Raw genomic sequence first — 57,671 nt, 5'->3', positions numbered from 1 at the left:
AACTGACCGACCAGATTTTGGTTGAAAAGGTACAAAAAGGCGATCAACAAGCTTTCAACTTATTGGTGATAAAATATCAGCATAAAGTCGCAAGCTTAGTATCCCGCTATGTACCGCAAGCAGATGTGCCTGACGTTGCGCAGGAGTCATTTATAAAAGCTTATCGCGCCATTGGTTCGTTTCGTGGTGACAGCGCATTTTATACTTGGCTTTATCGGATTGCGGTAAATACAGCTAAAAATTATTTAGTTGCCCAAGATAGACGCCCACCTGCGTCGGACTTGGAAGCGAGTGATGCAGAAAACTTTGAAACCGCTGGTGCCTTAAAAGAAATTTCGAACCCAGAGAACTTAATGTTGTCTGATGAATTAAAGAAAGTTGTTTTCCGGACCATCGAATCGCTGCCAGAAGATCTTAGAATGGCAATTACTCTCCGCGAGTTAGATGGTTTGAGCTATGAAGAAATCGCAGAAATAATGGATTGCCCTGTTGGCACCGTACGTTCTCGTATTTTTAGGGCAAGGGAAGCGATTGATAATAAAGTTCAGCCTCTGATTCAACAGTATTAGTCTGTTAAATCAGTCAATTAAATATAATTGTGATGCAATTAACTGAAGGTAATTGGGCATGCAAAGAGAGAAACTTTCCGCAATGATGGATGGCGAAGTACTAGACTTAGAACTGGTCAACGCTATTTCACGTGATTCAACGTTAAAACAACGTTGGGAGAGCTATCATCTTATTCGTGATACTCTGCGTAACGATACTAATGAAGTCATGCACTTCGATATTGCAAGTAAAGTTGCGGCAGCATTGGAGAATGAAGCTGTGCGTATTAATCCTCAGGTAGTTGTCGAATCGCAGCCAGAGCCTGCGACTTGGGGGGCTTTCCCATTCTGGGGCAAAATTCGTCCTTGGGCGAGCCAGTTGACTCAAATTGGTGTTGCAGCTTGTGTGTCTTTGGCGGTTATTGTTGGGGTTCAGCAATACAACCAAAGTAATGTCGTTGACTCACCGGTTGATGAGCCAATGTTTAATACTATTCCTGTTGGCAGCGGGGCGCCAGTTAGCTTAAATATCTCAGATAACCAATTATTTGGTAATGAGCAGCAAATTCAACAAGTTGAACAACAAAATCAACGTATTAATGCGATGCTGCAACAGTATGAAATTGAAAGACGCTCGATGCTTAACCAGCAATATCAAGAGTCTGTAAAACCTGCGTCTTCAGCAGGAGTTAAATTGCAATAATGAATAAATGGTTATCCGTCATCTGCCTGACGGGCAGCCTGATTATTTCTAATCAAGCTTCGGCATCTGAACTAGATGCCGATGTTCTTTTTAAAGAAATGGGAAATGCTGCCCAGAACCTCTCTTACGAAATGTCTTATATGACATTCAGTCCGCAATCAATAACACCTGTACGTTACCGCCATGCCATCATTAATGGTGAACCTGTTTCACAAATGATCCAAATGGATTCATCGCGTCGTGAAATTGTTCAAAAAGGCAATAGCATCAGTTACTTTGAACCTGGTTTTGATGCATTCAGCTTAAATGGTAAATATATAGTCGATAATTTACCATCAGTAGTTTTTGCCAATTATCAACAGATTAAACCTTATTATAATTTTATTGATGCAGGGCGGACCCACATCGGCGATAGACCAGCATTAGTAATTCGCATAATATCGAAAGACAATTCTCGGTTTAACTATGTAGTATTGATCGATGAAGAAACGAAATTGCCATTACGTATCGACCTTCTCGATAATAATAGCCAAACATTAGAACAATTTCGTGTGATCTCGACGGTGCTAGATAGCCAAACAGTTAAGGATTCATTACTTGCGTTAAGTAAGGTGAATATGCCGCCATTATTGATTTCCCCTAAAAATGGAAATCCTTCCTTTAAGTGGCAAGTTGGCATGTTACCACCTGGTTTTGAAGAAATATCCCGTTCTTCGCGAAAATTAGCTGAAGATGACGTGGTAGAAACCGCAATGTTTAGTGATGGTTTATTTACCTTTTCTGTAAATGTGACAAAATCGACTAAAGGCCCGTTACTCGATCAACCGCTTCAAAATGGGCGTCGAACTATTTACACAATGACGCAAAAGCAAAATGTCATCACTATCATTGGTGAATTACCATTAGCAACAGCACAAGTGGTAGCAGGTAGTATTCAGTTTCGGGAGTAAATTATGGTAAAAGAGTGGGCAACAGTAGTCCGTTGGCAAAACGGTAGGGCTTTATTGCGCTATGGTTCTTCATCCGGCTGTGGTAGTTGTGGTGCTCGTAAAACCTGTGGTTCTTATGCTTTAAGCAAAATTGGGCCAAATACGGAACATGAATTAGAAATCGCAATTGAACAACCACTAGTTGAAGGGCAGAAAATTGAAGTGGGCATCCCTGAGGGGAGTTTAATTCGCTCAGCGCTGTTAGTTTACTTAACACCCATTTTGGGGTTGTTTATTTTTGCAGGCTTAGCGCAGGCGTTTGATTTTGAGCAGTTCTGGATAGCGATTTCAGGTGTAATTGGTGGTATTATTGGTTTTTATGTCGCGCGTAGGCTAGCGTCAAATTTGCGCGATGATGAAGCTTTTCAACCTGTTGTTTTACAAATAGGGTTGCCTCCGAGCGAGCTTTCAGTACAAATTAATTGCTAAGTTTCAATATGTTGAGTTAGAAGGTTAATTTGATATTATCAATAGAAAGGGGAACATATGTTTCCCTTTTTTGTGGATTAGAATTAATTAACATACAAATAGTATTATGGCTAATAAAGTCATTAACATATTTTGTCTGTTTTGAGTTAGAAATTACAATAGATTGATTATGGCTATAAGCGTGGTTGATGTGGTTTGTATTAATGATGAATTATGACGACTAACCTATTAACCTGATGCAGGTTTACAGTTGTTTTACATTGAATCTTTGTGTTAGCGGGTTCTTATATGTAAAATGCTGCTAATTAACAATCTTGTGATAATCATAGCATTTTAGTTTTGTCGCGATACTTGCACAAAGCTGATTTTGTAAGGCAATTTAAAAGAAGATATTACCTTGAAAATCAATAATATAAGAAATTTTTCCATCATTGCTCATATCGACCATGGTAAGTCGACCTTGTCAGATCGCATTATTCAAATTTGTGGTGGCTTAACCGACCGCGAAATGGCGGCACAAGTTTTAGACTCGATGGACTTAGAGCGTGAGCGTGGGATCACTATTAAAGCACAGAGCGTGACGCTTGATTATAAAGCGTCAGATGGTGAAACTTACCAATTAAACTTCATTGACACCCCGGGTCACGTAGACTTCTCTTATGAAGTATCTCGTTCATTGGCAGCCTGTGAAGGTGCTTTGCTGGTGGTTGATGCAGGGCAAGGCGTTGAAGCTCAAACCTTGGCAAACTGTTATACCGCTATCGAAATGGATTTAGAAGTGGTTCCGGTTTTAAATAAAATTGATTTACCCGCTGCAGATCCTGAGCGTGTTGCTGATGAAATAGAAGATATTGTTGGCCTTGACGCGCATGATGCAGTTCGCTGCTCTGCAAAAACAGGTATTGGTGTTCAAGATGTGATTGAACGCCTTGTTAAAGAGATCCCACCTCCGATTGGGGATGCGGATGCGCCTTTGCAAGCACTTATTATTGACTCGTGGTTTGATAACTACTTAGGCGTTGTTTCATTGATCCGTATTAAAAACGGAACATTGAGAAAAGGCGATAAAATTAAAGTGATGAGCACCGGGCAAGTATATAATGCAGATCGCCTCGGTATTTTCACACCTAAGCAAATCGACCGTGATGTTTTGAGTTGCGGTGAAGTGGGCTGGTTAGTTTGTGCGATTAAAGACATCACTGGTGCCCCAGTTGGGGATACGTTAACTGGTGCTCGTAATCCAGCAGATAAAGCATTACCTGGTTTTAAAAAGGTTAAACCACAGGTTTACGCTGGTTTATTCCCAGTCAGTTCTGATGACTATGAATCATTCCGTGATGCGTTAGGTAAATTAAGTCTAAATGACGCGTCTTTATTTTATGAGCCAGAAACTTCTACTGCGCTAGGTTTCGGTTTCCGTTGTGGTTTCCTTGGCTTACTGCACATGGAAATCATTCAAGAACGTTTAGAACGTGAATATGACCTTGATTTGATTACCACTGCGCCAACTGTAGTGTATGAAGTGCAGCAGACCAATGGTGATATCGTGTATGTCGATAGCCCATCTAAGCTACCGGCATTGAACAATATTGAAGAATTACGCGAACCAATCGCAGAGTGTCATATGCTGATGCCTAAAGAATATTTAGGTAACGTTATTACACTTTGTATTGAGAAACGTGGCGTTCAGACCAATATGGTCTATCATGGTAATCAAGTATCGTTGACTTATGAAATCCCAATGGCAGAAGTGGTATTGGATTTCTTCGACCGCTTAAAATCAACGTCTCGTGGGTATGCATCTTTAGATTATGCATTTAAACGTTTCCAAGCATCAGACATGGTGCGTGTTGATGTTCTTATCAACAATGAGCGTGTAGATGCTTTGGCCTTGATCACTCACCGTGCGAATTCTCAATATCGCGGCCGTGAACTGGTTGAAAAAATGAAAGAGTTGATCCCGCGTCAGCAGTTCGATATTGCGATTCAAGCTGCGATCGGTAACCACATTATTGCTCGTTCTACAGTTAAACAACTGCGTAAAAACGTACTTGCCAAGTGTTATGGCGGTGACGTTAGCCGTAAGAAAAAACTGTTACAGAAGCAAAAGGATGGTAAGAAACGCATGAAGCAAGTTGGTAACGTTGAGCTACCACAAGAAGCGTTCCTTGCTATATTGCATGTTGGTAAAGACTAAGTTTACAAGGAGTCTCAATGGCTAACACCTTTGCCTTGATCCTAACACTGGCAACATTAATCACTGGGATTATATGGTGTTTAGACAAGTTTAAATTTGCACCTGCGCGTAAAGCAAAACTTAAGCAGTTACAGGATGCAACAAATGGCGCAGTGAGTGAGGCGGATGTGGCAAATGCTGTCCGCCGTCCATCATGGCTTGAAACAGGGTCATCTATTTTCCCTGTGTTAGCGATTGTACTGATTGTGCGTTCATTTATTTATGAGCCATTTCAAATACCTTCAGGGTCAATGATGCCAACATTGTTAGTTGGCGATTTTATGTTGGTTGAGAAATTTGCTTATGGTTTGAAAGATCCAATCACACAAACGACATTAATCGAAACTGGTAAACCGAAACGTGGTGATATCGCAGTTTTTAAATACCCAAAAGATCCTAATGTTGATTTTGTAAAACGAGTTATTGGAATGCCGGGTGATAAAATTATTTATAACCCAGATGCAAAGGAACTCACAATTTACCCTAATTGTGCAGATAACAAATGTACAGAGACCTTACCTATTGTTTATGGTCCTCTGGCGCCGAGTGAATGGACAATGTTCCTTGATATCGGTTCTGTTGTTGATAACCAAAAGGGCAATTATGAAATTCCATTAGACCAACCTCTACCAAGAAATGCATTGCGTCAATACGAACGTAGTGAAAAATTGGATACGGTTGAGCATCAAATTTTGATTATTCGTCAAGCAATTACCGAAGCAAAATATTTGCAACCAGGTATGCCGAAGAATGAATGGATTGTTCCTGAAAAGCACTACTTTATGATGGGTGACAACAGGGATAATAGCTCTGACAGCCGTATGTGGGGCTTTGTGCCGGAAGAAAATTTAGTTGGTCGCGCGGTATTTATTTGGTTAAGTCTTGATAAGCAAGAAAATGAATGGCCGACAGGTATTCGCTTTAGTCGAATTGGTCCACTATAATTTGGTTAGTGGGTCGAACCAAATGTTACAAATACGGGTTTTCGTTTGAAAACCCGTATTATCCGAAGCATTATTGTTTTACCCAGTGTACAATATAGATTAATTAATATTATTGGCTCCCCAATTATTAACTCTCCCATTTTAACTTATTGTAACTAATGGATTTTTATAATTAGTTCCACTGAGCTGCAAAAAATGCGAGAGGATTCGGAGTCAGTGCAAACGCAACAGTTTTGTAAAATGGTGCATTTTACAGGTCTGTTGCGTGTGCTTTTTTATCAAATAAAAATGGTTGGGCGCACATGAACCCCTCTTTAATAGAAAGATTACAACGTAAGCTTGGTTATCAATTCAAACAGAACGAGTTATTAATCCAAGCATTGACACATAGAAGTGCAAGCAGCAAACATAATGAGCGCTTAGAATTTTTAGGTGACTCGATTTTGAGTTTTGTGATTGCAAATGACTTATACCACCGTTTTCCAAAGGTAGACGAGGGGGATATGAGTCGTATGCGGGCAACGCTTGTACGCGGAAATACATTAGCAGAAATCGCACGCGAATTTGAACTCGGTGAATGTTTACGTTTAGGGCCGGGGGAATTAAAAAGCGGTGGTTTTCGTCGCGAATCTATCCTTGCTGATACTGTTGAAGCACTGATCGGTGGTATTTTTTTAGATAGTGATATCCAAACGATCGAAAGAATTATTTTAGATTGGTATCAAAGTAGACTGGTTGAGATCAGTCCGGGTGATAAGCAAAAAGACCCGAAAACAAGGTTACAAGAATATCTGCAAGGGCGCCATTTACCACTACCTAATTATTTGGTTGTTCAGGTCAAAGGTGAAGCTCATGATCAAGAATTTACGATCCACTGCCAAGTCAGTGGTATTGACCAACCGATTAATGGCGTTGGCTCAAGCCGTCGTAAAGCGGAGCAAGCAGCAGCAGAGCAAGCATTGAAAATTTTGGAGCTTGAATGAGTGAATTACAATCCCACTGTGGTTTTGTTGCCATAGTTGGACGGCCAAATGTCGGTAAATCGACATTATTGAATCAATTACTGGGGCAAAAAGTTTCGATTACTTCGAGAAAGCCACAGACGACTCGCCATCGTATTATGGGGATCCACACAGAAGATAATTACCAAATTATTTATGTTGATACCCCAGGACTTCATATTGAAGAAAAACGTGCAATTAACCGTTTAATGAACCGCGCTGCATCCAGTTCAATTGGTGATGTTGAATTAGTTATTTTTGTTGTTGAAGGAACTAATTGGACCGCTGATGATGAAATGGTACTGACTAAGTTATCTAGCTTACGTTGCCCTGTTATATTGGCAATTAATAAAATTGATAATGTGACTGATAAAACGATACTGTTGCCACATATCAGTATGATCAGTCAGAAAATGAATTTTTTAGATGTTGTTCCTATCAGTGCAGAAAAAGGTACTGGTGTGGATACAATTGCTAAAATTGTTAAACAACATATACCTGAAGCTATTCATCATTTTCCTGAAGACTATATTACTGACCGTTCTCAGCGTTTTATGGCATCTGAGATTATCCGTGAAAAGCTCATGCGTTTCTTGGGTGATGAACTGCCATATTCGGTAACCGTCGAAATTGAACAATTTAAGGTAACAGAAGCGGGTATTTACCATATCAATGGCTTAATTCTTGTTGAGCGTGAAGGCCAAAAGAAAATGGTTATTGGTAACAAAGGGAGCAAACTGAAAACCATTGGTACCGAAGCGCGTATCGATATGGAAAGAATGTTTGATAACAAGGTACACCTTGAGCTTTGGGTTAAGGTTAAATCTGGCTGGGCTGATGACGAAAGAGCATTACGTAGCCTGGGTTATGTTGACGACCTAAAATAGTAGGTGGCAAAGTGAGTGGTTGGCAGCGTGCGTTTGTACTCCATTCAAGGCCTTACAGTGAAACGAGTTTATTGCTCGATTTTTTTACTGAAGGCGAAGGAAAAATACGCTTACTTGCAAAAGGCGCTCGCCGTAATCGTTCACCATTAAGGGGCTGTTTACAGCCCTTCACACCTTTGTTAATCCGTTGGGGGGGCAAAGGTGAAATCAAAACCTTAATCAATGCCGACCCTGTGTCTTTGGCCCTCCCTTTAACGGGAACCGTTCTATATAGTGGTTTATACCTTAATGAATTAACCGCACGTGTATTAGAATTTGGTACACCATATTCCTCACTATTTTTTGATTACCTCTCATGCTTACAGATCCTTGCCGCAAGTGAACACACCCCTGAATTTGCATTGCGTCGGTTTGAATTGGCTCTGCTTTCTTACCTTGGTTATGGTGTTGATTTTTTACATTGTGCTGGCAGCGGAGAGCCCGTTTCTGACACAATGACTTATAGGTATAGAGAAGAAAAAGGGTTTATTGGTAGCTTGGTTGTTGACCAGCTTAGTTTTACGGGTAAACAACTTAAGGCATTGGCGAGTCGAGAATTTCCTGACGCAGATACGCTCAAAGCAGCAAAACGTTTTACCCGACTTGCTTTAAAACCATATTTAGGCGGTAAACCTTTAAAAAGCAGAGAATTATTTCGACAGTTTACTTACTCGCCAGTTACACATAACAAACAGAGCTAAAATTGTTTTTCATTTTATTTTTTATCTAGTTTGTTACACCTCGATTACTACAATATATCCTTTTCTCATGTGTCTTTTTAGCGGAACTGGCTCTTTCAGACAATACATTTATTTCACTGGTACAAAATCTTACGAAGCGCTTCGCAAAAATAAAATACAAATACTGAAACAGGATATACAGATTGGAATTTGCTTCGAATGGTGAGAGATTTATTCCCTCAAAGGAGAAAATTACAGTAGGATAGTAGGTAGATGAGTTTGTTAGTGTTTATTAATGGGGAATAAAAAATGGCAGAGCTTTTGTTAGGCGTAAATATCGACCATATTGCAACGGTTAGAAATGCAAGAGGAACTCAATATCCAGACCCTGTACAAGCTGCATTTGTTGCGGAGCAAGCAGGCGCTGATGGCATTACAGTGCATTTACGCGAAGATCGACGCCATATTACAGATAGAGATATCACTCTGTTGAATGAAACTATTCAAACACGTATGAATCTTGAAATGGCGATAACTGATGAAATGGTTGAAATTGCGTGCCGCATCAAACCTACTTTTTGCTGTTTAGTGCCAGAAAAGCGTGAAGAGGTAACCACTGAAGGTGGTTTAGATGTTGCGGGCCAAAAACAGAAAGTGGCTGATGCTGTAAAACGTCTGACTGACGCGGGCATTCTCGTTTCATTATTTATTGATGCGGATCATCAGCAAATTGATGCAGCACAAGAGTGTGGTGCACCATTTATTGAAATTCATACTGGGGCTTATGCTGATGCTAAATCAGAACAAGAGCAAGAGTTAGAATTTCGCCGTATTCGTGATGGTGCCGTATATGCGGCGAGTAAAGGCATTAAAGTTAATGCGGGTCATGGTTTAACATACCATAACGTTCAACGTATTGCACAGTTACCTGAAATTTATGAGCTTAATATTGGCCATGCAATTATTGGCCGTGCTTTGTTTAGTGGGTTAGCTCAAGCGGTTACTGACATGAAAAAAGTCTTATTAGAAGCACGTAAATAATGGCCATTGTTGGATTAGGAACGGATATTGTTGAGATTGCTCGAATTGAGTCGGTGCTTGAACGAACCGGTGATAGTCTGGCGAAAAGAATTCTAACTGAGAATGAATTAGTTCAATATCAACAGCAATCAAAGCCAGCTCGTTTTTTAGCAAAACGCTTTGCAGTTAAAGAAGCGGCAGCAAAAGCATTAGGAACAGGGATCCGTAATGGTTTAGCCTTTAACCAATTCGAAGTAACCAATGACAAATTGGGGAAACCATTATTAAGTTTAACTGGGGAGGCATTAGAGCTAGCGAATCGGTTAAAAGTTACGCATTACCATGTTTCTATTACCGATGAACGTCACTATGCATCTGCTACAGTTATCATAGAAAGTATTTCTTGAATCAATGTAATACCGAGCTGCCAGTAAAAATCACTGGCAGCATTTAAGGATAACTAGATGAATAATTGGATATAAGTGAAGTTAAACCTAAATTTTATCGGCGTGATGAATTGCAACAAACTTATCCCAAAGCTGTTCTTCAGTTTCGATATGTTGAGGATCAGTGATGATTGTATTAGTAATTGGGCAAACGGACTGGCAAGTAGGTTTGTCGTAATGGCCTACACATTCAGTACATAGTGTTGAGTCAATTTCGTAAATTTCGTCACCCATAAATATTGCATCATTTGGGCATTCGGGTTCACACATATCGCAATTGATACAGCGTTTTGTAATTAATAAAGACATATCAGTGATTTACATTGTATTAAGTTAAAAACTAGTAACTTATACCTTGCACCTATTCGTTACTTTCGTTTGGTTCTTATATTTTTATGCCATGTATTTTACCTGCAAAGCCTGAAAAAAGTAACAACAAATCATAGTGTAGATGTTTTACATCATTTAAATGATAAATTTGTGTTTTTAGCGTTCAATTTTTTGCTATACCAGAATATTGGTATCCTTTTCTGTTATTGTATTCACATCTGGATCGTTATTCTCTATTTTTAAATAATCAGTAAACTAGAATGTAATAATAAAGTGAATTAAGATAAGAATGTAAATATACCTATGCTAAATAATCGAAACTAGGGTGAAAGATAAGATTATTTATTTAAATAGACCTAATGTTAATAGTGTGGTGAAGTTTTAATGTTGATGATCTTATACCGCTTTTCTTTCTTTATTAAAATATGATTTTAAATTTGATTATTTAAATAAGGGGTAATTAATACCCCTTGTGACTAATTTAAGGTGTCATAAAATATACGTAATATAAGGAAGGTATTATATGATGCTATAGCTATGGGTTTTCCAGCTTTTATCTTTTTCAGCTTGACTGAATATATGGATAAGGCCATTGGCGATAAATAGAGTTGCCGATTGAATTGTACTTCCAACAGTAAATTCATCAACATAGAGTAGTTTTATGCCAGCTTTATCGTCAATTTCATATAATTCGACGATTTTCTCGCTTAAATTATATCCATATAAGTATTGTTTATTATCTACTGTATCATAAAATGCTTGAATATTACCAAGGTAGGATCTTAATTTGCCTTTTTGCGCAGGAGCATTTGGTTCAATTTTACCATTATCAGCCATAGCATAGACAACGTAAGTTTTATCTTTTGAGTGGCCTAAAAAATAATTACGTTTTGCGGCATTGAATGTCATTGTTGTTGGATAAAACTCTTCAAATGAACCGTCTTGTACCAATCTTCTAATGATAGCCATATATTTATTCCTTTTACTATTAATAATGAATAATAATTTGATTGCCTAGTTATCATAAATAAATAAGTTAGATTTAAAATAACCTTTATTATTAGTTCATTTCATATATCTAATAAATAGAATAAATATTCACAAAGATTGAAAGTTGTGATAAAAATAATAAAAAAGATAAAGGGTTGAAAATATGTTCGAAAATCTTGGTGTTCTTAACTTTTGGACTTACTTAGCTGGGCTTGTTTTAATCATTATCGTACCAGGGCCTAACTCATTATATGTATTAAAAACAAGTACTTCGAGTGGGACTCGGTTTGGTTATCGTGCTGCTCTAGGGGTATTTACTGGGGATGGGATATTAATTTTCCTGTCATTTATTGGTGTAGCTTCGGTAATCAAAGCTTCTCCAACATTATTTATGATAGTGCGTTACTTAGGGGCTGCTTATTTACTATATTTAGGTTGTAAGATTTTATATAGCACATTTATGCATAAGAAGTCGAATCAAGACGGCACTGACACTATTTCAATTAAAACAGAAAACCATTTTACTCGAGCCTTAGTGCTGAGCTTAACAAACCCGAAAGCAATTCTATTTTATATTTCTTTCTTTATACAATTTGTTGATTTTAATTACTCTCATGCATGGGTGCCTTATCTTGTACTCGCGACGATCTTAGAATTAGTCAGTTTTTTATACTTAAGCTTATTGATTTTTAGTGGTTACTTGATAGCTCGTTTTTTACGTGAAAAGCAGCTCCTTGCAAAACTTGGAAATTGTACGGTAGGCGCTTTCTTTATGGGTTTTGCAGCTAAATTAGCGATTTTTAGCAATTAAAATTAGGTTGTTATTATAAAGGCAAAAGCATTTTAATTGCGGTCATTCTAACATTTAAGGATAATCACGTATAAACGCATTGGTTAGAGGTAAGAGTGACACAAATAGAAATTGATGAGTATTGGATGCAACAAGCCATTGAACTTGCGCTAAAAGCACAAGATCTTGGCGAAATTCCTGTCGGTGCGGTCTTAGTGAAAGATAACCATTTGGTTGCCTCGGGGTGGAATCGTTCTATTATTGACCACAATCCGACTGCACATGCTGAGATTATGGCTTTGCAACAAGCAGGGCAAGAGCTATCAAATTATCGGTTATTAGATACCACCTTATATGTCACGTTAGAGCCTTGTATTATGTGTGCAGGTGCAATGATCCACAGCCGTATTAGCCGTGTAGTTTATGGTGCTAAGGACTTTAAAACTGGAGCTTGTGGTTCTTACCTAGATATCATGGGGCAAGCAGGGTTAAATCATTATGTGGATGTTACTGGTGGTGTTCTAGAACAGCAATGTTCTTCAATGCTGAGTGCTTTTTTTAAGCTGCGTAGAGCCCAAAAAAAAGAACAAAAGCGCTAATATGGTAAATTTTAGCGCTCCCATTTTATTTCAGCATGATTTATAACGGTTTCTCAGGTGCTTTTAGTGGTGTGATGGGCGTTTTATCATCGGTTTCATCGGTATTTTGCGATGGATGTAGTGAAAGCAAATACTTTCCTAATGGTAGTCTTTTTTCTTCAAGTGTTTTAGGTGGTTGCGTTGCAGAACTCATTTTCCCTAAATGCGTAGTACTCACTTTTTCAGGAATAGGGGACTGATTTTGAATCGTTTTAGACTCAGCTGCTGTCAGGTTTTCTGGTGAAATTAAATAAATAAGTGATTTTTGTGCAATATCAAGTGCATGCTGTTTTCTTTCTTGGCTTTGTAAGTAACCAACTAAACTTTGATGATAACGACGAATATTCTCAACGTAACGATAAGCTTCGTGACCACGAGCATAACCATAAGTGAGCTGTGAGTAATATTTTTTCTGTGTCAATAAAGGTAAGCGAGCTTTCACATCTAACCACCGGTTAGGGTCTCCGCCTAACATTTCAGTTAATTTACGTACATCCTGCATATGCCCATATCCCATATTATAGGCAGAAAGGGCGAACCAGATGCGGTCATCTTCTTCGATGGTTTCAGGTAAACGTTCCATAATATAAGCAAGATAAGCGGCACCACCCTTAATACTTTCTTCCGGGTCTAACCTGTCAGCAATACCCATTGTTGTTGCCGTTGGCTTGGTTAACATCATTAGCCCACGTACACCTGTAGGCGAAGTTGCTAAAGGGTCCCAATGGGACTCTTGCCATGCGATAGCTGCTAATAATTTCCAGTCAATCACCTGAGCATATTTTTCAAACAGCGGTTGATACTCGGGAAGTTTATTATCAATTGCCTTTATAAATGCCATTGTGTCGAAATAATCGAAGGATTCTACATGGCTAAAATATTTTTCATTAAGGCGTGCGAGTAATTCGGTTTCATGACTGAGATTGAAGAAGTCAAGTAACGCAGCGTCTAAACTGTTTTCTTTGCTACGACGCATATACCAAGTGATAGCATGTTCATCCAATAAATCAAAAGCTACGGCAATTTGGGGGTGAATACGTTGCTGTAGTGCAACCGCAATAGAGTCTTCTAACGTGTAGTCAACCTCGCCATCAGCAACCATTTCAAGGATTTGACTGGTATTGTATTTTGAAGTTTCTTCCCACTTTAGGTCTGGGTATTCTTTGGACAATTCTTTAAGTGTACTTGCATGAGCTGTGCCAGCGGTAACTAATAATTTACCATTAATTTCATTGAAATTTTTGGGACGGTTTGTTCCTTTACGATATACAAGTTGTTGAGTAACATTAAGATAGCTTGGACCGGTTTTCGTTTTGGCTAAACGGTCTTTGTTATACAGCAGGCCCGCTACCGCGATATCAGCATCACCATTTTCAAGGTCATCAAATATTTGCTCGAATGTTGGGCGGATGGTTATTTTGAGTTTAACTCCTAGGTATGAGGCAAAGCCTTGAGCCAGCTCGTAGTCAAACCCGCGCAGCTGTTTTTGCTCATCAATATAGATTAGTGGCGAGCTAACGGCACTAATACGTAATTCACCTTGAGAAATAATTTTATTAATTTGTGAATTCTGCGTATTGGGCCAACGGACGTTAAAACCGATGACCATAGTAGCCAGTAGCGCGATGACCACGACAATTAAATAGTTAACTTTTAAGTTATTCAAATAATAGTTTCTCGTGCATTGACTGGTGCTGTATGTCCATAAAAGAGTATGGCTAAGTAATGGTTATAATTCCAGTAGTCGGCTATTTTGCTCAACATTTAGGAAGGGTGCAACCTATATTATCGTATTTAGCACAGAATAATATTTAACTAATCGCTTTATTTTTAATCACGCAAACGGTTTCGTATTGATGAACATTGCTCTATAATGTGTTCCGGTTTCCCTGCTTTCATGTTCAGGGCTGGCGTTTAAAAGAGAGAAATTAAGACGATGGAAATTTTGCGTGGTTCACCTGCTCTATCAGCATTTCGTATTACCCGCCTTTTGGCACTGTTTGTAGAAAAACAGCTTCCTGTCACGGATATCTATGCTGAGTATATGCACTTTGCTGAAGTTTCGGCGCCGTTGAGTGATGGTGAGCAAGGCAAACTGAGCAGTTTGTTAAAGTACGGCCCTTCTCTGGCAGAGCACGACCCATTCGGTAAGCTTATTTTAGTGACTCCTCGTCCGGGAACTATTTCTCCATGGTCTTCAAAAGCAACAGATATTGCACACAACTGTGGTCTTAATCAAGTCAAGCGTATTGAACGCGGAGTTGCTTATTATGTCCAAGGTGATGCACTGACCCAAGAGCAGTGGCATGAAGTGATCGCTATTTTGCACGATCGCATGATGGAAAGCATTTTCTCTTCTTTTGAACAAGCGAGCGCATTATTTGTGCAGCACCAGCCAGCACCAATGAAATCCATTGATGTGATTGCGGGTGGTCGTATTGCATTGGAAACAGCAAACAGGGAAATGGGACTGGCATTAGCTGATGACGAAATTGATTACCTGTTAGAGGCCTTTGTCGGGTTAAAACGTAATCCAACGGATGTTGAGCTCTACATGTTTGCTCAAGCAAACTCAGAACACTGTCGCCACAAAATCTTTAATGCAGATTGGGTGATTGATGGCGAAGAGCAGCCTAAATCGCTGTTTAAAATGATTAAAAATACGTTTGAAAAAACACCTGACCACGTTTTATCGGCATATAAAGATAACGCAGCCGTGATGGAAGGTTCGCCTGTTGGTCGTTTCTTCCCTGAGCCTGAAGGGCGCACTTACCGCTATCACCAAGAAGATGCTCATATCTTAATGAAAGTGGAAACCCATAACCACCCAACAGCGATTTCGCCTTGGCCAGGCGCAGCAACAGGCTCTGGTGGTGAAATTCGTGATGAAGGCGCAACAGGTCGCGGCGCGAAGCCAAAAGCAGGTTTAGTCGGTTTTTCGGTTTCTAACCTACGTATTCCTGGTTTTGAACAGCCTTGGGAAGAAGATTTCGGTAAACCAGAGCGCATTGTGACCGCTTTGGATATTATGATGGAAGGGCCATTAGGCGGTGCGGCATTTAATAATGAATTTGGTCGCCCTGCGTTATTAGGCTATTTCCGTACTTATGAAGAAAAAGTCAATAGCCACAATGGAGAAGAGTTACGTGGTTATCATAAGCCGATTATGTTAGCGGGGGGCATAGGAAATATCCGTGCAGATCACGTACAGAAAGGCGAAATTACGGTCGGTGCAAAACTCATTGTACTCGGTGGCCCTTCAATGAATATCGGGTTAGGTGGTGGAGCTGCATCATCAATGGCATCGGGCCAATCAGATGCAGACCTAGATTTTGCTTCGGTACAGCGCGATAACGCAGAGATGGAACGCCGTTGCCAAGAAGTCATCGATAGCTGCTGGCAACTTGGTGATGATAACCCAATTTTATTTATCCATGACGTAGGCGCAGGCGGTTTGTCGAACGCAATGCCAGAATTGGTCAGTGATGGTGGCCGTGGTGGGCGCTTTGAGTTACGTAAGATTCTCAATGATGAGCCAGGAATGAGCCCATTGGAGGTCTGGTGTAACGAATCTCAAGAACGTTATGTAATGGCCGTTTCACCAGAGCAGCTTCCTGTGTTCACCGCAATTTGTGAGCGTGAACGTGCGCCGTTTGCAGTGATTGGGGAAGCCACTGAAGAACGTCATTTGACATTAAATGATGAACATTTTGCTAACCAACCGATTGATATGCCACTGGATGTTTTATTAGGCAAAACGCCAAAAATGTTGCGTGATGTAATAACATTAAAGGCGGAACCGGATTCATTAGACAGAACAGCGATTAATTTAAATGAAGCGGTGAAACGTGTCCTGCATTTACCAGCCGTAGCTGAAAAAACATTCTTAATTACCATTGGCGACCGAACCGTTACAGGCATGGTTGCTCGTGATCAGATGGTTGGCCCATGGCAAATTCCTGTCGCTGACTGTGCAGTAACGACTGCAAGTTTAGATAGCTACTATGGGGAATCCATGTCTATTGGTGAAAGAACGCCAGTAGCATTGGTGGATTTTGCTGCATCAGCACGCATGGCCGTGGGTGAAGCATTAACCAATATTGCATGTTCATATGTGCAAGATTTAAAACGCGTTAAATTGTCTGCAAACTGGATGGCAGCGGCAGGGCATCCGGGGGAAGACGCAGGTTTATATGAAGCGGTTAAAGCGGTAGGGGAAGAGCTTTGTCCTGCGCTAGGCCTAACCATCCCTGTTGGTAAAGATTCCATGTCAATGAAAACCCGTTGGCAGCAGGATGGTGAAGAGCGTGAAATGACGTCGCCACTTTCCTTGGTGATTAGTGCATTTGGCCGTGTTGAAGATGTCCGCTTAACAGTGACACCTGAGTTAAAAACAGGTCATGATAATGCCTTGTTATTAATTGACCTCGGGCAAGGCCATAACGCGCTGGGCGGTTCTGCACTCGCACAGGTATATCGTCAGTTAGGCAATAAAGCCCCTGATGTACGTAGCCCTGAAGTATTGCTTGGCTTCTTTAATACCATTCAGAAGTTATTATCCGAGCAAAAATTATTAGCCTATCATGACCGCTCAGATGGCGGCTTATTCGTCACTTTAGTGGAAATGGCTTTTGCAGGTCATTGCGGTATTAATGTTGATATTAGCTCTTTTGATGAAGACACGCTCGCAGCATTATTCAACGAAGAGTTAGGCGCTGTCATTCAAATTAATGAAGCCGATAGAGAGTATGTGGCAGAATGTTTTGCACAAGCAGGGCTTGCAGGCTGTGTTCATTATTTAGGTTCTGCAATACAAGATGATGCCGTGATCATCAATAGCCGAGATACGGTTGTTTACCGCGAATCTCGCAGTTTATTGCGCCAATGGTGGGCTGAAACGACTTGGCAAATGCAGCGCTTGCGTGATAACGAAGTGTGTGCCGACGAAGAACATACAATGAAACAGGATAACCAAGACCCAGGTTTGAATGTGAAATTGACTTATGACATTGAAGAAGACATTGCTGCGCCATTTATTTTGTCAGGTGTACGTCCTAAAGTAGCTGTTTTACGTGAACAAGGTGTGAACTCACATGTGGAAATGGCGGCAGCCTTTGACCGTGCTGGTTTCGATGCAATTGATGTGCATATGAGTGATTTACTCGCAGGTAACTTGTCTTTGGAACAATTCCAAGCATTAGTGGCTTGTGGCGGTTTCTCTTATGGTGACGTATTAGGTGCGGGTGAAGGTTGGGCAAAATCTATTTTATTCAACAATAAAGTCCGTGATGAATTTGAGACATTCTTTAACCGTGCTGATACTTTATCTCTGGGGGTATGTAATGGTTGCCAGATGATGTCGAACTTACATACGCTTATCCCGGGTGCTGAATTCTGGCCTCGTTTTGTACGTAACCGTTCTGAACGTTTTGAAGCACGCTTTAGCTTAGTTGAAATAGCAAAAAGCCCATCACTGTTACTGCAAGATATGACAGGTTCTCGTATGCCGATAGCGGTTTCTCATGGGGAAGGGCAAGTGGAAACCCGTGCAGCCGCACATTTACAGCAATTAGAAGATAATGGGCTGGTGGCAATGCGCTTCGTGAATAACTACGGTCAGGTAACCGAGCAATATCCAGCTAACCCGAATGGGTCAGTTAATGGTATTACGTCGGTGACCTCGACAGATGGCCGAGCAACGATCATGATGCCGCACCCTGAGCGTGTTTTCCGTACGGTGAGCAATTCATGGCACCCTGAAAATTGGGGAGAAGATAGCCCGTGGATGCGCATTTTCCGTAACGCACGTAAGCAATTAGGTTAATAAATCACAAGTTTGATAGATTGTTGAAAAGGCCAGCTATTTTGCTGGCCTGAATTTTAATCGAGTGAGTTTTAAACGGAAAGGTCGGTTTTTGAGTCAGAATTATTCCTAATTACTATTTCCAAAAACGGTCAATTTGTTCCCTTAGTGCTTCCGCCGTTTTTTGGCCTTTTTCACCCACTAACGCACGGCCAGCAATAAAGGCTTTTGCATTGATACCATTAAATAAATGCAGGTCTTCTGGAATTATCCCGCCTGTAATTGAGAGTTCTAGTCCTAAATCAGACAGTTTGCGCATTTTTTCGATATCTTCATTGCTCCAGCCAATACCAGCGAGTTCTGCATCACGGGAACGATGGTAAATAGCTTGCGAAATGCCAAGTTCAACCCAATTTTTAGCATCGTCAAAAGTCCAATTACCATAGATTTCAATTTGGATTTCACGATTAAACTCATCGGCAACTTTTTTACAGGCAGCAATAGTGGCAATATGTGCCGCCGCTGATACTGTGATCCAATCTGCTCCCGCTTCAAATGCCATTTTCGATAAAATGGCTCCACCATCCGTGGTTTTCATATCGCAAACTAGAATGTGGTTGGGATATTTTTGACGTAAAGTCGCGACCGCATTCATACCTTCTGCAAAAGCTAAGATTGTGCCCACTTCAATAATATCAACGAAAGTGTGTACATTTTCAGCCACTTCGAGTGCAGCCGGTAAGTTGGTTTGGTCTAGAGCTATTTGGATCAAAGGCTTTGTCATTGTGATTGTCCTAAAATATTTTCATGTATGAGACGCGCAAGGCCATCACCATTGTTATCGGTAGCACAAACGAAATCCGCATGGGACTTCACGGTGTCATCAGCATTTTTCATTGCAACTCCTAAGCCTGCTAGCTTAATCATGGAGATATCGTTGTGATTATCACCAACAGCAATAACTTGCTTCGAGTCATAACCCAGAGAATGAAGATACTCAGCTAAACGCGTGCCTTTGTTATTGCCTTTCGCAGCAAAATCGAAACGGTTTGACCATGATTTTTCTGCATTAAAAGTTTGTTTTATCCAAGGTGAGTTTAAGAAGCGCTCTAACGTAGCCGGTTCACCTTCGACGACAAATTTCCAAATATAGTCAGCGTGCTGGACTTGTTCTTCAAATGAATCAATGCGATAAATTTTTGGCGGATGGGCCATGGTTGGGTTGTTAGCCCATTGCTCCATCGCGCTCATGTAATCGATGGGATCGATTTTTGAATACACCATGGCATCGGTGATATACATCACCATTTTCAGTTTGTCCTGTTGCGCCAGTTCAATAAAAGTGAGCGCGTTCTCTTTGGTGAGAGCATTGTGTGTGAGAACTTTTTCATTTTGGTAATCATAAATATAAGTACCATTGCAACAAATAATTGGCGTGGTTAAACCAAGCTCATCATAATAGGGGCGAGCTGCGGTATGATGGCGACCCGTGACTATCATGACATGGCATTGTTTTGCTGCTTTGTGAATGGCTTGTTTGACGGCTGGGTGGATAGTGTGTTCTTGAGTTAAAACTGTGCCATCTAAATCAAGCGCTAATACGTTATACATAGTTGATTACCTCTATTGCTAATTAATGATTCTTTTTTATTATCATTAAATTAGCATAATGCTTGGTCAATAACCTGATAAACATCATCAATGGTGCGGCAGCGACGTAATTTATCAAGATCGACACCGGTTTCACTGTTTTCATCATCGAGAACGCGAGTCACTTCCATCAAGCCTTCCATATGTTCATCTGATGAGCTACCCGCTAAGGTGATCAGCACATCAACGGGTTCATCCTCGCCATCAAAAATAATGGGTTTGTCTAGAGTGACTAAAGCAAAGGCTGTTTTTAGTACACCATCTTCAGGTCTTGCATGGGGAAGGGCCAAATTAGGCGCGATACAAATATAAGGCCCAAGTTTTTCGACGCTGCTGATGATTGCCTCATGATAACTGGGTTTTATCGCCCCCGAAGCGATGAGCAGGTCTGTACCTATCTTAATAGCATCACGCCAGTTATCAGCGGATGCTTTTAGCTGTATCGAATTATTGTCGATTAGTGATTGTTTAAATCCCATCATTGCCTTCCTATTTTTCAACGTTAAGGGAGTAGATACCGTTATGAGCGATATCTATTCCTATGACTTAGGCTATTTATTTCCGATAAAATTAGTATGTATGATATCGAGTAGTTCATCACCAAATGAGTTAGGGTTGAGCATATTTTGTACGCCAAGCACAAATTTCCCATCACCGGGGTCCATTTCTGAGCTTAAATGCTTAGAGGAAACGATAATATCAGTGGCTGTTAATTTTGATTTATAGTCAGATACGGCGCAGGAGTCCATGATGTGTGGGATCCCTTTTTTCTCAAGATACTGGCCAATTTTCATTTTCATCATCATTGACGAGCCTTGTCCATTACCGCAAACTGCTAAGATACGTACAGGTTTAGCGCCGCTATTTTCAAGTGGGGCTGCTTCAGCTTTCTCATTGATCTGAATTTCAGTTTTGGTTGGACTTTGTGCGTCTTCTTCAGCGCGTAATTTTTTTGCGGCAAAGTACATATAGACAAAGGAGAGGGCGACAACCACAAAGAAGAACATTTTAGAGAAAGACAAACCTTGCATAATGACAGGGAAAGCTAATGCCCAGTCGGCCATTCCCATCCAACCGCTAAATTCAGTACCTTGTCGATTGATAAGATCAATGGCCCAAGCGGAACCTAATATCTCGATAACGCCCATGACAAAACAGACTTTCATAACCGCTTTCCAGCCGCCAAAATGGTTTGCAAAGATACCAATAGTGGCGTTGGAGAAAAACATTGGGATAAAACCAGGAATAATCATAATTGGCGAGTTAAATGCCAACATACCCAGAACGGCAACAAATTGCCCAATTGCCCCCCACATAAAGCCAAACACCATCGCATTAGGTGAGAAAGCGTAGATTGCCGCACAATCGATAGCGAGCACAGCGTTGGGAATGACACGTTCGGAGATCCCTTTAAAGGCCTCAGAAAGCTCAGCAACAAACATTCGCACACCCGTAACAATGATTTGGATAGCAACGGCAAATTTTAAACCTGTTTCAATAATATAAATGGTCCAGTGGGTGGTCCCTGCCATGGTTTGCAGATTAGGTATACCAAAGGAAATTAAGATCACACCAAAGAATAAGGTCATCACAATGGCAGTAGCGGAAATACTGTCATGGAAGATATGCAGCCATTTGGGCAGTTTTAAATTATCAACACTGTCTTTTCTATCCCCCAATTTCGGGGAAACTTTGGTTGCTATCCATGAGGCAAACTGCTGCTGGTGGCCGATAGAAAAACCGGCACCGCCAGTGACTTCTTGCGTTGGCTTAAACATAATATTGGAAGAAATTCCCCAATACAGCGCCATTAATACCGCAGAATACAAAATGGTTTCCCACATGCTTGAGCCGAGCACAAAATAGAAAACAGCGATTAGGCCTGCTTGTTGAAACATAATATGCCCTGTCAACATAATGGTACGAATACCCGTGACGCGGCGAAAAAGGACTAAAACAATATTAATTGCGAGAGCTAATAAAACGGTATAGCCCACCCAAGAATAGTTATCACCCATGGCTTCCATTGTCGCCATCATTGACGTATATGGATCAATAACTGAGCCCGTAAGTCCATGGTATTCAGACATTTTTTCTATTACGGGTTTAAAACTGGAAACTAAAGTACTGGCTCCAACGCCAACTAGCATAAAACCAACAATCGTTTTGATTGTCCCTTTGAGGATTGTCGTGCCATCGCGCTTTAATAGCCAATAACCAATAAATGTGACTAAGCCTAATAATAGAGGCGCTTTTGTCATTACTTGGCTGTAAAAAATATAGAAAGCGTCGTATAAAAAATCCATATTTTTACCTCTAATCAAATTGTATTTGTAATTTATCTGGGTCAGAGATGATTCATATTGATCGTATCTGGTGTTATTGCGATATAATCATTTAAAGGGGTTAAACAATCCCGCAAAAATCAAATGTGATCATATGTAATCACGAATTGCTCTTTTATGATTGTTTGCATTTGTCTGTTTTTTTACCAGTAAAAAAATAAATAAATGGCGACTTGATCACGTAATATTTAAAATATCCATATGTATCAATGTGATATTTTTACTTGAATCAAATATTGTTTTTTTGCATAAGCAAAGGTTGACAATATTAGATGAGATAAATAGAATCAAAACTAATCACTAGTAATCATTTTGAGTCATATGTCATCATGGTCGTGATTATTAACTAATAAGGCGATGATTATGAATGAAGTGCAAAGACACAATGAAATATTGTCGTTATTGGAAACGCATCGAGTGATCAATGTTTCTCATATAACCGAACAATTTAGTGTGTCTCCTGCAACTGCTCGTCGTGATATTTCAAAGTTAGATGGGCAAGGTAAATTGCGAAAAGTCCGTAATGGTGCAGAACGTATTGAAAATAAAAAGCGTAAGTGGACACCGTTAAACATCAATAGTACTGAGCACTATGAAGAAAAGTCTGAAATCGCAATTAAAGCGGCAGAACTTTGTCTTCCGGGAGAAAGCGCTGTAATTAACTGTGGTTCAACCGCGTTTATGTTAGGGCAGCAGTTGTGCGGTAAAAACGTGCAAATTGTGACGAATTATTTTCCATTAGCGAGTTATTTGATTGACCAAGACCATGATGACGTCATTTTAATCGGTGGGCAGTATAACAAAGCACAAAACATTTTTTTGAATCCTGCTTTGAACACGTTAATGGGCTATGCCGGTAACTGGATGTTTACTTCAGGTAAAGGATTAACGGAAGCTGGCTTATACAAAGCGGATATGTTAACTGCGGTAGCAGAGCAGCAAATGCTTGACCAAATTGATAAATTAGTCGTTGTTGTAGACAGTTCCAAAGTGGGTCATCGAACGGGAATGTTATTTTGCCCAGCTAATAAGATAGATGTTCTTATCACTGGAAGAAATGCCAATGCTGAGGTTATCAAAGCGATTGCCGAGCAGGGCACGCGAGTGATACTGGTTTAATTCCGTCGAATACCTGATTTTTTAATATAGACAAATTCAGCTGCCATGCCTTAATTTCTCGATTAAGGCATCAGGCTCCCTACATCTAAAATTCTAGAAAAGGTATTGTTACTATGAGCAAAGTAAATGAAATCACACGTGAATCTTGGATTTTAAGTACGTTTCCTGAGTGGGGAACGTGGCTAAATGAAGAAATTGAAAAAACGGTTGTTGAACCCAATACCTTTTCAATGTGGTGGCTGGGGTGCACAGGTATTTGGTTAAAGAGTGAGGGAAATACCAATGTTTGTATCGATTTTTGGTGTGGAACAGGGAAAAAAACGCAAAAAAATCCACTCATGAATAAGCAACACCAAATGATGCGTATGGGCGGTGTTGAAGCGCTACAACCAAACTTACGTACTGCGATTTTCCCTTTAGATCCGTTTGCAATTAAAGAAGTTGATGCGATTTTAGCCTCTCATGACCATGCTGACCATATCGATGTCAATGTCGCTGCTGCGGTAATGCAAAACTGTGGTGACCACGTTAAATTTATTGGCCCTCAAGCTTGTGTGGATTTATGGATAAAATGGGGAGTACCAACCGAACGTTGCGTTGTTGCCAAAGTCGGTGATGTACTGGAAGTGGGGGATATGAAAATCCGTGTGTTAGACTCATTTGACCGCACGGCACTAGTGACATTGCCACAGGGTGTTTCTTCTTATGATAAGCAAATTTTAGATGGTATGGATTCACGTGCAGTGAATTACCTGATTGAAACAACAGGTGGCTCTATTTATCATTCAGGCGATTCACATTATTCAAACTATTATGCGGCTCACGGTAACCGTTATCAGATTGATGTGGCATTGCTTTCCTATGGAGAGAACCCACGTGGTGTGACCGATAAAATGACGTCATCCGATATTTTACGTGCGGCAGAGTCATTAGATTGCGAGCGGGTTATTCCATTCCACCATGATATTTGGGCTAACTTCCAAAATGATCCGCGGGAAATTGAAGTCTTGTGGAATATGAAAAAAGAGCGTTTGCAATATAAATTTGCCCCGTTCTTCTGGCAAGTGGGTGGGAAATATACTTATCCAACAGATAAAGACCGCATGCATTATCAACATTTCCGTGGCTTTAGTGATATTTTCAAAAATGAACCTGAATTGCCATATAAAGCGTTTTTATAATTAATCCTGCTATTAAAAGCAGCGTTTAAGGAAACTTAGACGCTGTTTTTTTATTTTATTTAAAAAATATATATATTCAAATAATATGTATTGCCAATATATTTATTATCTATGTGGCATTATTTTTTATTAATCTACTGACGTTGACTGTCTTAATTTAATATTTTCTAATGTTAGTGTTATCAATGTAGATAACTTATCTGATTCAATAAAAATAATTTTTGCTGATTTAATTTCAGTTGTTAATGATGTTAAATTTAAAAACTTTTTAGAAAACCTAACAGGAAGTAAAGTAAATATTATATCAAACATGTACTTAAGCAAGTTTGATAAAGATGATTTTCTAACTACACATTGTGACTCCGATGATGGGATAGGTATTGTAATTAACCTAACAAAGGAATGGGAAGCAAATTATGGAGGATTAACGATGATTTTAGATAAGGATAAAAAGACAATTTTAGATACTTTTATCCCGTCATATTTAAATATTTTAATTTTTGATACAAAAAAAAGAAAAATCCCACATTTCGTTTCCACAGTGACATCTAATAGAACAAGTAAAAGAATGGCATTAGTTGTGAGGTATAATGAAGCAAATTAAAGTACTTTTTTGTGCTATTTTAATATCATTCATATGGGGGAGTGCATTTCCTATATCAAAACTAGCGATTGACCAAGTAGGTGTTTGGGCTTTTAGAATCTACTCCCTAATTATTTCAGTTATTTTTTTGTGCTTTGTTTTTTTCTTTTTTAGTCGGTGTCGGTTTAATTTTCGAGAGTTTGTAAACAGTATCCCACTTGGTTTTTTAAATGTTTTTTTAGTTCCTATATTAAATAGTTTGGCGTTAAAGTATACAGAAGCGGTAAAGGCATCTGTACTTGTTTATACAATGCCAGTAATGGCAACAGTTGTATTGGGTGTAATAAATAAACATATTGAAACTCGGTCAGTATTTGTATCTTTGTTATGCATTAGTGGTATTTTTATCTTTATATCACCAGTTGGTATAAGTATTGGTGAAATGATAATTTTATTAAGTGCATTTATGTGGGCACTAGGAACTATTTTATCTGAAAAAATTACCATGAAAATAAACCTAACTTCAAAAGTATTTTATCAAAATATAGTATCATTTGTTTTTTTATTTTATTAATTCCATGTTTAAATGTTGATTTAAACATATTGAGTAATATACATTCTGAATTTTTTATGAGTGTATATATACCAATTATCTATATGGGGATAGCTAATGGCGTGATTGTTTATGTTCTTTGGTATTATATGATAGAGTATGGTGGCGCAAAGCTTTCATCATACTCAATTCTTATTTCACCAATCATTAGTGTGATGATTTCATCCTATCTTTTAGATGAGACAATGACAATTTCGATGATAATCGGTATGTTATTTATTTTGTTAAGTATGTTAATTGTACTTTCAGAAAAAAATAAAAATTGATATTGAAGTCACCGATAATATGCTTTTAGTGATTATTTTCTTATGGGGCACATTCCCCCTCCGCCCTTATGGGTGAAGGGAGAATGTGCTATTCACAATGCTAAGTTTCCCTTGTTACCTAATGACATTTTGTATTATTCAAAGAGTGGGATATTACTCAAGAATAAACATGCCGTATGGGTGGATCTGCAAATAGAGGTTTTCCCCGACAGAAGGTTGTAATTGAGTGGCATTAATTTGCAGTAACATTGATTGACCATGCCAATCAACAGTGACTTCATATTGAGGCCCCATATAAGCAACATGAGTCACTGTACAGCGTTGGCTGTCTTCACCTTGTAAACTCAGCGTGATAGCTTCAGGACGAACCCCCACAGTTACCGCGGTTTTATCAGTAACAAACTGTTCTGGGCGTGGTAAGCGATAATTGAAAATATCCACGGAATCCGCACTGAGTGTCGCAGGGAAAATATTGGCATCCCCCATAAAGCTCGCCATAAATTTTGAGGCTGGCTGGCGGTAGAGCTCTTGCGGTGAGCCGAGTTGCATGATTTTCCCTTTATTCATGACCAACACCATATCCGAAACCGCAAAGGCCTCGCTTTGGTCATGGGTAACATACAAAGAGGTGATATTAAACTGCTGCTGTAACTCACGGATTTTTTCACGCATGCTACGACGTAAATTTGCATCCAAGTTACTTAATGGCTCATCGAATAACAGCACTTTTGGCTTAAGGATCAATGCGCGAGCTAAGGCAACTCGTTGCTGTTGTCCCCCAGAAATTTGGTCGACAAAGCGGTCAGCAAAACCAGCTAAATCAACTAATTCTAATGCCTCGTCAACTCGTTTTTTTATTTCGGCTTTGGGTAATCCTAACATTTTTAAGCCATAACCCACGTTGTCCCCCAAGGACATATGCGGGAACAGGGCGTAAGATTGGAAAACCATACAGATATCGCGTTGTTGAATGGAACGGTCTGTCACATCTTCACCGTCAATAAACATACGGCCTTCAGTCGGTTTTTCTAAGCCAGCCACTAAACGCAATACGGTGGTTTTACCGCAGCCTGATGGGCCGAGTAGGGTCACCATGCTACCTTGCGGAATTGAAAGACTTAAATCATCGATGACGGTATTGTTGCCAAAGCGTTTAGTCACATTTTTTAGTTCAACAAAATGATGTTGTGTCATGTCAGTTACTCCATGATTACTGTGCATTTTTGGCTTTGGAACGTGAAACACGGGCTTCGCCAATCAAATAGTCAAATAAGAAAATAATTGCCAACATTACGACAATCAGGATTGAGCCATAGGCAATGGCAACGCCATATTCACCGTCTTCAACACGGTTCAAAATATAAGCCGTTGCGACGCGAGTATCTGGAGTAACCAAGAATACAATCGCACTGACAGTGGTGATCGCACGGACAAAGCTATAAATCAGCGCCGATAAAATGGCTGGGCGCAACAAGGGTAACAGGATAAAGAAGATGGTACGCATTGAACCCGCTCGTAAGCTGAGTGACGCTTCATCCAATGATTTATCAATTTGCCCTAAACCTGCAATACCAGCACGGATACCCACAGGGACGTTACGCATGGTCATTGAAATAATGACGATGGCAGCCGTTCCCGTTAAATAAAACGGTGAGTCGTTAAAGGCTAAAATGTATGACACACCTGCCACGGTACCTGGAACCGCAAAACACAACATCGTCGTGAATTCGATGGTCTTTTTACCACGGAAGTCTTGGCGAACTACGATATAGGCAATTAGTAAACCAAGGATCGCGGTAATAGGTGCCGCAATACCTGCATACAGAAGCGTATCTAACAATGACGGCCATGCACCATCGCTCATACCCTGACCAAATAATTTAATAAAATTATCTAAGGTTAATGTGTAATCAACACCCCAGTTCACGGTAAAGCTACCGTAGAAAATACTACCGTATAACAATATGTTAAATGCAACCCAAATAGCTAAGAAGGTCGTTACAGTGGCAATTAACGATGTCGGTAATGGTTGAACATCACCACGGTAAGATTTCCCTGACACAGTGACATAGGAGCGTTTGCCTATCCACATATACTGAACGCAGAATACTAATAGTGAGAACACTAGTAGTGACGCACCCAAGGTACTGGCGGCTTGATAATCTAACTGCGACCCAGTGATATAGAAGTAAATTTGCGTCGCGAGTACGTCGAAGTTGCCACCTAAAACTAATGGGTTACTAAAGTCAGCCAATGATTGCACTATGACGATTAAAAATGCGTTTGCCAAAGCAGGTTTCAGTAATGGCATAAATACATTAAAGAAAGTTTGGTAACGGTTGGCACGCAATGTATAAGATGCTTCTTCTAAAGATGGGTGAATGGTTTTAATCGCACCATCTAAAATCATGAATGACATCGGGGTGAATGCTAGCACTTGCGCTAACCAAATTCCCGTAAAGCCATATAGCCAGTTGGTATTTTCAAGGCCCATATAGGTAGCAAGGAATTCGGTAATATACCCTGAACGCCCCATCATCAATGTGACCCCTAGACCGACGACAAATGGGGGAGTGACGATAGGCAAAATAGAAAAAACACGGCCAATGATGGCGGATCGTTTAGCAATACGCGTCGTATAAATGGCTAAAATTAAACCAAAGAAAGTACAGCCAGCCCCTACTGCTAACGATAAAAATACAGAGTTAATAATAACTTGAACAATATGCGATTGTGTCAAAATTGCCACAAAGGCGAATGGCGCAAAGTCTCCGTTTCCATCAGTAAACATCGGGATAAAAATAGCGACACTTGGGAACACAATAAACAGGGTTATTAAAGCAACAACGGTGATCAGTGAGCCAATAACAAACTGGTCTCCACCGAGCCACTCAAGGCGGGTTAACGCCAATGTCATCACCATTCCCAAGGCGATAAATAGCACAATAGCTGAGTAACCTAACCCTTTTCCTTCAAAGTAGGAGGTTAAGATCACCACGGCGGCGGTGATAACAGCCACGCCAATATCGACGTAATGCCGTGTTTTATGATAACGATCCGCTGGTGTTAACGGGCGAATAAATAAAATAGAAGGTAATAAATACCAAAGCCAACTAATGTTTAGGCTACTCCAACCGTAAGCCGCTATGATCTCGTCTTGTGTTGAATCAAGTACGCCATAGTCTAGGCTCCAAGAAGGTAGTAACGCGAAACCTAGCCATGCAATCAGCAACCAAAAGAATATGCTATCCTTTTTGGTTGGGGTCGATAAGGTTAGGGTTTGAGACATAGTTCCCCCTAAGCTCGTCATATTTTGCGCTGTCACGGTGCTGGCTTCACTCCGTTACCCTAGTCACATACTTATGTATGCTCCTAGGGATAACGTCACTTGCCGCCTAGTGACAACGCTCATAACTCGAAGCTTAATTAAATTAATTTTTTATTTTAGTTAAGTAAGTGCTCAGTGCGGCGAGTTAACGCCGCACTTAATGCTATTTGCTCATTTTGACTTCAGTAACCCATTTATTGATAAGGTTTTTACGGACGTCAGCATCACCGTATTTATCCATATCGTAATTAATTAGGTTCAAATCATTGAGTTTTAATGAAATAGGCGAGGATTCTGCCGTTGTGTTGGTTAAGATTTGGTAAGATTTCCCTTCTTTCCAGCTCAGCTCTTGAGCTTCTTTCGATAAGACGAAATCAACGAATAATTTGGCGTTGTCCATATTACGCGCGTTTTTCAGGATACTGATCCCGCCGATTTCATAGCCTGTTCCTTCACAAGGGGCGATGAGTTCTAACGGCGCACCGTTTTCCACTTCTAATGAATAATCATGCAAGAAGCCAATACCAATTGCCGACTCACCACGAGCCGCATTACGTGCTGGAGCAATACCTGACTTGGTATATTGTGATATGTTAGCATTTAATTTTTTTAGATAATCAAAGGCTTGCTCATTTCCCCATAATTGGTCGAAAGTGGCTAATGCAGTATAAGCAGTTCCTGAACTTTGTGGGTCTGCGATTTGAATTTCGCCTTTATACTCAGGTTTTGTTAAATCTTTCCAGCAAGTTGGGATCGGCAAACCTTTTTCTTTTAAGCGGTCTTTATTGACACCGAAGCCTAAAATACCGATGTAAACTGCGGAAGAATAATTACCTTTACGTTTTGCTGGGTCTTGGAACTGCGGCATAATTTCAGACAGATTTGGCGACTTGTATGGCTCAAGTAAATCCATTTCTCCTGCTTGTGAATGAGGGTCTAATGTACCGCCATACCACACGTCAGCTTGTGGGTTACGTTTTTCAGCCTCAATTTTTGCTAAAGTACTACCAGAACCGTTACGTACAAAGGTGGTTTTGACATCGTATTTTTTCGCAAAAGCTTGCGTTTCAGTTTCACACATGGCGTTAGTGGCGCTACAGTAAACAACCAAACGGCCCGCAGCATTTGCAGTGGTAGAAATAGCCGCTAGCGATAAACCAGCAGCGATGAGCGTAGAGAGAGTTTTCAGTTTCATTTTCAGTCCTTTATTCAGGTTTTATTATCAGAGGGTGAAACAGTGCCTGCTAAATGCTCTCGCTTGCTGACATTGGCAATCAATAGAGGCATTAGCAGTAATCCCATCAAAGCCGCAGCACTAGCCAGTAAAGAAAACATCCCTGACCAACCATAATGTGCAATGACTTGAGAGAGTGGCCATCCCGCAATTGCCGCCCCTAAATAGGCGTACAATCCAAGATAGCCCGTTACCGCCCCAGCTGCTTTTTTATGACAATATTCTGTTGCAGCTAAGCCGATTAACATTTGCGGTCCAAACACAAAAAATCCGATAGCAAAGAAACATACAGCCAATAAAGCGTAGTGATGAATTGGTGTTAACCATAAGGCGCTAACTGAGACACAAAGCCCCAAAGAAAACAGTAGGATCATTGGCGCTCGTTGGCCGCGAAATAGGATATCAGAGCCCCAGCCAGAGCAGAGAGCACCTAATAATCCCCCCAATTCAAATAACGATAATGTTGCATTTGCACTGAGTAAATTAGTGCCATGTTTCTCTGTTAACCATAAATTCCCCCAATCGTTTATCGCCATGCGAATGAGATAAACCAAAATATAGGAGAAACCCAGTAACCAAATCATACGGTTAAAAATAATGGCATCTTTTAAAATCGTTAACATTGGCATGGGAGGGGACAAACGCTCTTGGCGTAACTCCAACACATCTTGTCGCCATTGCCCCACGCTTGGAAGCTGTTCTTCTTGTGGTGTGCCACGTAATTGGCGGCACAGCCATAACCCAATGATGACTCCAATAACGCCAGGGACAATTAATGCCATTTGCCAGCTGTACTGGGTTGCCAATAATGCCGTTAGCAGAGGCAGTAACATTCCCCCTAGGTTGATGGAAATATTCCACAGCCCCCACCAAAACCCACGTTCATTGCGTGAATACCAGTGCGTTAGAATGCGTGCGCAAGGTGGCCAGCCCCAGCCTTGAAAAAAGCCATTTAGTGTCCACACGATTAATAACGCCGGAAACGATAAGCAATAGGCAAAAATAATATTTAGTAGCCCTGTCATCACTAAGCCGACACCCATAAACCAACGGTATCCGGTGATATCGTGGAAAATTCCCGATAAAAACTTAGAAATACCGTAGGTTAAATAAAATGCAGTCGCTATCCAGCCAATATCGCTTTTATCGAGAAACAGCTCGTTTTGCATGACAGGCATCACGAAGTTAAAACTCTTTCGCGTAAGGTAAAAAGTGGCATAACCAATAATCATTGATAGCATTAAGCGGCGACGCCAAAAACGATACGTGTTATCCAGACTCAAGGTGTCTTTACCTGTCATAGGGCGGTTTCTCTTGTTAGGCAAAATGTAATCAAGTTTTTAACAAAAAGGATGAGAGAAGGTATTAGGGGGCTAGGAATTATTCCTAGTTTTGCGATGTTTTATCTCAAAATGTGGGCAAGTTAACACTTATTTGTGTTCCGTTTTGTGTGGTCAATGTCCAGTCACCACCTAAGGCACGAACTCGCTCCTCAATACCGCGCAAACCAAAGCCACTCGTGCGTTTGCTAAATGGAATGCCAACACCATTATCATCAACAACTAGCTGGATCGAGTCACCTATTTGCTTAAGAGATATGTGAATTTGTGTGGCTTTTGCATGTTTACTGATATTGTTAAGTAATTCTTGGACGAGGCGATAAAGTGTAAATAAAACCGTTTCATTGATCGGCGTTTCTTGTAAGCCATAATGAAAGTGACATTGAATATTATTCTGTGGAAAAGAAAATTCAGTAATTAAGTGCTTAAGTGCATTTTCAAGGGACATTTCATCCAATACGGGAGGCCGCAATTGGCGCAATAATTGCCGCGTAGATTGGTGAATTTGCTGAGCTAGTTCATTTATTTGACTTGCTGCTTGGTGGCTGATGTCGTCAGACGCTGTTTTTTTCACTAGCATTGACTGAATTTGGATGGCAGTAATATTTTGCCCAATTTCATCATGCAACTCGCGAGCAATCGCTTTTTTGATATCTTCCTCGGTATGAACGAGTTGTAACATTAAGTCGCGTCGCGCTTTTAGCTCTTGCTCTAAGCGTTGTCGATAGCGTTGTAGGTTACTCGCCAGTTGTTTTTGTCGGCTAATTGCTATCCCAAGCCCAATGCCAATTAAGGCTTGGGAACTGAGAAACATTTCTAGCTCTTCTAAATCAACAAAGGCACCGTGAAACTGTCGTGCAAAAGTAATAATTAAACTGCCTAATAACGCAGAAAGTACGCCACCCTGCCAACCATAGCGATAGGCCATAAAAACATTAGGAATAAAGACGAGTAGGACAATTAACCGCTCAATTTCGGGGGCAAAAAAGACTTGGGCACTCAGCCCAACGACACAAAATAGAAAACACCAAACAATTAAGGATGTTCGTAATTGTTTATCTGGCGTTCCATAATCAAGGAGCATTTGGTAGTGCTGCTCGTGGAGATATTCATAAATAAGGTAAACAAAAGGAGAAAGTAGTATTCCTCCTGTGAATGTTGTTAGGAATAATTGGCTAATGGAATAAGATGATAACCCACTGAATAATAAAGCATGTAATACACTATTTGCGGCGACACCTGCGAGCAATAATAGTAATCGTTGCCAATATAACGTATAGCGCCACCAAATGTTTTGAATGACGAAGGCAACACCGAGACTCAATAATGGCGATAACAGTAAAACAGGTTGGAAGAGCAATTGCTCTGATGATAACCAAAAATTTAATATCCCTTCACTGAGTATTAGTGTTGGCCAGTAACGTCGCCACAGGATAATCATCAATGCTAGACGCAAGCCTTGTGGAAGAAATAAAGTTGCTTGAAAACTGTTTTGACTTAAATAAAAGCCGATGATCCACAACCCAATCCATAACAGAGAATAGGTAAAAAATAGAAAGATGGATTGCAGTGTTAAACGCAAGCTTTTATTCATACCTAAATTACCTTGATATTAGGTTATGTTCTAACGCGTAATGAACAAGGTCGATGGTATTTTCGCATTGTAATTTGCCTAATATATTTGCACGATGCACATGCACAGTTTTATGGCTTAATTCAAGTTGCTCTGCGATCACTTTTACACTCAAGCCAGCAACTAATAAATCAAACACTTCCCGTTCCCGAGGCGTGAGTTCTTGTAGACTTTGCTGCTGTTGGGGTGAGTGGCGTAACGCTCTCATGGCATCGGCGCATAGGTAGCAGCCTCCTTGGTGTACTGAGCGAACCGCTTGCACTAATTCTTCAGGGCCACAGCGTTTAGTTAAATACGCACTGGCTCCAGCATCTAAAGCACTTTGCACAAAAGCGGGGGTATCATAAATACTCAAGATAATGGTGCGAAAATCCGGCTTTTTTTGGCGCAACCGTGATAAAAGTTGCAGGCCGTTCTCATCTGGCATCGAAATATCCATGATGGCAACATCAATATCTAAATTAAGCAAATTAGGCCAAGCTTCTTGAGCATTAGCATATTGCCCGATAACCGAAATATCAGGTTCAAGTGTTAATAGTTGTGCGAAGCCAGAACGCACAACGATATGGTCATCAACTAACGCGATTTTTATCATATTTTTTATCAATTTGATGAGTAGGGTGTGGGAAATCTTATAGCAAGACGAACAGGGATAAGCTACTAACATAATTTAAAATTCTGATATTCATCAGGTATTTTCTTTCATTATCCTGCTTTAGTGCTTTGATTGTATAAAGCAGGATAGCGGACGTTAAATGGGGTATGCTTCAATAATGGAAATATGACATTGTGTTGAAATAATTTGTTTTAATTGTAAGTTTGCTTGATTTAGCAGTGAATTGAACTCAGTTTCTGTGCGTTCATGGCCTTCATCAAATAAAACCATCTGTACTAAATCCATATTTTTACTGAAGTGGGGGTGATTGTCGTTGGTAACAATATTTTCAATGATTAGTAACTTAGAGTTAGGACTCATCGACTTTCTAATTGTTTTAAGTATCTTTATTGCAACAGTATCTGACCAATTATGAGTAATATACTTGAGTAAATAAATATCAGCTTCAGGGCAGGCTTCAAGAAATGAGCCAGCTTGGATGCTCCAACGTGTGGGGTCATCTAGTTGATTAAAAATATGTTTTTCTAATACTTGGGCTTTATCAAATAATATACCTTTTAATGTTAAATTTGCTTTCATAACCTCTAAAAGTAACCCACCACAGCCGCCGCCAATGTCTGCAACGAGAGCGTTATCTGGGAAACTATAACTTTCTACGACAAATGCATTTTCTAATTTACTTACAGACGAAATGCCTTCGTGGAAATTATCACTATCAGTAATTCGTTCATCCCAATATTCATAAAAACTCATTCCAAACATGCTGTTAAACAAATGGGGCTCAAACGCGCTGCGGTGTAACTCGCCTGCGGGTAACCAGAACGAAGGGTCAGTAAACATCAATACCGCTTGCCGTAATGAAAACGTATTCTTTTCAGATAAATATTGTGCGGCGGGTGTGAGGTCAAATTTGTTATCAGGGGTTAGCTTAAAAATATCTTTAGTGGCTAATAATCGTAATAATCGAGTGAGTTCTCGGGGATTTGCTCCCGTTTCTTTGGCGAGTTCTTCAGCTGTTTTTGAACCTGATTGTAATGCTTCTGCAATACGCAGTTTCACCGCGGCACGTAGTGCAGCTTGGTATAAATAGCCAATAGATTGCTCTAAAATATGTAAAGCTGGTTGAAGATCCTGCATAGGTAATGAGGGCATTTTATTCATAAATACACCTTAAACGAGAAAGTAACAATAAAATATAATGATTGGTAAAGTATCTCTGCTGTTTTTATTATAGATGGATTTAACCAAAGTCAAATATATCAGTTATATATTGTTGTCTTGCTCTCTATCTTAATTAGTGCCTTACGGTAAATCATTAATTATTCTAATTTAATTTATATTAAGTGTATATTTAATGTGTGATTAAACGACAGTGTCTTAAATAAGAGACAAACACACTATAGCCGTGTCTCCAAAAGGCGACATTTATCTTATTGATATTTAAGGTATTTGAAAATGAGCTAATCGGGTGTCATAAATTAGCGACACTTAAGAAAAAACAGTAAGCGGGTACGGTGTATTAAAAAGTAGCTAAAGTGGGATTAAAAATAAATTTTGTTTTTAATCATGTAGATATAAAATTTCTTGAAAAGTTGGCACGACTTGTGCATAATAACATTCAGTTGCTCATTCAACTTCTTATGTAGGTCCAAAATTAGTTGGGTACATACCACATAAACCAAGAATGACGCCAAAGTAAGGTGCCTACCGTCCAACAGCATAGATATTCGCCTTCGGGCCTTATCAAACACAGGGCGACACGTGGAGTGAGGCACCACCTATATGATTATCTTTAATGTAAAGACATAATCATATAAAAAGCATTATAGAAGTTGTTATCGCTGGCGGGGTGAAGGTCAATACTTCATCCCGCCTTCCTGTTTTATGCTCGTCATACTTCGAACCGCAGCGTTGTTACCTGCGTTCAGCTACTCTAGTCACATACTTTTGTATGTTTCATAGAGATATCTTCTCTTGCCGCCCTATGCCCGTCATACTTCGAACCGCAGCGTTGTTACCTGCGTTCAGCTACTCTAGTCACATGCTATTGTATGTTTCATAGAGATTCCTCTCTTGCCGCCCTATGCCCGTCATACTTCGAACCGCAGCGTTGTTACCTGCGTTCAGCCACTCTAGTCACATACTTTTGTATGCTCCTAGAGATATCTTCACTTGGCGCCTAGCTGCAATCCGAATTATTTAGAGCATAGCTGAGTGTTTTATTTTTAAAGAAAAAACTAAAGAAAAGACGAAAGAATTCATTTAGTAAGACCTATCGATTCTTTTATGCTTTCGTTTATGCGAAAAAGGAACATCCGGAGCGATGAACATACCTATCTGAAAATTATCATTTTTTACCAATTAACTTGGCACGTTCATTGCTTTTTGATTGTTACACTTAGTCTGATTTTAACGCTATGGGACACAGAATTTGGATTGTGCTTTTCGCATTACAGGGAGTTCTGCTACCATTGCAATACGTTTAATGGGTATGAGATGAATGTATTGAGTAAATGGCGTTTTTTCCCTCGCTCCTTGCGTCAACTAGTTGTGATGGCTTTCTGGCTTGTATTACTTCCTTTATTAGTATTAGCCTATCAGGCATATCAAAGCCTAGAGCAACTGAGTAACCAAGCTGCCAATATCAATAAAACCACGTTGCTTGACGCACGGCGTAGTGAAGTGATGAGTAGCCTCGCCTTAGAAATGGAACGGAGCTATCGTCAATATTGTGTTTTGCAAGATGCTACATTGCATACTCAATATCAGAAACAGTTTGCAGACTACCAGCAAATGTTTGAACGTCAGCGAACGATCTTACCTACCTCGACAGACACTTCTGCATTGACTAAGACTTTGGATGTACTTAAAACGGTTGCGTGTGAAAACAATGAACCGACAGAAAAAATCACACGGGCTTTAGAACAATTTTCTGCCGAAAATGCCTCATTAGTGCAAGAAACTCGTGATGTGATTTTTAGCCGTGGGGAACAGCTGCAAAAAGCGATTGCGAATAAAGGCCAACTATTTGGTTGGCAAAGCTTAATTTTATTCTTATTAAGCGCATTGCTAGTGGCATTATTCACTCGGATGATTATTGGCCCAGTTAAAGCTATCGAACGAATGATTAACCGTCTCGGTACTGGGCGTACAATTGCGAATAATATTGAACGCTTTAAAGGCCCTAGGGAGCTACGGACAATCGCACAGCGGATTATTTGGTTAAGTGAACGACTCGCATGGCTTGAATCACAGCGCCACGAGTTTCTACGCCATATTTCACATGAATTAAAAACACCTCTTGCAAGCATGCGTGAAGGAACAGAATTACTCGCTGATGAGGTGGCAGGGCCATTAACAGTGTCTCAAAAAGAAGTTGTAGAAATTCTTGATCACAGCAGTAAGCATCTTCAGCAACTTATTGAGCAATTACTTGATTATAATCGTAAGCTTGTCGATGACCCGCCAGAAGCACAAATTGTTGATTTACAAAAGCTCATTGAAGATATTGTTAAAGCACATAATTTACCGGCACGGGCTAAAAATATTAAAACAGAAGTGCGTTTAAAAGTGGACAGCTGTTTAGCCGAACCCTCACTTTTAGGACGAGTTATTGATAATATCTACTCCAATGCGGTGCACTATGGTGGCGAATCAGGTAATATTTGGATCTCTAGTCGCCAAACAGGTAATAAGCTTCTGATTGAAGTTGCGAATACGGGGACGCCAATTCCTGAGTCTGAGCAAAGTATGATTTTTGAGCCGTTCTATCAAGGTTCACTACAAAGAAAAGGAGCTGTCAAAGGAAGTGGGCTAGGGCTGAGTATTGCGCAAGATTGTATTAAACAAATGGGGGGAGAACTTTCTCTCGTTCCCAACAAATCAGCAGATGTCTGTTTTAGAATTGAACTGCCTCTAACCGCAGAGAATGAATAATGGTAAATCGGTCTACAGGTGTTTGGGCGGTACTTTACCGTAACGCATCGTTAAGTAAATATAACCAAAGAGTACCTTATGTGATGAGACGTACAGGGCTCAATTTTGGGGCGGTTTTATTTTCCCTAATTTTAAGTGGATGTGTAGTAAAAAATGGTCAGTCACCACTCGAAACTCTGGCGCAAGTTGTTGTGCCTGAAGTTAAAGTCACAGACTACCGTTATACATCATGTGAATCTATTTGGAACAATGACCAGCCAACTGCACGGGAAAATGCATTATTTTGGTTACGAATGATGGACTGCGCAGATCGCACGGAAACCAGTCAAGCACGTGAAGATGCAGGTAAAATAGACGTAACAAATTGGTCGAGTGCATTTCAACAAAATATTTTGTTGAATTCTGCTGACCCGTCTATTGCAGAGCGCCGTAAAATGCTTGATAGCATAAATACGTACAGTTTGAATTTTCCCACAGGGGTACGTCCATTATTACAATTATGGCGTGAGCAACAAGTACAAATTATCAATCTGTCAGATGCAGGGGTTCGTTATAAACGCCTACAGCAAGAAATGGATACAAAACTCGACCGTCTAAAGGAAGATAATGCTAAATTGGCTTTTGAACTGAATACGACCTCCCGTAAGCTTGAAAATTTAACGGATATTGAACGCCAGCTTTCTTCTCGTAAGAAAAGCACCAACGAAACCGAAAAAGATGTAGAGAATGGGGTTGAAGGAGATAAGCCTATTTCCTCAGAAGAGCCAAAGCCTGATAGCAGCGCATCTTCTCCAGTAGAGCAAAATTCATCGGAGAATGAACAAAAATGACGAATCGTAAGTCAGCAAATTTATTGCTAGTTGACGATGACCCGAGCCTTCTTAAATTGTTAGGTATGCGCTTGAGTAGTGAAGGTTTTAAAGTCACTACAGCAGAAAGCGGCCCTGAAGCACTAAAAATCTTACAAAAAGAAAAATTAGATTTAGTGATCAGCGATTTACGCATGGATGAAATGGATGGTATGGCGCTTTTCGATGAGATACAAAAAGCCCATCCAAACATGCCAGTTATCATACTCACTGCTCATGGTTCTATCCCTGATGCCGTCGCGGCAACACAACGAGGCGTATTTAGTTTTTTAACTAAGCCAGTAGATAAAGACGCATTATATAAAGCAATCGATGAAGCTCTCGCGCTCTCTTCGACACCGATTAGCGATGAGGAGTGGAGCGCTGGTATAGTCACGCGTAGCCCCTTAATGATTCGGCTATTAGAACAAGCGCATATGGTGGCACAATCTGATGTTAGCGTGCTAATTAATGGGCAAAGTGGTACAGGTAAAGAGGTTTTAGCTCAGGCTATTCATAAAGCTAGCCCTAGGGCACGTAAGCCGTTTATTGCCATTAACTGCGGTGCATTACCTGAACAATTATTAGAGTCTGAATTATTTGGTCATGCTAAAGGGGCTTTTACCGGCGCAGTAAGTAACCGCGAAGGGTTATTCTTTGCAGCCAGCGGTGGTACGTTATTTTTAGATGAGATTGGCGATATGCCAATGCCATTGCAGGTTAAATTATTGCGAGTATTGCAAGAACGCAAAGTTCGCCCTTTAGGTAGTAACCGCGATTTAGATATTGACGTGCGAATTCTCTCCGCAACTCACCGGAATTTGCCTAAAGCGATGGAAAAAAATGAGTTTCGTGAGGACCTCTATTATCGCTTAAATGTGGTTAATCTGCGTATTCCTGCGTTAAATGAACGTTCTGAAGATATTCCATTATTAGCAAATCATCTATTGCGTGAATCTGCATCACGGCATAAACCTTTCGTGCGTAGTTTTTCCAGTGACGCCATGAAGTGCTTAATAACAGCGAGTTGGCCGGGCAATGTTCGTCAATTAGTTAATGTTATTGAACAATGCGTTGCATTAACAACGTCTCCTGTTATCAGCGAAGCACTCGTTAGCCAAGCGCTTCAAGGTGAAAATACGGCCTTGCCGACATTTGTTGAAGCTCGTAATCAATTTGAATTGAATTATTTACGTAAGTTATTACAAATGACAAAAGGGAATGTCACCCAAGCTGCCCGAATGGCAGGGCGAAACCGCACAGAATTTTACAAATTACTTGGTCGACACGATTTAGAAGCCAATGATTTTAAAGAATAAATAAGAATTATTTACCACATAGTTGTTATCGATTACATTATGTGGAATAAGGCAATTCATATTCACGCTCCGGGAGAAAAAACACCTTATGAGCCGTAAGCTTAATATTTCACTAGCACAACTTAATTGGTTAGTCGGTGACATCGAAGGCAACTGCGATCGCATGTTGCAAGTTGTGAGTGAACAAGCACCAAACACAGATATTGTCATGTTTTCAGAGCTGTCTTTGACAGGGTACCCACCAGAGGATTTAATTTTCCGAGCTGATTTTGAGGACCGCTGTTTAGTACAACTCGACCGTTTGCAAAAAGCCAGCCAAGAAACGGCAATTATTGTTGGTCATCCATGGTATGAAGGGGATGATATCTATAATGCATTGTCTTTTTTCTATCAAGGCAAATTGCATGCACGTTATTTTAAACAAGAATTACCAAATTACGGCGTGTTTGATGAGCCTCGTTATTTCACCGCAGATGAAAAAACCTGTGTTGTTGAATTTAAAGGTTATCAGCTCGGCTTATTGATTTGCGAAGATATTTGGTATGACGAACCGGTTGATGCAGTAAAAGGAGCTGGCGCTGAAATATTACTGACAATCAATGCATCTCCTTATGATATTAATAAAGAACATATTCGAACTGATTTATTAGTCGATCATTGTAAACGCACTCATATGCCAATTGTGTATCTCAATCAAGTTGGCGGGCAAGACGAATTGGTGTTTGATGGTGGCTCAAAAATCATTGCAAACAAAGGCAAGCAAACCTTTAAATTGGAAGAATTTAAAGAGCAGGTTATCACAGTGCAATTTGATGAACTTGCATTGGTGAGCGAAGGTAGCGTATTTATTGAGAATGACCCTGTGGCGCAGGTATACCAAGCTTTAGTCATGTCTACTCGCGATTACATCAATAAAAATGGTTTTAATGGGGCTATTTTAGGGCTATCAGGCGGGATTGATTCAGGGTTAACAGTGGCTATTGCCGTTGATGCAATAGGGAAAGAGCACGTGCAAGCGGTCATGATGCCATTCCGCTATACTTCTGAGATGAGTATCCACGACGCTAAAGAACAAGCTGATTTGCTTGGTGTTGAATTCGATATCGTATCTATCGAACCGATGTTTGATGCTTTTATGGCACAGTTAACGCCTATGTTTGAAGGAACCGCGGTTGATACAACTGAGGAAAACTTACAAGCGCGTTGCCGAGCCGTTATTTTAATGGCGATGTCAAATAAACGTCGTCGCTTAGTTTTGACTACCAGTAATAAAAGTGAGTCAGCGGTTGGCTACTCGACATTGTATGGTGATATGGCGGGTGGTTTTGACGTGTTAAAAGATGTGCCTAAAACCCTTGTCTTTGAGTTGGCTAAATACCGTAATACTATCTCTCCAGCAATCCCACAACGTGTGATTGATAGGCCGCCATCAGCAGAACTTGCGCCAGGGCAATTAGATCAAGACAGTTTGCCACCTTATGATGTGTTAGATGCATTATTAGAAGGCTATGTGGAAAAAGACTTGTCAGTTAATGACCTAATCAAACTTGGTTTTGATAAAGACGTGGTACGCAAAGTTGTGCGCCTTGTTGATATTAATGAATATAAACGTCGTCAGGCGCCTGTTGGGCCACGTATTACGATGCGCAATTTTGGCAAAGACCGCCGTTATCCGATCACCTCAGGTTTTGGCCGTAAAAACTGGTCATAACAGGAATTATTTATGAAAAAAATTGATGCAATTATAAAGCCATTCAAACTTGATGATGTTCGTGAAGCGCTGGCAGAAGTGGGTATTACTGGAATGACAGTGACTGAAGTGAAAGGTTTTGGACGTCAAAAAGGGCATACTGAACTTTACCGTGGCGCAGAGTATATGGTTGATTTTTTACCTAAGGTAAAAATTGAAATTGTAGTACCTGATGACATCGTTGAAAACTGCGTCGAAACCATTATGCAAACTGCACAAACTGGCAAAATTGGTGATGGAAAGATCTTTGTTTATGATGTCGCTCGAGTGATCCGTATTCGAACCGGTGAGCAAGACGAAGAAGCAATTTAATAAATTAAGTTTGTATGAAAATGCGGTAACGGAAAATACACAGGAATGGGATTAAAATTGTGTATTTATTATGCGATCCCGTTACCGCTAAATTAGAAAACTACGAATATTTAACTAGTTAACCCATTTTCTTCAGTTAATATGTTTCATAGAATGCTCTTCTAAACAGAAGAGCATTTTTTGTGAATTAATTGAGGGGTAATACCTTGTGTGGTCCAAAACATTCATAGTGAATAGCACTGGTATCGACACCCATTGCAATTAGCTGCTTACCTACGTGCTGCATAAACCCAACAGGGCCACAGAAATAGAATTGCATATTCGGTTGCTCAATCCATTCACGTACCAATTCTAAATTCATTAAACCTTCATATTGGTAATCAAACCCGAGACGATCTTCCTCTCTTGGTTGATTAAACCAAATCGTGGATTGGCTGGTTTGCTGTTTTACTAATAGTTGTTGAATTTCGTGCCTAAAGGTATGAACGGCACCATTTTCAGCGGCATGGAACCAATTAACTTGTGCGTTGTGACCTTGTTCTGTTAGATGATTTAACATGCTCAGCATTGGAGTTAAACCAACGCCAGCAGAGATCAAGGTAACAGGTGTCTGACCATCAACATCAATAAAGAAATCACCACATGGAGGGGCGAGCAGTACACTATCACCTTCATTTAATTGTTGATGTAAGAAATTAGAAACGGAGCCTTGTTCTTCACGTTTTACCGCAATACGGTAGCTACGGCCATTAGGTGCAGTGGTCAGAGAGTATTGGCGGATTTCTTGGTTTTCAAATCCCTGGTTGTTGACATAAATAGTGATATATTGGCCTGGGCGGTAATCAGCGACAGGTTGCCCATCGACAGGAACAAATTCAAAACTTGTAATCACATCACTTTGTGGTTGTTTTTGCGCTAATTTAAACTCACGTAAGCCTTCCCAACCCCCATTTTTATCCGCATTTTCTTGGTAAATTGCAGCTTCTCTACCAATAAAAATATCGGCTAAAACACCGTAAGCTCTTCCCCATGCATCAAGAACCTCTTGGCCTGGGTTGAGGAGTTCATCAATAGCCGCGAGTAAGTTTTCCCCGACGATTGGATAGTGCTCAGGTTTAATATTTAAGCTTACATGTTTTTGGGCGATTTTTTCGACAGCTGAAATAAGAGCTTCAGGAGTTTCAATATGCACAGCATATGCGCAGATAGCGTTGAAAAGGGCTTCTCGTTGGTCCCCATTCACTTGGTGAGTCATGTTAAAAATATCTTTTAATTCAGGATGCTGTTTAAACATCCGATCATAAAAATGCGCGGTCAGTTTTGGCCCTGTTTCAGCAATGGCAGGAATGGTTGATTTAACAATGGCAATGGTTTGGCTATCTAGCATACAGGTGCTCCTGAATTATTTTCATGTTCTCATTATAGTTATGGCAAAGGGCAAATTTTTGCGATCTAAAAATATTCCTTTGTAGATTAGTTAGATAAATTTATTTCATCTCAGCTAATCCCTATTTTTGCGAACGATGAAGGTGATTTATAAAGATGCATTTTAAATACAACTTATAATATTTACGTGTTTATGTAAAGACTCAAATCGGAAAAATAGGGTGGATTTAGGCACATAATGAGAAGGGAATAGCAAATCTGGATGTTTGTCCGTTAAAAATTAAAATTTGAGCTATTTTATAATGAAGCCTTCAGAAGCAAATGAAGTGAAAAAAATTAATGCAATCGTTTGCGTATATTTTTTCTTTAGGGCTATCTCAAGAGAGAAAAAGAGTTTACACTGTGTGTCATTGCGATGAATCGATTTTCAACCTATTGAATTGCTGAGGCAGGAGAAGCGAATGTTAAAGCGTGAAATGAATATTGCTGACTACGATCCGAAATTATGGGAAGCAATGGAGCAAGAAGTACAACGTCAAGAAGAACACATTGAATTAATTGCTTCTGAAAACTATACCAGTCCACGAGTCATGCAGGCTCAAGGTTCTCAGCTAACCAATAAATATGCAGAAGGCTACCCAGGCAAACGCTACTATGGCGGTTGTGAGTATGTTGACGTGGTAGAGCAATTAGCGATTGACCGTGCGAAAGAACTATTTGGTGCTGACTATGCGAACGTGCAGCCGCACTCAGGTTCGCAAGCTAACGCTGCAGTTTACATGGCGTTACTACAGCCAGGTGATACCGTTCTGGGAATGAACCTAGCACATGGTGGTCACTTAACTCACGGTTCACCGGTTAACTTCTCAGGTAAACTGTACAACATCGTGCCTTACGGTATTGATGAAAGCGGTAAAATTGACTACGACGATATCAAAGCGCAAGCGGAAAAACACAAACCAAAAATGATTATCGGTGGTTTCTCTGCGTACTCAGGTGTCGTTGATTGGGCTAAAATGCGTGAAATCGCAGATGGTATTGGCGCTTACCTGTTTGTTGATATGGCTCACGTTGCAGGTTTGATTGCTGCGGGTGTTTATCCAAACCCAGTTCCTCATGCACACGTTGTGACAACAACAACGCATAAAACTTTAGCGGGTCCACGTGGTGGGTTAATTTTAGCTAAAGGTGGTGACGAAGAGTTGTACAAAAAAATCAACTCAGCGGTATTCCCTGGATCTCAAGGTGGCCCTTTAATGCATGTTATTGCAGGTAAAGCGGTTGCTCTGAAAGAAGCGATGGAACCTGAATTCAAAGTTTATCAACAGCAAGTTGCTAAGAATGCGAAGGCAATGGTCGATGTTTTCCAAAAACGTGGCTACAAAGTGGTATCTGGCGGAACTGAAAACCACTTATTCTTAGTTGATTTGGTTGATAAAGACATTACAGGTAAAGATGCAGATGCTGCACTTGGCCGTGCGAATATCACTGTTAACAAAAACAGTGTACCGAACGACCCTAAGAGCCCATTTGTAACGTCTGGTGTACGTATTGGTTCTCCTGCGATTACGCGTCGTGGCTTCAAAGAAGCAGAAGCGGGTGAGCTAGCTGGCTGGATGTGTGATATTCTAGACAACCTCAATGACGAAGCGACCATTGAGAGCGTGAAGCAAAAAGTATTAGCAATTTGCAAAAAATACCCAGTTTACGCATAACATAACGTATTATTAATTACTGAAACCCGCTTCTACATGTATGTATGAGCGGGTTTTTTGCATTGAAAAAACGGAGGAGTGATGGTCATTCCATCAACGCGTTGGCTAGCTATTGATTATTTTACCTACTTTTTTGCCTACAGTATTTTCTTGCCATTTTGGTCAGTTTGGTTACAAGGTGAGGGAATTGATGCAGAAATGATTGGTGTTTTGTTAGGGGTAGGGCTAGCAGCCCGTTTCCTTGGTGCGATGTTTATTACTCCTTTAGTTAAAGAGCCCTCGAAACTTATTACTGCTCTACGCTTACTCGCAGGGCTTTCACTTATTTTTTCTGTCGGTTTTGCTCTGGGTTCTCACTGGGCATGGCTGTTGTTTGTAATGATTGGATTTAACTTATTTTTTGCACCAATGGTTCCACTGGGTGATTCACTGGCGGGGACATGGCAAAAACAATTTACCTTTGACTACGGCAAAATTCGCGTTTGGGGTTCGATAGCTTTTATTATTGGTTCCTCACTGATGGGGTATTTAGCCGGTGTTTGGGGAAATAAAGCCATCATGGTGGCCTTGATAGTAAGCTGTCTAGCATTATTACTTGGCGCAATGCTGAAACCAGCAATCATGCCAATGGGGGTAGCGAAAGCGGATGGTGGTAATAAGGTTACGTTTAAACAATTGATTGCGGATAAAAACGTCGTTAGGTTTCTTATCTGTGTTACGTTACTGCAAGGGGCTCATGCGGCTTATTATGGTTTTGCTTCCCTATTTTGGAAAGAAGCCGGCTATTCAGATTTAGTTATCGGTAATTTATGGTCGCTCGGTGTGGTTGCTGAAGTCATTGTATTTATGTTAAGCCACCGTTTATTTAGGCGTTGGAGCGCTCGAAATTTACTGTTGTTATCTGCCTTCTGTGGAATTATTCGTTGGGGCTTGATGGGAGCGTTTACTGCATTACCGGTATTAATCGTGGTACAAATTCTTCACAGTGGTACTTTTACAATTTGCCACCTAGCCGCAATGCGCTTTATTAGTGCAAGAAAAGAAAATGAAATTATCCCATTACAAGGTGTTTACTCCGCACTCGCAACTGGCGGCGGGTTAGCCGTACTGACTATTATTGTCGGATACATTTATGAGCGAGTGCCTGCTCATCATGGTGTGGTATTTTACTTAATGGCTCTTCTCGCTATCCCTGCCGTGTTTATCCGCCCTAAAGTGGTGGCTCAATCTTAATATTCACCTGCCAAGTTATAGAAGCGGTTAAGCCTATTTTATAGCTTGGTTTGGTATTGAATTTGTTTTCCAGTATCGTCAATATAAATCATTGTTATATTTTCTCCGTGATTAATATCAGCGGTTGAAAAGTAAGTTTGTGATGAAAATGGCTCTACCATCGAGCTTTTTGCAATAGAACGACTTTTATTATTAGCTAGATAGATATTGGCAATATTTAAAAAATAAGGGGTCGGGTTGTTGACGACAATACCTTCTTTAGCTAAATGGAATTGGATGTTTTTGATGACATTGTTTGGCTTTTCTGTGAGGTTTGTAGGGCGATAAAAAACTTTAATTCGTGTTTGAATGGCAAACTGTAGCATATTGGCACTATTTATTTGTTTTGGTTTTGGCGCAATGTCTAATACATTTAAATAAAATACAGACTCTTTATTCGTAGGGAGTTTGTCACCAATAAAACGTATTTGTAATTGAACTCCGTCATTTGCTGCGATTTTAGTGACGGGGGGCGTTACAATAAATGGTGCGTTCGTCGTTTCTGGTGTCGAGTCCGGATTACCTTCATCCACCCAGCTTTGAGTTAATGTGGCTTGTTCACTGTAATTAGTAAGTTGAATTCCGACGGATTTTTTATCACTAGGAAAAATAATTCGTGTTCCTTGCAAAACAAGACTTGCACTTGTTTGGAAGCTAAAAAATAGTAATGTAGCGAACCCTGTAATTTTAATGAATTCCACCATGGTATTTTCCTTGTTAATTATATGACATCACAACTGTTGCCGTACTTGAGACTTGCCCTTGAGTGACACTATTGGTGTTGTATGCATGGTAATAAGCTCCTAAATTTACTGAAAAAGAAGGGGAGATTGGATTTCCCTTTAGGACAGTAAAAATATTTGTCGCTCCATTTTTAGCTGCCACGCTATCTGAAAGCACTAACGGTGTATTGAGATTACTTGCACTAACTAATCGGAAGCCAACGCCTTTAGCGCCTTGGCTAATGGTATTATTCAATGTTGCTTTATCATTTGAGAGCAAATTGCTACTGGATAAAAAAATAGATACATCACGAGAAGCATTACCGCCTGCTAAAAAGTCTTGGCAAGTAAAATTAAGTGTGAATGGCGTATAGCCCGCTCTGGTTGCAGTTTTCACTGCATTGATGCTTACTGGGGGTAGCGAAACGACTAAACCTTGGTTAACAAAATTACAGGTAGTGAGGATTGGATTATAAGTTAAGGTAATTGGTTGTAAGTAGATATCATCAGCACTAGTTGGCCATTGCAGCGTTAACAGAAAAGTGACTAATTTAGATACAATATCTAATAGCCACTGTAAAATTCCCAAGCTGGATGCATCAGAGGCGAGTACGATAGGGGTAACTGTGGCGGTACTTCCTGATACTTCGACATAGTTGGTTCCGGGTTTAGTCGCAAGCAAATTAAATTGAACGGTAAAATTTGTATCGAGTTCACTACCTTGATGTACACCTTCCGTAAGGCCGATAACCCTATCTTTTTCTAATGCAGTGACTGTAATTGAGACAAACTGCTTTCCACCATTAAAACCAATAGTGGCGGTTCTACCTTGGAAAGGAGATGCGATACCAATAGAGTTAGGAAAAAGTATCCCTCTTGCAGTACAGGTAAAAGTTCCAGGGTAGATGGTTCTACTATTTTTACTAACTTGAGTCGATGTACTGGTGAGCTCTGTCGATAAATCAAAAGCAAGAGCGGGAGCCGTCACGGTAGAAGTTTGTCTACAATGTGCTGAGGAAAACTGGCTGTAAGCCAATATACTGGAAAACATCAGTGCTAAAGTGATTTTTTTCATCATATTTTCCTTTATCGACAGAGGTTTTTGTTCTTATCCATCGTGTTGAGTAGCGGCTCAATAACACATGTCTGTTTCCCTTTAAGCTTTATGTGTAATGCCATCGGTAATTGCTCACTTTTGATATACATCACGCCAGATTGGCCGACATAACCAATACTCTGTTGTTTAGCATCTGTGATTTCTGTTCCAAAAGGTAAGCTATCGCCATTAGCAAGAGCGCCACGGATGATATAAGTTTGTCGAGTATCGGTCTCGAGTTTGATGTAATTTACCGCCCCTTGATATGGACTTACATTTGCCATATTACCGAGCACCTCAGCGCCTGCGGTTTTCTCTGTATCTGTCAAGGTATAGGTATTGGTTCTATAGGGTGTGGAGTTAGCGACTAAAACAACACCTTGTTGATTAGTTAAAGTGGTTTTATCGGCATTGACCATCATGTCACTGGCCATTGGAGCATCAATGATGGTGTAGGTCTGTCCTGTTTCCCCTGAAAAAACAATATGTCCAGGAATAGCAACCAGAGTTCCTTTGGCGCCTAAACCCGTTTGGCGGTAATTATTGGCCTCTGTGTAAGATCCTGAAAGCGTGCTAGAGGGAAGCTGATAGCTGACGTTCCCACCAACTAAGTTATTACCACCGCTTTGGTTCGTTGCAGTTAGCGTATAATTGACTTGGTCATTTTTACCTGCAATACCACTGACACTCAGCGTAGTTTGTTGATAACGAGAGTCGGTGAAATAGCTTCCCATACTAATATTGGCGCGTTTTTCAAATAAAGAAAAAGGAACACTAAAGTTGGCATAAATACGAGTTTCTTCTTCGCTGTCGTAATTGCGAACACGTGAAACAGACACACTATAGGAAATATCGTTATAATTGTTTGCATAACCGGCTTGATATTCACGGCTATTACCGTTTGCATTCCAATAATCACGGTGTGTACCCGATATGAATACCGAACCATAACCATCAGCTAATTGTTGGTTTAAATTCAACGTAAATGTGTTTTTAGCACGTGAACCACGTAAAGCGTCATAATTAGTGAGTGAAAGCTCAGGTGGAATATTATTGCCGAGTTTTTCTGATAACTGGTCTTGATAAGCTTTCCAAGCGCGATAATTATCTTGGGAATAAATGGCATCAATAAAGCTATAGTAACCACTAGTGGAATAACGATATGACGCTAAGGTTAAATTGGTCGATGTTGCATTAATATATTTGTTATAAGTCAGGCGGTAGCTTTGCCCACTGTGATTTCCTGAATCCAATTTAGTATTTGCTTGCGTAATGTCAGCTGAAATGGCCCCAAAACTAAAATTCCAACCACTCCCTATAACGCCAGAATAGTATTTTTCGCTAAATAGCATTCCTGCATAAAGCGTCACTAAATTATTTAACCCATAGTGAAACTCACCTTGAGTAAATTTGGGTTGATAATGGGTATTGTCGATTTTAGTTTGCCCAGCAATAAGGCTGTAATTATAAACGCCCTGTTTGAGCATGTCAGGTACAGCAGAATAGGGCACAGTAAAGGTTTCTTGCCTTCCATCAGCTTCTTGGACAACGACGAATAAGTCACCTCCACCAGCACTAGGCTGCAGGTCATTAAATGCAAACTCACCAGGGGGAACGCTTTCTTGATAAACCAGATTATTATTTTGGTACACGCTGACTAAGGCATTTGTTTGAGCGACACCGCGTATAATAGGTACAAAATTTTGACTTGAATTTGGCAACATACTAGCTTCTGTTGCCAATGCAATCCCTCGAACTCGAATACTATTAAATAGGGCTGCGGGTGTATAAAAATCACCTAATTTCAACCCGGATTTGATTGCACTAAGAGGACGATAAATATAACGGGTATTGTTTTTCCATTTTTGGCTACTATGAGAGCTATGTCGATAGCTGGATTCATCTCTAAATTGCCAAGCGCCTAAATTAACGCCTGAATTTAAGGTAGCAAAAAAATTGTCACTGCTAGTTTTAGAGTTTTTTTTCTCTTTGTAACTATAATAATTTGTATTATAAGAAAAAATAATTGCAGGTTCGCCATAATTCCAGAGACTGGGGTCAACATAGTTAGCTTCGAGTTGTTTCAGAGCGACTTGAGGGACGGTAATATCGAGTCGTAGGTCGTTGATATTGAATTTATATTTTATATTGGCCACTAAATCATCAATAGGAATAAATGGCTGTTGTTTGGTTTGTTCAATCACCTCAGAAGATAAATTCAGGTTTAATTTCTGCACATCATCAGCAGCAAGGCTAATCAGTTTACCATCATTATTGATATCAATTTCAAATTGGCCTTTCCAACTATTATTTACATAAAGCTCGGCTAATTGTTTACCTGATGGAATTTTACTGTCGGTATAGAATCGTGAAATATCTCCTTGTGCAGATTTGCCTACCAATAGGGAAGTCTCAAACTCGTCCGCTATTGAGTTCTTTTGATAACTTTGTAGTCCTATTAAGATTAGGAGGTAGAGATAGTTTTCTTTTTTCACGATGATTTCTTCTATTAAAGTTTAATGTTTTTAGATTTGAAAACACCATAGTCATCCACATACATTAAAATAAGATCGTGGCTTTTCATTGTTCCTTTAATAGGTAATTCTTTTTCAGACATAGGGGCAATCATCGCAGAATCAATTAATGAATTATTTTTATCGTCCAATGGTGTGATAGCTGCAATAGTTAAATGGTATTGCGAGTTATTTTTAACTAATATGTTATTATTTTTAATCTGGTAGCTCGCATGATTAATGACTTCATCGGAGGATTCGGTTAGACCAATAGGACGATAAAAAATTTTAATTCGTGAGCGTGTGGCTAGCTGAATTGCATTTTTGCCTTTAGCAGATTCTGGAGTTTTAGGAATATCTAAAACATTTAAGAAAAATACACTTTCAACATTGTCAGAAAGTTTTCCGGGTATTTTTTTTATTTTTAATTGCTGACCTTGTAAACCTTCAATTTTAACAATAGGAGGGGACAAATAAAAAGGTGCTTCAGAATTCTCAGGTGTGGAATTTTCATCACCGTTATCAATCCATGACTGAACAAGAGACGATGTTTTGCTATTATTGGTTAATTGTACAGTAATACTATCAGCGTCAGCAGGATATATAACTCGAGTGCCTGTAATAATAACATTAGAAAATGTTGAGCTCGAAAATAAAATAGTGAGTAATAAAACTAGAGTTTTCATAATAGTATCCATTTAAAGCCAGGCTAATAAAAGCCTGGCTAAGTCATAATTATAAATAGGAAACTGTATATATTACATTTGATTGCAAAAGACCGACTTTGGCAGCAGTTGCATTAGTTTTATAATAACTGGCTATTAAATTGAGTGTAGCTCCTGTCGCGCCACCAGTGTCAGCCCCTGTAAGGTTAGTATCAAAGGCCACATTGAGTGGAATTGCGGTTGTTGGAGTGCTGGTTTTAGATAAACTAAATCCAACATTTTTAGCAACGGAAGCATCATTTTCATTGACGGAAGTATTCACTAAATACAAACCGGAAGGGGAAATATTACTTGATGAATAAAAGTGTAATTTCAGATTACTTACAGGCGTGCTCGCAGGTGCACAATCAGAGAAAGTTAAAGAAAATTGTTTTTGATTTTTAGAAATAACCGTCGCGGCAGTGGTCCCTGCATCTGTTACGGTTATTGGGTCAAGAACAACAGTCATATCGGCACTATTTCCGCCATTAATAGTACAAGTTGTATCGCTTATTGCTCCAGAAATTGAAATAATTCCTCCAGCACTGTTAGTTATTGCAAATGCTGAACTTGATATAACAGATAACGAAAGTAAAGACAGAGGTAGTATATATCTAGACATAATTAACCCCATAAGGTCAAAGTAAAATAAAGTGATAAAACTTTGATTAACAGCTGAATGTAAATTAGCTGTGTTATTTTATGCTAGATATAAAATATATTTTTTTCAAATTAAAAATCAAAAAAATATTTAATGAGATTAATGTCTTTTTTATATATATGAATTTAATGTGATATTGTTTTTCTAATTACTTTATGCTTACTTGTAATAAGTGTAACTTTTGATGGTTGGTAGTTTATCTTTTTGAGTATTTCTTGTTGTGCATGTTATTGTGACAAGGATAAAGATCAATTAACTTAACAATAAACAAAAGTAATATTAATTTGTGAAATTAAATAAAATTTAATTTATAAAAAATTAATTGATAATAAAATGGCAAGTCATAGTTAATGACTTGCCATTGAGATATAATTTTATCTTATAAGCTAGGTAGGAAAGTCGTAAATACAGGCATAAAAGTGACTAAGAGTAATACGATAATTAATGCAAAGAACAGTGGCATGACCTCACGAATAAAGTCTGAAATACGTACACCAGTAATCGATGTGGCAACAAACATTACCGTTCCCATAGGGGGTGTTAAACATCCGATAGCTAAATTAAGGATCATGACAATGCCAAAATGGATAGGGTCAATTCCTAAAAGTTTTACTGTAGGCATTAATAATGGAACAAGAACAATAATTGCTGCATTACCTTCAATAAACATACCTAGAATTAAAAGCACCGCATTGACAATCATTAAGAAGACATATGGATTATCAGAGAAACTGGTCATCATTTTGGCAACATCTTGTGCCACTTGCTCGTTCGTCAATACCCATGCTAATGCAGAACAAGTCATAATAATGAGCATGATGCTTGCTGTTGAACGAGCTGTTTCTAAAAATGAGGCCGCAATGTCTTTTAACTTCATTTCACGATAAAAAAAGGTACCAATTACAATAACGTAAAGTACAGCAATAGCACCAGCTTCTGTCGGTGTAAAAATACCAAAGCGAATTCCGCCAATAATAACGAGGACTAAGAGGAAAGCTGACATTGCTCCTTTACCTGTTTGGTAAACTTCAGCAAATGTAGGCGCTTTGTCTCTAGCAGGTTTGTATCCACGTTTTTTGGCAATAAGATAAATTGTAACCATTAAAGCAACGCAGCACATTAAACCAGGAATGATTGCAGCCATAAACATCTTACCAATAGAGACATCGGCAACAAATCCATAGATGATTAATGCAATACCTGGTGGAATTATAGGTGTTATTAATGATCCTGCAGCAGTGACAGCGGCAGAGAAGCTTTTCCCATAACCTAATTTGGTCATTTCGGGTACTAACATTTTAGATAACATGGCACAGTCAGCAAGGTTAGATGCAGAGAGCCCGCCCATCATTGTACTTAATAATACGTTAGATTGGGCAAGTCCCCCTGGGTAGTGCCCAGACAGTGTGCCAGTAAATTTTAACATTCGGCTAGTGATACCCGTGTAATTCAAAAGGTTACCTAACAGAATGAAAAAAGGAATAGCAAGTAACGTGACATTTTCTCCTGCACCAATAATGCGCTGAACTGCAATAAGAGGAGATATATCACCAGCAGAAAAGAAATAAGTGAGTAATGCAATTAGCACACTTAAAAAAATGGGAACATTAATTAAAAAGCAGAATATTAATACAATACAGGCGATAATTACTGACATGGTTTATCTCCTTTTATTAATTTACTCATGTCTTCCAGTAAATGTTGGATAGAAAATAACACCATGATGGATGCGCCAATGGGAACAGAAAGGTCGATATAGTAATAAGAAACACCAATAATTGGTGTTATTTTATCTTCTGCGATAATCGAGAGTTCATATCCAAGATACCCAAAAATTGATAAAGCAATAATGGCCATAATATGCGTAATGACCGCGATAGCTAATTGTACTTTTTCAGGAAATAAAGAGGTAATAGCATCAATACTGACGTGCATTCTTTTACCCGCAGCGGATGCTGCTCCAATCATAACCAACCATATGTAGCAAATAATTAAAACTTCCTCACTCCACATTAAAGGGTCATTAAGAAGCCAACGCATGAATACAGCAAGAATGGTAATAATGACGATAGCAGCAACAGCAAGCGAAGCCACTATATCACTTAATTTCCCCAGAAATTTAAACATAAAAGATCCTTGCGAGAATAATAGTCAACCATTTGTATTGTAAAAATTTTGGCGGTGTTAACCGCCAAGTAATAGGGTTAATTATTAATAATATCTTGAGTTTGTTGATATAAATTCGCAGACCATTCAGGGAATTCATTATAGAAAGGCTTAGATTTTTCTTTGAAGAGCGCTCTGTCTACTTCAACAACAGTAACACCTTCACTTTTCATTTTCTCAATGATCTCTTTCTCTTGCTGTAAGACTAAATCTGTTAAGAATTGCCCAGCTTCATTTCCTGATTCAACTAAAGCCTGCTGAATATTTTCAGGTAATTTAGCGTAGGTTTTGCTGCCCATGACTAAGTTGGTTACGTTTTCTACATGGCCAGTTAGAATTAAGAATTTGGCAGCTTCATGGTGTTTTTGCCCATATAGCACTGGAATTGGGTTTTCTGCACCATCAATAATTTTGAGATTAAGTGCAGTATAAACTTCAGCTAAAGGTAATGGTGTTGGTGTGGCTCCCATTGCCTCTAAACCTTTAATTTGAATTTTATTGTTGGGGACGCGAATTTTTAAACCTTTTAGGTCATCTGGGGTTTGGATCATTTTATTGGCTAAGATATGACGTGAACCATATAGCCAATCTTTAGAAACCACATGAAGGCCTTTTTTATCTAACTGTTGTTCTAAGGAACCATACCAAGGTGAGGCATTTAATTTAAAAATATCTTTATAAGATAGCCCTAAGTACGGCCCAAACATAATACCGTAATCAGGTACATAATCAGAAAAGAAGGCACCATCTGCTAAGGTAATTAATGGACTACCTAACTTCATTTGTTCGATGACATCTTTTTTAGAACCTAATTGTGAGCTTGGGTAAGGAATTAACTCACCTTCACCATTAGTTTTTTCATTGAATTTCTTTGCCCATTCGTGGATAGCTAAGTCAAAAGGCTCTCCGGGGTTATTTTCATAAGCGACTTTTAGCTTATATTTAGCATCGGCGAATGCGGCACCTGTCATGCTGCCCATTAATAGCATTGTGCTGAGTGTTAAGCTAAGAAATGTTTTTCCGTTTAATGTGCTCAGTTTCATAAAGGTATCTCCTGTAGGGGGATTTATTGTTTTAAGTATTTAGTTTTTTTCTAACCAATGTATTTTTTGCGTAGCATTATTTCTGTGCCACTATTCAGAATATCTGTGATTTTTTGGCTCACATCATCTTGTAATTGTGGTATTTCGTTGAGGTTTAATCCCCATAAATCAGACATTGCTAGCACATTTTCAGTCAGTTGTTTTACATTTGAGTCATAGAGCTCATTCCAAGCTTTAAAGCGTTCGAGTAAATAATCATCATCATTTAAAGGAATGAGTTGTTCACCCTGTTTTCCTCGATAGAAAACAATAAGTGCAGCAAGTGAAAATGAAATGCAATAAGGAATTTTATTGTATTGCTTAACATAAGAGATTAATTGAGGTAATAAACGAGTTTTAAATTTAGTTAGCGAGTTTAGAGAAATTGAAAGTAACTCATGCTCTATATATGGGTTATTAAAACGGTCAATTACTGCGGAGGCAAAAGCCATAAGCTCCGAAGGGCTTTGAGATAAAACAGGAATAACCTCATTATCAATTAAATCTTTGATGAAAGATAAAAAGATTGGGTTGGTAGTGACATCACGAACAGTTCGAATCCCTGCTAAATAAGCAACGGGAACCATCGCAGTGTGTGCACCATTTAAGATTGCAACTTTACGTTCTTTGTAGGGTTTTATGTCATCTACTACTTTGATATTTAATGGCAATTCATTTAACTTTAGCTTCTGCTCTAGTATTTTTGGCCCTTGAATAACAAATAAATAGAAATATTCAGCAGTGACGAGAAAATCGTCTTTATAACCTAATTCTTTTTCCAGTTTTTCAATTTCATTTTTCGGGTAGCCAGTAACAATTCTATCGACTAACGTAGAACAAAACGTATTACTGCTATTTAGCCAAGCGATAAAATCCGTGGGAAGTTGCCAGTCTTGTGCATGTTGATTTACAAACTCTTGTAACTTATCGCCATTATAGTCAATTAACTCACAGGGGATGATGAACAACCCTTTGCTACTATCGCCATTAAAATGTTGAAAGCGGTGAAATAAAAATTGAGTAAGCTTCGCAGGGAAACTACTTGCTGGTGTATCTTCTAAGCGTACGTCGTGTTTATATACGATCCCTGCTTCCGTAGTATTAGAGAAGATCCATTGTAATTCGGGATTTTCTGCACACTTTAAAAATTTATCATATTCAGAATAGATAAGTATTTCACGGTTAACCGAATTAATAATCCTTATATTAGAAACGCTTTGTTTTTGTTCATTAATTCCCCTGGTGATGGCAGTATAAAGTCCATTTTGTTGATTAATTGAGGGATGAGATGAGTCAATTGGCCTGACAAGCGTAATGCCACTATTGAAATCTGTCTTTTCATTCAGTTGGTCAACCATCCAGTCGATAAAAGCACGTAAAAAATTACCTTCTCCGAATTGCAAAATTCTCTCTGGGTATTGCTTATTAGCCATTGACTGTCTATTTAAGTAATCCATGACCATTCCTCTAGTTATTATGTGTATTAATCATCTGGTGTTGATTCAGACTAGAAGTATTTTTTTCTATGGACTATTAATTGCATCAATTTTGTGGAATGAATGGCTTTTTGATGTTTTTAATGTGTTTTTTATCAGTTAAAAACAGATGAATTATTGATAGATTAAATCTGTTCAATAAATATGTCTTTTAATTAATTGAAATATAGTGATAATTTTATTTTCTATAATTTTTGATAATAATAATTTTATAATTAAGCTGTTTTTTTACTGAAAAATTCAGGTTTTGTTTGATGTGTACCATTATCGACCCAAAGAAATAATTCGTCATTGGCCATCCATTGGCCTTGT

General features: G+C 39.5%; 50 protein-coding genes (1 of these 50 only partly in view). 26 read left to right on the top strand and 24 right to left on the bottom strand.

What is annotated here, in order from left to right; translation table 11 throughout:
* The 11 genes from rpoE to acpS form a co-directional block, all read left to right on the top strand.
* Window positions 1-569, top strand: the 3' portion of a protein-coding gene (gene rpoE / locus PSF31_RS04110; RefSeq protein ID WP_004264984.1) for an RNA polymerase sigma factor RpoE. Its footprint begins 10 nt before the window's first position; the window shows 569 of its 579 coding nt (coding positions 11-579); its start codon lies beyond the left edge, outside the window; the stop codon is at window positions 567-569.
* Window positions 570-627: 58 nt separating this feature from the next.
* Entirely contained in the window at window positions 628-1,251 is a 624-nt protein-coding gene (rseA, locus tag PSF31_RS04105; RefSeq protein WP_096863431.1) for an anti-sigma-E factor RseA, read from the top strand.
* Window positions 1,251-2,201, top strand: a complete 951-nt coding sequence (gene rseB, locus PSF31_RS04100; protein ID WP_004264982.1) for a sigma-E factor regulatory protein RseB — start codon at window positions 1,251-1,253, stop codon at window positions 2,199-2,201. The genes rseA and rseB overlap by 1 nt, the downstream gene beginning before the upstream one ends.
* A 3-nt stretch (window positions 2,202-2,204) precedes the next feature.
* Window positions 2,205-2,669, top strand: a complete 465-nt coding sequence (rseC, locus tag PSF31_RS04095) for a SoxR-reducing system protein RseC (protein WP_004264981.1) — start codon at window positions 2,205-2,207, stop codon at window positions 2,667-2,669.
* Window positions 2,670-3,072: 403 nt separating this feature from the next.
* Window positions 3,073-4,866: a translation elongation factor 4 gene (lepA, locus tag PSF31_RS04090; protein WP_036959062.1), complete on the top strand. Its 1,794-nt coding sequence runs from the start codon at window positions 3,073-3,075 to the stop codon at window positions 4,864-4,866.
* Window positions 4,867-4,883: 17 nt separating this feature from the next.
* Window positions 4,884-5,849 carry a signal peptidase I gene (gene lepB / locus PSF31_RS04085; RefSeq protein ID WP_004264979.1) on the top strand — a complete coding sequence of 322 codons (966 nt, stop codon included), beginning with the start codon at window positions 4,884-4,886 and terminating at the stop codon, window positions 5,847-5,849.
* 302 nt (window positions 5,850-6,151) lie between these two features.
* Window positions 6,152-6,832, top strand: coding sequence for a ribonuclease III (gene rnc / locus PSF31_RS04080; RefSeq protein WP_004264978.1), 681 nt, complete (start codon window positions 6,152-6,154; stop codon window positions 6,830-6,832).
* Entirely contained in the window at window positions 6,829-7,737 is a 909-nt protein-coding gene (gene era, locus PSF31_RS04075; protein ID WP_004264976.1) for a GTPase Era, read from the top strand. Before rnc ends, era begins: the two co-directional genes overlap by 4 nt.
* A gap of 11 nt (window positions 7,738-7,748) precedes the next feature.
* Window positions 7,749-8,477 carry a DNA repair protein RecO gene (recO, locus tag PSF31_RS04070; RefSeq protein WP_004264975.1) on the top strand — a complete coding sequence of 243 codons (729 nt, stop codon included), beginning with the start codon at window positions 7,749-7,751 and terminating at the stop codon, window positions 8,475-8,477.
* Window positions 8,478-8,765: 288 nt separating this feature from the next.
* Window positions 8,766-9,497: a pyridoxine 5'-phosphate synthase gene (gene pdxJ, locus PSF31_RS04065; RefSeq protein WP_272683177.1), complete on the top strand. Its 732-nt coding sequence runs from the start codon at window positions 8,766-8,768 to the stop codon at window positions 9,495-9,497.
* On the top strand, window positions 9,497-9,883 hold the full coding sequence (gene acpS / locus PSF31_RS04060) for a holo-ACP synthase (protein WP_094961690.1): 387 nt from the start codon (window positions 9,497-9,499) through the stop codon (window positions 9,881-9,883). The genes pdxJ and acpS overlap by 1 nt, the downstream gene beginning before the upstream one ends.
* Before the next feature lie 87 nt (window positions 9,884-9,970).
* Here acpS and PSF31_RS04055 read toward each other — a convergent pair whose 3' ends face one another.
* Both PSF31_RS04055 and PSF31_RS04050 read right to left on the bottom strand, forming a co-directional pair.
* A complete protein-coding gene (locus PSF31_RS04055) occupies window positions 9,971-10,231 on the bottom strand; it encodes a YfhL family 4Fe-4S dicluster ferredoxin (protein ID WP_036959019.1) in 261 nt (86 codons plus the stop codon).
* A gap of 540 nt (window positions 10,232-10,771) precedes the next feature.
* Window positions 10,772-11,221, bottom strand: coding sequence for a hypothetical protein (locus PSF31_RS04050; RefSeq protein WP_004264971.1), 450 nt, complete (start codon window positions 11,219-11,221; stop codon window positions 10,772-10,774).
* A gap of 184 nt (window positions 11,222-11,405) precedes the next feature.
* Between PSF31_RS04050 and leuE the strand changes: the two genes are divergently transcribed.
* Both leuE and tadA read left to right on the top strand, forming a co-directional pair.
* Window positions 11,406-12,053 carry a leucine efflux protein LeuE gene (leuE, locus tag PSF31_RS04045; RefSeq protein WP_004264970.1) on the top strand — a complete coding sequence of 216 codons (648 nt, stop codon included), beginning with the start codon at window positions 11,406-11,408 and terminating at the stop codon, window positions 12,051-12,053.
* Between the two features lie 95 nt (window positions 12,054-12,148).
* Entirely contained in the window at window positions 12,149-12,631 is a 483-nt protein-coding gene (gene tadA, locus PSF31_RS04040; RefSeq protein WP_004264969.1) for a tRNA adenosine(34) deaminase TadA, read from the top strand.
* Window positions 12,632-12,671: 40 nt separating this feature from the next.
* Here the strand turns inward: tadA and mltF are convergent, their stop codons facing one another.
* The gene (gene mltF / locus PSF31_RS04035) at window positions 12,672-14,336 is read right to left on the bottom strand and encodes a membrane-bound lytic murein transglycosylase MltF (protein WP_096863433.1); all 1,665 of its coding nucleotides are present in this window, start codon (window positions 14,334-14,336) and stop codon (window positions 12,672-12,674) included.
* A gap of 270 nt (window positions 14,337-14,606) precedes the next feature.
* Here mltF and purL point away from each other — a divergent pair, with 270 nt between their 5' ends.
* A complete protein-coding gene (gene purL / locus PSF31_RS04030; RefSeq protein WP_096863434.1) occupies window positions 14,607-18,494 on the top strand; it encodes a phosphoribosylformylglycinamidine synthase in 3,888 nt (1,295 codons plus the stop codon).
* Window positions 18,495-18,609: 115 nt separating this feature from the next.
* Here purL and PSF31_RS04025 read toward each other — a convergent pair whose 3' ends face one another.
* The 4 genes from PSF31_RS04025 to PSF31_RS04010 all read right to left on the bottom strand — a co-directional run bounded on the left by PSF31_RS04025 (window position 18,610) and on the right by PSF31_RS04010 (window position 22,429).
* Window positions 18,610-19,257: a 3-keto-L-gulonate-6-phosphate decarboxylase UlaD gene (locus tag PSF31_RS04025; protein WP_096863435.1), complete on the bottom strand. Its 648-nt coding sequence runs from the start codon at window positions 19,255-19,257 to the stop codon at window positions 18,610-18,612.
* Window positions 19,254-20,084 carry a Cof-type HAD-IIB family hydrolase gene (locus PSF31_RS04020; RefSeq protein ID WP_096863436.1) on the bottom strand — a complete coding sequence of 277 codons (831 nt, stop codon included), beginning with the start codon at window positions 20,082-20,084 and terminating at the stop codon, window positions 19,254-19,256. The genes PSF31_RS04025 and PSF31_RS04020 overlap by 4 nt, the downstream gene beginning before the upstream one ends.
* A 50-nt stretch (window positions 20,085-20,134) precedes the next feature.
* Window positions 20,135-20,602, bottom strand: a complete 468-nt coding sequence (locus PSF31_RS04015; RefSeq protein ID WP_036959017.1) for a PTS sugar transporter subunit IIA — start codon at window positions 20,600-20,602, stop codon at window positions 20,135-20,137.
* Between the two features lie 72 nt (window positions 20,603-20,674).
* Entirely contained in the window at window positions 20,675-22,429 is a 1,755-nt protein-coding gene (locus PSF31_RS04010; protein ID WP_004264961.1) for a PTS ascorbate-specific subunit IIBC, read from the bottom strand.
* A gap of 402 nt (window positions 22,430-22,831) precedes the next feature.
* Here PSF31_RS04010 and ulaR point away from each other — a divergent pair, with 402 nt between their 5' ends.
* From ulaR to PSF31_RS03985, 5 genes are all read left to right on the top strand, one after another.
* Window positions 22,832-23,587: an HTH-type transcriptional regulator UlaR gene (gene ulaR, locus PSF31_RS04005; RefSeq protein ID WP_036959016.1), complete on the top strand. Its 756-nt coding sequence runs from the start codon at window positions 22,832-22,834 to the stop codon at window positions 23,585-23,587.
* Window positions 23,588-23,700: 113 nt separating this feature from the next.
* Window positions 23,701-24,768, top strand: a complete 1,068-nt coding sequence (gene ulaG, locus PSF31_RS04000) for an L-ascorbate 6-phosphate lactonase (protein WP_004264959.1) — start codon at window positions 23,701-23,703, stop codon at window positions 24,766-24,768.
* A 310-nt stretch (window positions 24,769-25,078) separates the two neighbouring features.
* Window positions 25,079-25,372 carry a 2OG-Fe(II) oxygenase family protein gene (locus PSF31_RS03995; protein WP_094961698.1) on the top strand — a complete coding sequence of 98 codons (294 nt, stop codon included), beginning with the start codon at window positions 25,079-25,081 and terminating at the stop codon, window positions 25,370-25,372.
* Entirely contained in the window at window positions 25,359-25,925 is a 567-nt protein-coding gene (locus PSF31_RS03990; RefSeq protein ID WP_232062901.1) for a DMT family transporter, read from the top strand. The genes PSF31_RS03995 and PSF31_RS03990 overlap by 14 nt, the downstream gene beginning before the upstream one ends.
* A gap of 29 nt (window positions 25,926-25,954) precedes the next feature.
* Window positions 25,955-26,230 carry an EamA family transporter gene (locus PSF31_RS03985; RefSeq protein WP_232062900.1) on the top strand — a complete coding sequence of 92 codons (276 nt, stop codon included), beginning with the start codon at window positions 25,955-25,957 and terminating at the stop codon, window positions 26,228-26,230.
* A 153-nt stretch (window positions 26,231-26,383) separates the two neighbouring features.
* Here PSF31_RS03985 and fbpC read toward each other — a convergent pair whose 3' ends face one another.
* The 7 genes from fbpC to PSF31_RS03950 form a co-directional block, all read right to left on the bottom strand.
* A complete protein-coding gene (gene fbpC / locus PSF31_RS03980) occupies window positions 26,384-27,424 on the bottom strand; it encodes a ferric ABC transporter ATP-binding protein (RefSeq protein WP_036959014.1) in 1,041 nt (346 codons plus the stop codon).
* A gap of 16 nt (window positions 27,425-27,440) precedes the next feature.
* Window positions 27,441-29,519, bottom strand: coding sequence for an ABC transporter permease (locus tag PSF31_RS03975; RefSeq protein WP_096863437.1), 2,079 nt, complete (start codon window positions 29,517-29,519; stop codon window positions 27,441-27,443).
* A 202-nt stretch (window positions 29,520-29,721) separates the two neighbouring features.
* Entirely contained in the window at window positions 29,722-30,753 is a 1,032-nt protein-coding gene (locus PSF31_RS03970; RefSeq protein ID WP_004264950.1) for an ABC transporter substrate-binding protein, read from the bottom strand.
* Between the two features lie 14 nt (window positions 30,754-30,767).
* The gene (gene uhpC, locus PSF31_RS03965; RefSeq protein WP_036959008.1) at window positions 30,768-32,093 is read right to left on the bottom strand and encodes an MFS transporter family glucose-6-phosphate receptor UhpC; all 1,326 of its coding nucleotides are present in this window, start codon (window positions 32,091-32,093) and stop codon (window positions 30,768-30,770) included.
* 106 nt (window positions 32,094-32,199) lie between these two features.
* Window positions 32,200-33,726, bottom strand: coding sequence for an MASE1 domain-containing sensor histidine kinase (locus PSF31_RS03960; protein WP_096863438.1), 1,527 nt, complete (start codon window positions 33,724-33,726; stop codon window positions 32,200-32,202).
* A 7-nt stretch (window positions 33,727-33,733) separates the two neighbouring features.
* Window positions 33,734-34,360, bottom strand: coding sequence for a response regulator transcription factor (locus PSF31_RS03955; protein WP_096863439.1), 627 nt, complete (start codon window positions 34,358-34,360; stop codon window positions 33,734-33,736).
* Window positions 34,361-34,516: 156 nt separating this feature from the next.
* Complete coding sequence (locus PSF31_RS03950; RefSeq protein ID WP_096863440.1) at window positions 34,517-35,542, bottom strand: methyltransferase; 1,026 nt, start codon at window positions 35,540-35,542, stop codon at window positions 34,517-34,519.
* A gap of 1,335 nt (window positions 35,543-36,877) precedes the next feature.
* Here PSF31_RS03950 and PSF31_RS03945 point away from each other — a divergent pair.
* From PSF31_RS03945 to glnB, 5 genes are all read left to right on the top strand, one after another.
* Window positions 36,878-38,317 carry a sensor histidine kinase gene (locus PSF31_RS03945; protein WP_036959006.1) on the top strand — a complete coding sequence of 480 codons (1,440 nt, stop codon included), beginning with the start codon at window positions 36,878-36,880 and terminating at the stop codon, window positions 38,315-38,317.
* Window positions 38,317-39,147, top strand: coding sequence for a two-component system QseEF-associated lipoprotein QseG (gene qseG / locus PSF31_RS03940; protein WP_004264939.1), 831 nt, complete (start codon window positions 38,317-38,319; stop codon window positions 39,145-39,147). The genes PSF31_RS03945 and qseG overlap by 1 nt, the downstream gene beginning before the upstream one ends.
* Window positions 39,144-40,484 carry a two-component system response regulator GlrR gene (glrR, locus tag PSF31_RS03935; RefSeq protein ID WP_004264938.1) on the top strand — a complete coding sequence of 447 codons (1,341 nt, stop codon included), beginning with the start codon at window positions 39,144-39,146 and terminating at the stop codon, window positions 40,482-40,484. The genes qseG and glrR overlap by 4 nt, the downstream gene beginning before the upstream one ends.
* Window positions 40,485-40,572: 88 nt before the next feature.
* Entirely contained in the window at window positions 40,573-42,195 is a 1,623-nt protein-coding gene (locus tag PSF31_RS03930) for an NAD+ synthase (RefSeq protein WP_004264936.1), read from the top strand.
* Between the two features lie 12 nt (window positions 42,196-42,207).
* Window positions 42,208-42,546 (top strand): nitrogen regulatory protein P-II, encoded by a 339-nt coding sequence (gene glnB / locus PSF31_RS03925; RefSeq protein WP_004912721.1) that lies wholly within the window; start codon window positions 42,208-42,210, stop codon window positions 42,544-42,546.
* Between the two features lie 187 nt (window positions 42,547-42,733).
* Here the strand turns inward: glnB and hmpA are convergent, their stop codons facing one another.
* Entirely contained in the window at window positions 42,734-43,933 is a 1,200-nt protein-coding gene (gene hmpA / locus PSF31_RS03920; protein WP_096863442.1) for an NO-inducible flavohemoprotein, read from the bottom strand.
* Between the two features lie 460 nt (window positions 43,934-44,393).
* Between hmpA and glyA the strand changes: the two genes are divergently transcribed.
* Together glyA and PSF31_RS03910 are read left to right on the top strand one after the other, a co-directional pair.
* Window positions 44,394-45,647: a serine hydroxymethyltransferase gene (gene glyA, locus PSF31_RS03915; RefSeq protein WP_004264933.1), complete on the top strand. Its 1,254-nt coding sequence runs from the start codon at window positions 44,394-44,396 to the stop codon at window positions 45,645-45,647.
* A gap of 81 nt (window positions 45,648-45,728) precedes the next feature.
* Entirely contained in the window at window positions 45,729-46,880 is a 1,152-nt protein-coding gene (locus tag PSF31_RS03910; protein WP_096863443.1) for a 3-phenylpropionate MFS transporter, read from the top strand.
* Window positions 46,881-46,918: 38 nt separating this feature from the next.
* Here PSF31_RS03910 and PSF31_RS03905 read toward each other — a convergent pair whose 3' ends face one another.
* The 9 genes from PSF31_RS03905 to PSF31_RS03865 form a co-directional block, all read right to left on the bottom strand.
* Window positions 46,919-47,623, bottom strand: coding sequence for a fimbrial biogenesis chaperone (locus tag PSF31_RS03905; protein WP_096863444.1), 705 nt, complete (start codon window positions 47,621-47,623; stop codon window positions 46,919-46,921).
* A 13-nt stretch (window positions 47,624-47,636) separates the two neighbouring features.
* Window positions 47,637-48,719: a fimbrial protein gene (locus PSF31_RS03900; RefSeq protein WP_197739763.1), complete on the bottom strand. Its 1,083-nt coding sequence runs from the start codon at window positions 48,717-48,719 to the stop codon at window positions 47,637-47,639.
* 8 nt (window positions 48,720-48,727) lie between these two features.
* Window positions 48,728-51,232, bottom strand: a complete 2,505-nt coding sequence (locus tag PSF31_RS03895) for a fimbria/pilus outer membrane usher protein (RefSeq protein ID WP_164561151.1) — start codon at window positions 51,230-51,232, stop codon at window positions 48,728-48,730.
* A gap of 14 nt (window positions 51,233-51,246) precedes the next feature.
* The gene (locus PSF31_RS03890) at window positions 51,247-51,936 is read right to left on the bottom strand and encodes a fimbrial biogenesis chaperone (protein WP_164561150.1); all 690 of its coding nucleotides are present in this window, start codon (window positions 51,934-51,936) and stop codon (window positions 51,247-51,249) included.
* A 49-nt stretch (window positions 51,937-51,985) separates the two neighbouring features.
* Window positions 51,986-52,576: a fimbrial protein gene (locus PSF31_RS03885; protein WP_096863445.1), complete on the bottom strand. Its 591-nt coding sequence runs from the start codon at window positions 52,574-52,576 to the stop codon at window positions 51,986-51,988.
* A 418-nt stretch (window positions 52,577-52,994) separates the two neighbouring features.
* The gene (locus PSF31_RS03880) at window positions 52,995-54,272 is read right to left on the bottom strand and encodes a TRAP transporter large permease (RefSeq protein WP_004264925.1); all 1,278 of its coding nucleotides are present in this window, start codon (window positions 54,270-54,272) and stop codon (window positions 52,995-52,997) included.
* Window positions 54,263-54,742 (bottom strand): TRAP transporter small permease, encoded by a 480-nt coding sequence (locus PSF31_RS03875; protein WP_004264924.1) that lies wholly within the window; start codon window positions 54,740-54,742, stop codon window positions 54,263-54,265. Before PSF31_RS03875 ends, PSF31_RS03880 begins: the two co-directional genes overlap by 10 nt.
* 77 nt (window positions 54,743-54,819) lie before the next feature.
* Complete coding sequence (locus tag PSF31_RS03870; protein ID WP_004264923.1) at window positions 54,820-55,824, bottom strand: C4-dicarboxylate TRAP transporter substrate-binding protein; 1,005 nt, start codon at window positions 55,822-55,824, stop codon at window positions 54,820-54,822.
* Between the two features lie 50 nt (window positions 55,825-55,874).
* A complete protein-coding gene (locus PSF31_RS03865) occupies window positions 55,875-57,320 on the bottom strand; it encodes a tagaturonate reductase (protein WP_036958996.1) in 1,446 nt (481 codons plus the stop codon).
* Between the last annotated feature and the right edge of the window lie 351 nt (window positions 57,321-57,671).

Origin of the sequence: Providencia sp. PROV156, from assembly GCF_028480905.1 — a bacterium.
Classification (GTDB): Bacteria; Pseudomonadota; Gammaproteobacteria; order Enterobacterales; family Enterobacteriaceae; genus Providencia; species Providencia hangzhouensis.
This window is presented reverse-complemented; position numbering and strand designations above follow the sequence as displayed.

Excerpts from the sequence above, each read along its gene's own strand:
- PSF31_RS03870 (WP_004264923.1), bottom strand. The coding sequence starts at position 55,824 with ATGAAACTGAGCACATTAAACGGAAAAACATTTCTTAGCTTAACACTC.
- rseA (WP_096863431.1), top strand. The coding sequence starts at position 628 with ATGCAAAGAGAGAAACTTTCCGCAATGATGGATGGCGAAGTACTAGAC.
- PSF31_RS03865 (WP_036958996.1), bottom strand. The coding sequence starts at position 57,320 with ATGGATTACTTAAATAGACAGTCAATGGCTAATAAGCAATACCCAGAG.
- PSF31_RS03955 (WP_096863439.1), bottom strand. The coding sequence starts at position 34,360 with ATGATAAAAATCGCGTTAGTTGATGACCATATCGTTGTGCGTTCTGGC.
- PSF31_RS03995 (WP_094961698.1), top strand. The coding sequence starts at position 25,079 with ATGTACTTAAGCAAGTTTGATAAAGATGATTTTCTAACTACACATTGT.
- era (WP_004264976.1), top strand. The coding sequence starts at position 6,829 with ATGAGTGAATTACAATCCCACTGTGGTTTTGTTGCCATAGTTGGACGG.
- PSF31_RS03975 (WP_096863437.1), bottom strand. The coding sequence starts at position 29,519 with ATGTCTCAAACCCTAACCTTATCGACCCCAACCAAAAAGGATAGCATA.
- glrR (WP_004264938.1), top strand. The coding sequence starts at position 39,144 with ATGACGAATCGTAAGTCAGCAAATTTATTGCTAGTTGACGATGACCCG.
- PSF31_RS03910 (WP_096863443.1), top strand. The coding sequence starts at position 45,729 with ATGGTCATTCCATCAACGCGTTGGCTAGCTATTGATTATTTTACCTAC.
- hmpA (WP_096863442.1), bottom strand. The coding sequence starts at position 43,933 with ATGCTAGATAGCCAAACCATTGCCATTGTTAAATCAACCATTCCTGCC.
- PSF31_RS03945 (WP_036959006.1), top strand. The coding sequence starts at position 36,878 with ATGAATGTATTGAGTAAATGGCGTTTTTTCCCTCGCTCCTTGCGTCAA.
- purL (WP_096863434.1), top strand. The coding sequence starts at position 14,607 with ATGGAAATTTTGCGTGGTTCACCTGCTCTATCAGCATTTCGTATTACC.
- PSF31_RS04015 (WP_036959017.1), bottom strand. The coding sequence starts at position 20,602 with ATGGGATTTAAACAATCACTAATCGACAATAATTCGATACAGCTAAAA.
- leuE (WP_004264970.1), top strand. The coding sequence starts at position 11,406 with ATGTTCGAAAATCTTGGTGTTCTTAACTTTTGGACTTACTTAGCTGGG.
- PSF31_RS03990 (WP_232062901.1), top strand. The coding sequence starts at position 25,359 with ATGAAGCAAATTAAAGTACTTTTTTGTGCTATTTTAATATCATTCATA.
- PSF31_RS04020 (WP_096863436.1), bottom strand. The coding sequence starts at position 20,084 with ATGTATAACGTATTAGCGCTTGATTTAGATGGCACAGTTTTAACTCAA.
- PSF31_RS03875 (WP_004264924.1), bottom strand. The coding sequence starts at position 54,742 with ATGTTTAAATTTCTGGGGAAATTAAGTGATATAGTGGCTTCGCTTGCT.
- lepB (WP_004264979.1), top strand. The coding sequence starts at position 4,884 with ATGGCTAACACCTTTGCCTTGATCCTAACACTGGCAACATTAATCACT.
- glnB (WP_004912721.1), top strand. The coding sequence starts at position 42,208 with ATGAAAAAAATTGATGCAATTATAAAGCCATTCAAACTTGATGATGTT.
- qseG (WP_004264939.1), top strand. The coding sequence starts at position 38,317 with ATGGTAAATCGGTCTACAGGTGTTTGGGCGGTACTTTACCGTAACGCA.
- PSF31_RS03880 (WP_004264925.1), bottom strand. The coding sequence starts at position 54,272 with ATGTCAGTAATTATCGCCTGTATTGTATTAATATTCTGCTTTTTAATT.
- uhpC (WP_036959008.1), bottom strand. The coding sequence starts at position 32,093 with ATGACAGGTAAAGACACCTTGAGTCTGGATAACACGTATCGTTTTTGG.
- PSF31_RS03960 (WP_096863438.1), bottom strand. The coding sequence starts at position 33,726 with ATGAATAAAAGCTTGCGTTTAACACTGCAATCCATCTTTCTATTTTTT.
- fbpC (WP_036959014.1), bottom strand. The coding sequence starts at position 27,424 with ATGACACAACATCATTTTGTTGAACTAAAAAATGTGACTAAACGCTTT.
- ulaR (WP_036959016.1), top strand. The coding sequence starts at position 22,832 with ATGAATGAAGTGCAAAGACACAATGAAATATTGTCGTTATTGGAAACG.
- PSF31_RS03950 (WP_096863440.1), bottom strand. The coding sequence starts at position 35,542 with ATGAATAAAATGCCCTCATTACCTATGCAGGATCTTCAACCAGCTTTA.
- PSF31_RS04050 (WP_004264971.1), bottom strand. The coding sequence starts at position 11,221 with ATGGCTATCATTAGAAGATTGGTACAAGACGGTTCATTTGAAGAGTTT.
- PSF31_RS03900 (WP_197739763.1), bottom strand. The coding sequence starts at position 48,719 with ATGATGAAAAAAATCACTTTAGCACTGATGTTTTCCAGTATATTGGCT.
- PSF31_RS03885 (WP_096863445.1), bottom strand. The coding sequence starts at position 52,576 with ATGTCTAGATATATACTACCTCTGTCTTTACTTTCGTTATCTGTTATA.
- glyA (WP_004264933.1), top strand. The coding sequence starts at position 44,394 with ATGTTAAAGCGTGAAATGAATATTGCTGACTACGATCCGAAATTATGG.
- acpS (WP_094961690.1), top strand. The coding sequence starts at position 9,497 with ATGGCCATTGTTGGATTAGGAACGGATATTGTTGAGATTGCTCGAATT.
- PSF31_RS03970 (WP_004264950.1), bottom strand. The coding sequence starts at position 30,753 with ATGAAACTGAAAACTCTCTCTACGCTCATCGCTGCTGGTTTATCGCTA.
- rseC (WP_004264981.1), top strand. The coding sequence starts at position 2,205 with ATGGTAAAAGAGTGGGCAACAGTAGTCCGTTGGCAAAACGGTAGGGCT.
- PSF31_RS04025 (WP_096863435.1), bottom strand. The coding sequence starts at position 19,257 with ATGACAAAGCCTTTGATCCAAATAGCTCTAGACCAAACCAACTTACCG.
- rseB (WP_004264982.1), top strand. The coding sequence starts at position 1,251 with ATGAATAAATGGTTATCCGTCATCTGCCTGACGGGCAGCCTGATTATT.
- rnc (WP_004264978.1), top strand. The coding sequence starts at position 6,152 with ATGAACCCCTCTTTAATAGAAAGATTACAACGTAAGCTTGGTTATCAA.
- PSF31_RS03890 (WP_164561150.1), bottom strand. The coding sequence starts at position 51,936 with ATGAAAACTCTAGTTTTATTACTCACTATTTTATTTTCGAGCTCAACA.
- PSF31_RS04010 (WP_004264961.1), bottom strand. The coding sequence starts at position 22,429 with ATGGATTTTTTATACGACGCTTTCTATATTTTTTACAGCCAAGTAATG.
- PSF31_RS03930 (WP_004264936.1), top strand. The coding sequence starts at position 40,573 with ATGAGCCGTAAGCTTAATATTTCACTAGCACAACTTAATTGGTTAGTC.
- ulaG (WP_004264959.1), top strand. The coding sequence starts at position 23,701 with ATGAGCAAAGTAAATGAAATCACACGTGAATCTTGGATTTTAAGTACG.
- PSF31_RS03905 (WP_096863444.1), bottom strand. The coding sequence starts at position 47,623 with ATGGTGGAATTCATTAAAATTACAGGGTTCGCTACATTACTATTTTTT.
- pdxJ (WP_272683177.1), top strand. The coding sequence starts at position 8,766 with ATGGCAGAGCTTTTGTTAGGCGTAAATATCGACCATATTGCAACGGTT.
- PSF31_RS04055 (WP_036959019.1), bottom strand. The coding sequence starts at position 10,231 with ATGTCTTTATTAATTACAAAACGCTGTATCAATTGCGATATGTGTGAA.